The sequence below is a fragment of the Campylobacter coli genome (genome assembly GCF_009730395.1).
GTDB lineage: Bacteria > Campylobacterota > Campylobacteria > Campylobacterales > Campylobacteraceae > Campylobacter_D > Campylobacter_D coli.
Genome location: NZ_CP046317.1, coordinates 1438964 through 1496634, shown reverse-complemented (window position 1 = coordinate 1496634; position 57671 = coordinate 1438964). Strand labels below are relative to the sequence as shown.

General features: G+C 33.1%; 39 protein-coding genes, 2 tRNA genes, 3 rRNA genes and 1 other RNA gene (1 of these 45 cut by a window edge). 22 read left to right on the top strand and 23 right to left on the bottom strand.

All coding sequences use genetic code 11. From position 1 onward, the window contains the following. The first annotated feature begins 64 nt into the window (after positions 1-64). The 4 genes from FOC43_RS07600 (at position 65) to mnmA (ending at position 3204) form a co-directional block, all read left to right on the top strand. Positions 65-664, top strand: a complete 600-nt coding sequence (locus FOC43_RS07600) for a hypothetical protein (RefSeq protein ID WP_004284556.1) — start codon at positions 65-67, stop codon at positions 662-664. 20 nt (positions 665-684) lie between these two features. After that, complete coding sequence (locus tag FOC43_RS07595) at positions 685-1461, top strand: hypothetical protein (RefSeq protein WP_004284557.1); 777 nt, start codon at positions 685-687, stop codon at positions 1459-1461. A gap of 121 nt (positions 1462-1582) precedes the next feature. Beyond that, positions 1583-2188 carry an LOG family protein gene (locus FOC43_RS07590; RefSeq protein ID WP_002786440.1) on the top strand — a complete coding sequence of 202 codons (606 nt, stop codon included), beginning with the start codon at positions 1583-1585 and terminating at the stop codon, positions 2186-2188. Then, the gene (gene mnmA / locus FOC43_RS07585; protein ID WP_004284558.1) at positions 2188-3204 is read left to right on the top strand and encodes a tRNA 2-thiouridine(34) synthase MnmA; all 1017 of its coding nucleotides are present in this window, start codon (positions 2188-2190) and stop codon (positions 3202-3204) included. The genes FOC43_RS07590 and mnmA overlap by 1 nt, the downstream gene beginning before the upstream one ends. Positions 3205-3238: 34 nt before the next feature. Here the strand turns inward: mnmA and FOC43_RS07580 are convergent, their stop codons facing one another. Further along, positions 3239-5047 carry a DASS family sodium-coupled anion symporter gene (locus FOC43_RS07580; RefSeq protein ID WP_002788192.1) on the bottom strand — a complete coding sequence of 603 codons (1809 nt, stop codon included), beginning with the start codon at positions 5045-5047 and terminating at the stop codon, positions 3239-3241. A 146-nt stretch (positions 5048-5193) separates the two neighbouring features. Continuing rightward, positions 5194-5291: signal recognition particle sRNA small type (ffs, locus tag FOC43_RS07575), an RNA gene on the bottom strand. Positions 5292-5481: 190 nt separating this feature from the next. Here ffs and FOC43_RS07570 point away from each other — a divergent pair. Together FOC43_RS07570 and FOC43_RS07565 are read left to right on the top strand one after the other, a co-directional pair. Beyond that, positions 5482-6288, top strand: coding sequence for a hemerythrin family protein (locus FOC43_RS07570; protein ID WP_002793250.1), 807 nt, complete (start codon positions 5482-5484; stop codon positions 6286-6288). After that, on the top strand, positions 6203-8074 hold the full coding sequence (locus tag FOC43_RS07565; RefSeq protein WP_004284559.1) for a flagellar assembly protein A: 1872 nt from the start codon (positions 6203-6205) through the stop codon (positions 8072-8074). The genes FOC43_RS07570 and FOC43_RS07565 overlap by 86 nt, the downstream gene beginning before the upstream one ends. A 3-nt stretch (positions 8075-8077) precedes the next feature. Here FOC43_RS07565 and FOC43_RS07560 read toward each other — a convergent pair whose 3' ends face one another. Genes FOC43_RS07560 through FOC43_RS07545 form a run of 4 tightly spaced genes read right to left on the bottom strand, consistent with a single transcriptional unit; the run spans position 8078 to position 12884 of the window. Further along, positions 8078-9715 (bottom strand): flagellar hook protein FlgE, encoded by a 1638-nt coding sequence (locus tag FOC43_RS07560; RefSeq protein ID WP_002790223.1) that lies wholly within the window; start codon positions 9713-9715, stop codon positions 8078-8080. Between the two features lie 3 nt (positions 9716-9718). After that, a complete protein-coding gene (locus tag FOC43_RS07555; RefSeq protein WP_002838606.1) occupies positions 9719-10579 on the bottom strand; it encodes a flagellar basal body rod modification protein in 861 nt (286 codons plus the stop codon). A gap of 57 nt (positions 10580-10636) precedes the next feature. Next, a complete protein-coding gene (locus FOC43_RS07550; protein ID WP_002793257.1) occupies positions 10637-12547 on the bottom strand; it encodes a flagellar hook-length control protein FliK in 1911 nt (636 codons plus the stop codon). Positions 12548-12560: 13 nt separating this feature from the next. Then, a complete protein-coding gene (locus tag FOC43_RS07545) occupies positions 12561-12884 on the bottom strand; it encodes a hypothetical protein (RefSeq protein WP_002779298.1) in 324 nt (107 codons plus the stop codon). Positions 12885-13012: 128 nt separating this feature from the next. Here FOC43_RS07545 and typA point away from each other — a divergent pair, with 128 nt between their 5' ends. Then, positions 13013-14821, top strand: a complete 1809-nt coding sequence (gene typA, locus FOC43_RS07540) for a translational GTPase TypA (RefSeq protein ID WP_002779297.1) — start codon at positions 13013-13015, stop codon at positions 14819-14821. Beyond that, complete coding sequence (locus tag FOC43_RS07535) at positions 14821-15471, top strand: hypothetical protein (protein WP_002779296.1); 651 nt, start codon at positions 14821-14823, stop codon at positions 15469-15471. Before typA ends, FOC43_RS07535 begins: the two co-directional genes overlap by 1 nt. Here the strand turns inward: FOC43_RS07535 and FOC43_RS07530 are convergent. Next, on the bottom strand, positions 15468-16817 hold the full coding sequence (locus FOC43_RS07530; protein ID WP_004284561.1) for a DUF2130 domain-containing protein: 1350 nt from the start codon (positions 16815-16817) through the stop codon (positions 15468-15470). The two genes, FOC43_RS07535 and FOC43_RS07530, sit on opposite strands and share 4 nt — an antisense overlap. A gap of 105 nt (positions 16818-16922) precedes the next feature. Between FOC43_RS07530 and FOC43_RS07525 the strand changes: the two genes are divergently transcribed. Both FOC43_RS07525 and FOC43_RS07520 read left to right on the top strand, forming a co-directional pair. Then, on the top strand, positions 16923-18131 hold the full coding sequence (locus FOC43_RS07525; protein WP_002790217.1) for a multidrug effflux MFS transporter: 1209 nt from the start codon (positions 16923-16925) through the stop codon (positions 18129-18131). Beyond that, the gene (locus tag FOC43_RS07520) at positions 18128-18829 is read left to right on the top strand and encodes an SIMPL domain-containing protein (protein ID WP_002803993.1); all 702 of its coding nucleotides are present in this window, start codon (positions 18128-18130) and stop codon (positions 18827-18829) included. Before FOC43_RS07525 ends, FOC43_RS07520 begins: the two co-directional genes overlap by 4 nt. 29 nt (positions 18830-18858) lie before the next feature. Here the strand turns inward: FOC43_RS07520 and FOC43_RS07515 are convergent, their stop codons facing one another. Together FOC43_RS07515 and FOC43_RS07510 are read right to left on the bottom strand one after the other, a co-directional pair. Beyond that, a complete protein-coding gene (locus tag FOC43_RS07515; protein WP_002928619.1) occupies positions 18859-21291 on the bottom strand; it encodes a pentapeptide repeat-containing protein in 2433 nt (810 codons plus the stop codon). Next, on the bottom strand, positions 21291-25103 hold the full coding sequence (locus tag FOC43_RS07510) for a class I SAM-dependent DNA methyltransferase (protein ID WP_004284562.1): 3813 nt from the start codon (positions 25101-25103) through the stop codon (positions 21291-21293). The genes FOC43_RS07515 and FOC43_RS07510 overlap by 1 nt, the downstream gene beginning before the upstream one ends. Before the next feature lie 103 nt (positions 25104-25206). Between FOC43_RS07510 and FOC43_RS07505 the strand changes: the two genes are divergently transcribed. From FOC43_RS07505 to FOC43_RS07495, 3 genes are read left to right on the top strand one after another with little or no spacing between them, the layout of a single operon-like run. After that, positions 25207-26304 carry a DUF262 domain-containing protein gene (locus FOC43_RS07505; RefSeq protein ID WP_002782878.1) on the top strand — a complete coding sequence of 366 codons (1098 nt, stop codon included), beginning with the start codon at positions 25207-25209 and terminating at the stop codon, positions 26302-26304. After that, positions 26301-27323 (top strand): AAA family ATPase, encoded by a 1023-nt coding sequence (locus tag FOC43_RS07500; protein ID WP_002779284.1) that lies wholly within the window; start codon positions 26301-26303, stop codon positions 27321-27323. The genes FOC43_RS07505 and FOC43_RS07500 overlap by 4 nt, the downstream gene beginning before the upstream one ends. Beyond that, positions 27320-28027 carry a hypothetical protein gene (locus tag FOC43_RS07495; protein ID WP_002782876.1) on the top strand — a complete coding sequence of 236 codons (708 nt, stop codon included), beginning with the start codon at positions 27320-27322 and terminating at the stop codon, positions 28025-28027. The genes FOC43_RS07500 and FOC43_RS07495 overlap by 4 nt, the downstream gene beginning before the upstream one ends. 458 nt (positions 28028-28485) lie before the next feature. On the opposite strand, the gene rrf is transcribed toward FOC43_RS07495, so the two are convergent. The 8 genes from rrf to FOC43_RS07455 form a co-directional block, all read right to left on the bottom strand. Further along, positions 28486-28602 (bottom strand): 5S ribosomal RNA (gene rrf / locus FOC43_RS07490). Between the two features lie 332 nt (positions 28603-28934). Then, positions 28935-31990, bottom strand: a 23S ribosomal RNA gene (locus FOC43_RS07485). 608 nt (positions 31991-32598) lie between these two features. Further along, a tRNA-Ile gene (locus FOC43_RS07480) sits at positions 32599-32675 on the bottom strand. A gap of 8 nt (positions 32676-32683) precedes the next feature. Continuing rightward, a tRNA-Ala gene (locus FOC43_RS07475) sits at positions 32684-32759 on the bottom strand. Positions 32760-32859: 100 nt separating this feature from the next. Continuing rightward, positions 32860-34372: ribosomal RNA gene (locus FOC43_RS07470) — 16S ribosomal RNA — on the bottom strand. The 16S, 23S and 5S rRNA genes sit together here with 2 tRNA genes alongside, the layout of an rRNA operon. Before the next feature lie 537 nt (positions 34373-34909). Next, positions 34910-35941 (bottom strand): type II asparaginase, encoded by a 1032-nt coding sequence (locus tag FOC43_RS07465; protein ID WP_079263971.1) that lies wholly within the window; start codon positions 35939-35941, stop codon positions 34910-34912. Between the two features lie 100 nt (positions 35942-36041). Beyond that, the gene (recJ, locus tag FOC43_RS07460) at positions 36042-37613 is read right to left on the bottom strand and encodes a single-stranded-DNA-specific exonuclease RecJ (RefSeq protein WP_002779280.1); all 1572 of its coding nucleotides are present in this window, start codon (positions 37611-37613) and stop codon (positions 36042-36044) included. Then, on the bottom strand, positions 37600-39234 hold the full coding sequence (locus FOC43_RS07455; RefSeq protein ID WP_002779279.1) for a CTP synthase: 1635 nt from the start codon (positions 39232-39234) through the stop codon (positions 37600-37602). Before FOC43_RS07455 ends, recJ begins: the two co-directional genes overlap by 14 nt. A 112-nt stretch (positions 39235-39346) precedes the next feature. Between FOC43_RS07455 and thyX the strand changes: the two genes are divergently transcribed. Together thyX and FOC43_RS07445 are read left to right on the top strand one after the other, a co-directional pair. Next, a complete protein-coding gene (thyX, locus tag FOC43_RS07450) occupies positions 39347-39970 on the top strand; it encodes an FAD-dependent thymidylate synthase (RefSeq protein ID WP_002779278.1) in 624 nt (207 codons plus the stop codon). Between the two features lie 117 nt (positions 39971-40087). Next, positions 40088-41473: a cation:dicarboxylate symporter family transporter gene (locus FOC43_RS07445; protein ID WP_002783487.1), complete on the top strand. Its 1386-nt coding sequence runs from the start codon at positions 40088-40090 to the stop codon at positions 41471-41473. Positions 41474-41504: 31 nt separating this feature from the next. Here the strand turns inward: FOC43_RS07445 and FOC43_RS07440 are convergent, their stop codons facing one another. Both FOC43_RS07440 and purB read right to left on the bottom strand, forming a co-directional pair. After that, entirely contained in the window at positions 41505-43874 is a 2370-nt protein-coding gene (locus FOC43_RS07440) for a ribonucleoside-diphosphate reductase subunit alpha (RefSeq protein ID WP_002779276.1), read from the bottom strand. A 14-nt stretch (positions 43875-43888) separates the two neighbouring features. Continuing rightward, positions 43889-45217 carry an adenylosuccinate lyase gene (gene purB / locus FOC43_RS07435; protein ID WP_002779897.1) on the bottom strand — a complete coding sequence of 443 codons (1329 nt, stop codon included), beginning with the start codon at positions 45215-45217 and terminating at the stop codon, positions 43889-43891. 79 nt (positions 45218-45296) lie between these two features. On the opposite strand from purB, the gene FOC43_RS07430 reads away from it, so the two are divergent. The 4 genes from FOC43_RS07430 (at position 45297) to dsbI (ending at position 48927) form a co-directional block, all read left to right on the top strand. Further along, positions 45297-46193 (top strand): RluA family pseudouridine synthase, encoded by an 897-nt coding sequence (locus tag FOC43_RS07430; protein ID WP_031263541.1) that lies wholly within the window; start codon positions 45297-45299, stop codon positions 46191-46193. A 120-nt stretch (positions 46194-46313) separates the two neighbouring features. After that, positions 46314-47180: a fumarylacetoacetate hydrolase family protein gene (locus FOC43_RS07425; protein WP_002779903.1), complete on the top strand. Its 867-nt coding sequence runs from the start codon at positions 46314-46316 to the stop codon at positions 47178-47180. Positions 47181-47227: 47 nt separating this feature from the next. Then, a complete protein-coding gene (dba, locus tag FOC43_RS07420) occupies positions 47228-47395 on the top strand; it encodes a disulfide bond formation protein Dba (RefSeq protein WP_002779270.1) in 168 nt (55 codons plus the stop codon). Positions 47396-47409: 14 nt separating this feature from the next. After that, on the top strand, positions 47410-48927 hold the full coding sequence (gene dsbI / locus FOC43_RS07415; protein WP_002783493.1) for a disulfide bond formation protein DsbI: 1518 nt from the start codon (positions 47410-47412) through the stop codon (positions 48925-48927). Positions 48928-48947: 20 nt separating this feature from the next. On the opposite strand, the gene queC is transcribed toward dsbI, so the two are convergent. Beyond that, on the bottom strand, positions 48948-49622 hold the full coding sequence (queC, locus tag FOC43_RS07410) for a 7-cyano-7-deazaguanine synthase QueC (protein WP_002779268.1): 675 nt from the start codon (positions 49620-49622) through the stop codon (positions 48948-48950). Positions 49623-49698: 76 nt separating this feature from the next. On the opposite strand from queC, the gene FOC43_RS07405 reads away from it, so the two are divergent. Further along, positions 49699-50925, top strand: a complete 1227-nt coding sequence (locus FOC43_RS07405; protein ID WP_002783496.1) for an HD domain-containing protein — start codon at positions 49699-49701, stop codon at positions 50923-50925. Between the two features lie 46 nt (positions 50926-50971). On the opposite strand, the gene ilvD is transcribed toward FOC43_RS07405, so the two are convergent. Beyond that, the gene (gene ilvD, locus FOC43_RS07400) at positions 50972-52648 is read right to left on the bottom strand and encodes a dihydroxy-acid dehydratase (RefSeq protein ID WP_002783498.1); all 1677 of its coding nucleotides are present in this window, start codon (positions 52646-52648) and stop codon (positions 50972-50974) included. Positions 52649-52798: 150 nt separating this feature from the next. Between ilvD and FOC43_RS07395 the strand changes: the two genes are divergently transcribed. After that, positions 52799-53446: a ferritin family protein gene (locus FOC43_RS07395; protein WP_002779391.1), complete on the top strand. Its 648-nt coding sequence runs from the start codon at positions 52799-52801 to the stop codon at positions 53444-53446. 37 nt (positions 53447-53483) lie between these two features. Further along, a complete protein-coding gene (locus FOC43_RS07390; RefSeq protein WP_002809657.1) occupies positions 53484-54059 on the top strand; it encodes a ribonuclease HII in 576 nt (191 codons plus the stop codon). Here the strand turns inward: FOC43_RS07390 and FOC43_RS07385 are convergent, their stop codons facing one another. Both FOC43_RS07385 and gltB read right to left on the bottom strand, forming a co-directional pair. Next, the gene (locus tag FOC43_RS07385; RefSeq protein WP_004284567.1) at positions 54060-55505 is read right to left on the bottom strand and encodes a glutamate synthase subunit beta; all 1446 of its coding nucleotides are present in this window, start codon (positions 55503-55505) and stop codon (positions 54060-54062) included. Between the two features lie 9 nt (positions 55506-55514). Further along, on the bottom strand, positions 55515-57671 hold the 3' portion of the coding sequence (gene gltB / locus FOC43_RS07380) for a glutamate synthase large subunit (protein WP_004284568.1). The gene runs 2334 nt beyond the window's last position; only the last 2157 of its 4491 coding nucleotides appear in the window; the start codon falls outside the window, past its right edge; it ends in the stop codon at positions 55515-55517.

Here is a 57671-nt window from a genome sequence, read left to right as displayed (position 1 = left end):
AGCAAGATTAAACTTTTGCTAGAATAAGTCGATAGTAGTTTTAAAGAACTTACAAAAAGAATTTATGAAAGGATTTTCAATAAAAAAGATTTTTGCTTTATTAGCTTTAACTTCTTTACTGACTAGTTCTGTTTTTGCTGAGGATTTTTTAGCTAAAGTTAGCAATGGTGTTTTAAGTGATAATTCTCAAGGGGTTAAAGCTCTTAATTTAGATGAGATGAAACAAGTTAAGGGTGGGTATGTTTTTGGGGATTATAAAATTTTTAAAGACAGACGCAATTTAACCTCAGAAGTTTATGCTATTGTAGATTTTACGCAATATGAACTCGAAAATCTTAACAAAGGTTTGTGCGGTGCAGGAGAAGATAAATGTCAAAATCCTAGTAGAGACAGATTATTTGCTTGGTTGCAAGTCAGTGCGAATTCCCCTGCTGATTATCGTCCTGTATATAAGGTAAAAAGACAAATTAAATATTCAAATTTAGGACAGCCTTATGTTTTATTTACTTATGGGGTTGCTGTTTATAATGTAAATAATGGACAAATCTATCAGTATAATTCCTCTCCTATGTTAAATAACAATAGAATTATAAGAGAAATCACACATCAATATAAGTATGCAATAGAAGATACCATGGGTGGTTGGAATCCAAGGTTATTTTAGTATTTTAAAAAAGGATTTTTATGATAAGTCTTAATTCTCACTATCCTAATATCAATTATCCAAATAATGCTTTAAGCATTAAAAAAGATGAAAATAATGAATATACTTATACTAAAAAAGATGAGCCAAAAAGTGAAGAAGATGCTTATTGGGAAGATTTTGTGCAAAAATATTTTGGAGAAATGCTTAGTGAAGAATATGCGAACAAATACGGCTATAATGGAGACCCAGATGTTAAAGAAGTTGAAAATTCCTTGCTTGAGCGAATGCGAAAAGATAAATTAACTGAAGAGGAATGGGAAATTCTTAACGGAGCGTATGACATTGATAATATTGAATTTATTCCAAGAGATAAGATTGCCAGAATACGCGAAGCCAATCTTCTAAAAACTCTTACAAGTGCGAGTGAATTCGCAAGAATATGGGTTGCTGAAAAAGATGAAAGAAAAAAACGATTTATTGACGCACTTGATGTTAAACCACTTACTCAAGAAGAGATAGATAGGTTTTTAAATAAACAACAAAGCTCAAATTCTACCCAAGAAAGCAACGAAAATGGTCAAAACCCAGATGAAAAACCCTTCAAAGCCATTCAAGGCGAAAGCAAAAACAAAGAAACTTATAAAGATAATAATATAAGCAGCGAATTCTTAAAAAAGCTTTTAGAAAATAGTTTTAATAAGGCTAAAGAATTAGAACTTCTTTTTGGTATGAAATTTAGTGATGATGATGCAGGAGAATTTAATAAAATCCTTTCTTTAAATTCTACACCAAAAAGTATAGATATTAAAGCTTAAGGATTTAAAAGTCTTTTAAATTCCTAATCTTAATAAAATAAACCTATTAAAACTTATATAATAAAGAACTTATTATAAATTTTTAGCTAGAATGGAATTTATTTTAACTAAAGGTTGAAAAATGAATGAAAAAATAAGCCAAGATTTAGAAAAATTTGCTAACATACCAAACCTAAAAAATGCCGTAACTTTTTTTGGTTCTGCAAGATTAAAAGAAGATAGTTTTTATTATCAAGAAGCCAAAAAATTAGCTAGTTTATGTGTAGAAAATGGCTTTTGTGTCGTTAGCGGCGGAGGTGGAGGCATTATGCGTGCAGCTAATGCAGGCGCTGCTAAATGTAAAAACGATGCAAATTTTATAAAATCGGTAGGTTTTAATATACTTTTGCCTTTTGAGCAAAAATTAAACGATTTTGTAGAATATAACATAACTTTTGAGAGCTTAGCCATACGCAAAATGGCTCTTATTGAAAAGAGTCTAGCTTTTGTGATTTTCCCAGGCGGCTTTGGAACACTTGATGAATTGTGTGAAGTGCTTACACTAAAACAACTTGGATTTAAAAGCAATGTTCCTATTATCTTGCTTGGGAGTGAATTTTGGCAAGGCTTTGATGAGTTCGTCAGAAATTCTTTGCTAAAACTTGAAGTCATTTCCAAAGGAGACGAGTTAAAGTATGAAATCACTGACGATTTAGATTATATAATCAATACTTTAAAGGAACTCTAATGAAAATTCTAGTCGCTATGAGCGGTGGGGTCGATAGCACAGTCACTGCTTATAAACTTAAAAATTTAGGTCATGAAGTTATAGGTTGTTATATGAAACTTCATGGCAAACCAAATTATCACGAAGAAAATATCAAAAAAGTAGAAAAAGTTGCAAACTTTTTGCAAATTCCTTATCATATTTTAGACTTACAAGAAGATTTTAAAAACAAAGTTTACATGCCTTTTGTGGATACTTATAAAGAGGGTAAAACACCAAATCCTTGCGCTTTATGCAACCGTTTTATCAAACTTGGAAAACTTTTAGAATTTGCTAAAAGTTTAGGTTGTGAAAAACTTGCCACAGGGCATTATGCAAGACTTGAAAACAACTTAATAAAAACCGCAGTAGATGAAAGCAAGGATCAAAGCTATTTTTTGGCTAGTGCAGATAAAGAAGCTTTAAAATATCTTATTTTTCCGCTAGGCGAAATGAAAAAAGAAGATGTGAAAAAATTTGCTTCTACCATAGAAGTTTTAAAATCATTTGCAACCCAAAAAGAAAGTTCTGAAATTTGCTTTGTTGAAGATACTTATGTGCAAGTTTTAGATCAATTTATGGATACTAAAATTCCAGGAGAAGTGCTAGATAGTAGCGGTAAGGTTATAGGAAAACACGAAGGCTATATGCACTATACCATAGGCAAAAGACGCGGTTTTGAAGTACGCGGGGCTCACAAACCGCATTTTGTTTTAAAGATCAATCCTAAACAAAATCAAATCATCGTTGGCACCAAAGAAGAATTAAAAATCAATGAATTTAAACTCAAAAATATCAATCTTTTCATCGATGCAAAAGAGCTTGATTGCGAAGTAAAAATCCGCTATAGATCAAAATCCACCCCGTGTAAAGTCATTATAAGTGATGATAAAAGCGCAAGCATTTCTTTAAAAGAGAGTGTTTATGGTTTAGCAAGTGGGCAAATGGCAGTATTTTACGATGGTGATAAAGTCATTGCAAGCGGGTTTATAGAATAAGACTTATCAAAGCTTTAAAAGCTTTGATAAGATTTTAATAAAATCCCAAAAATTTCCACCATACAAGGCCAACAAGTATCATTACGGTTATATCTATCACTGAAATAACAAATCCTACAGACCACCATTTTTTAAGACTTACATAACCTGTTCCAAAAATAACTGGAGCTGTTCCTGTTGCATAATGCGTTAAGGCCATCATAACATTTCCTGATGCTATCATAATAAAAGCATAAAGAAGTGGTGGAGCCCCTAAAGCAAGTCCTGCACTATAAAATACAAAAAACATAGCTGAAATATGCGCTGTGGTTGAAGCAAAGAAATAATGCGTATATAAAAAGGCAAGGCTTAAGAAAATCATAATAGAAATTTCACCAAGTCCCATAGCAGAGGCAAATTCACCCAAAGCTTCAGCTAAAAACTGCGTTACACCGAGCTTTCCAAGTAAAGTTGCCATCATCACAAGGGCTGAAAACCATACCAAAGTATTCCAAGCAGCTTTTTCTGCCAACACCTCACCAAAAGTCAAAACTCCACTTACTAAAACCAAAGAAAGACCAAGCAAGGCAACACTTGTAGCATCAAGAGAAATTCCAAAAAGAAAGCCCAAAGCCCCTGCCCATAAAAGCAAAAGCAATACAAAAACACCTAGCATAATCTTTTCACTACCCTTCATATCACCCAGTTCTTCTAACTTACCCTTTGCAAAAATCTTAGCATTTGGGGTTGATTTAATCTCTGGTGGAGAAAGAAAATAAATCGCCAAAGGCATTAAAAGCATAGCCGCTATACCAGGTAAAAACATACCTAAAGCCCATTGCCCCCAGGTTAAATGCACTTCTAAATTTGTAGCTTGAGCGACCAAATCAACAACCAATGGATTTGGAGCAGTGGCTGTGATAAACATTGCCGAAGAAATAGGATTGGCTTGAAAATTCACCAAAGAAAGATAGGTGCCTATTTTATTTTGTGTTCCATCTTCAGGAGTAGATTTAAAACTTCTTGAGATAGCTTGAACTATAGGATTGATTATCGCACCCGCTCTTGCTGTATTTGAAGGGGTTACAGGAGCTAAGATGGTTTCGCAAAATGCGATAGAATACGCAATACCTAAAGTTTTCTTACCAAAGATACTGATAAAATAATACGCCAAACGCTCTCCAAGTCCTGTTTTTATAACTCCACGAGCTACAATGATAGAAACTACTATAAGCCAAATTAAAGAATTAGAAAATCCGCTTAAAGCATCCTTAATACCTGTTTTGGATTTTAAACTTGATATTGCAGTATTAACTTTTTCATCTATATCTTTTTGGGACATAAATTCAAGAGCTAAAGAGTTTAATGCCGCGATCTTGCTCTCATCAATAAGCTTTTGCGCAGCAACTTTTGAAGTTGCTTTTGCATAAAGTTTATTTAGACTATCTATTTGATATTCTATGTTTGAATTAGATTTTAAAATCTCATTTACTTTAGGTTCTAAATTTTTAGCCACATTTGCTTTGATGAGATTTTCCAAAATACTAGCTTGTGATTTTTGTTCCATGGTAACTTTATAGATATTAGAATTATCTTTTAAAACAATGGCTTCAAGAGTTTTGATATGTGTAGCACGAACAGAACTTTGAGTGGTCGTGATTCCACTTAGTGCCACAATAGCAATAGCTATCATACACACAGCTCCTAAAGGCATTACCTGTAAGATAACCGCCATAATCACCGCAATAAAAAGTCCAAGAAAATGCCAAGAATTCTCCTCTAAACCTATAGGAGTAGGGATTATCCAAAATGCAAGCGCAATAAGGACACACAGTATAAGCATGGGGATTTTCTTTTTCTCCATTTAAGCTCCTTTATTGTATTAAATTTGTTAAATTTTAATTTAACAATTCTTAATTAAGTATTAAAAATTTTTACCAAAGTCTTGAAATTCTATATGAAAATAAAAATATTTAAGAGATATAAAAAGTAAGTTTAAATGAAATAAACCCTTTCCCAGATGGCTGCGGCACACACTACAATCAAGTGCTCTGCTGTGTTCCCACCCTGAAGCGGTGCTTAAAAATAGCATTGCACAGGTCTAAGAAAAGGCAAAGAAATTATATCATAATATACTTAAAAAGTGTTGAGCTATAAAAACTAAATATAAAAATGTATAAATATGTAACAAATTGGTTATATTTTATATAAATTTTTAAATTTAATTTGCAAAATTATTGTTTTTTTCAAGGAAATACGATTATATAGATATATTATATAAATTTTTAAGGAAAAATCATGGAAATCAAATGGAGTAAAGATTTTAGCATTAAAAACATACAATTAGATAAACAACACGAACTAATTTTTGAAATTGCTGAAATTGCAAACGATTTAGCTTTAAAAATTCAAGATAATGATGTGCAACACAAAAATGATTTAAAACAAATTCTTACAAAGTTATTCCAATATGTAAAAATTCATTTCAAAGATGAAGAAAAATTTATGGAAAGCATTGATTTTCCTTTGATTGAAGAACATAGAAAATCTCATCAAATATTATTAAAAAAGACTAAAGAGCTTTTAGAACACTCAAATGATATTGTTAAAATGTCATTTGAACTTTCAACATTGACCAAAGATTGGATTTTAGATCATTTTGCTAATGAAGATTTATGGATAGCTAACTTCACAAAAAAAGCTCTACATCTTCAAGAGATTCATTATAATCTAGAGCAATACATAAAATTAAAATCAATTAGGCAAGATTTAAAGACTGAAAAAACCTATGATTATATTTGCAATTGTTCTTTGCGTATCCATGCAGTTCCACAGACTATACATCAAGAGCTTGTTAGCAAAGAAAATACCTTAAAGTGCGAAAAATGTGGGCAAATTTTAGTTCATTTGGATTATTTTGATTTGAATCAAAATTTCGAAAAATTCAATGCTATTTTTGAAGATGCACTACAAAATCACCATTTCACGACTCAAAAAAATGATATGGGGGGGGGGATAGATGAATTTTCAAGTAAAAACCTTAGAAACTTTCAATCCTTTCGAAAGTTTAAATCACGAACAAGCAAACACAGAACAAATTCTTGATTTTAGAGTTATAGATTTTAAACTTCTGTGTTCTAGTGTAAAACCAGCGAAAACAAAAACTTATGAAAGAAAGGATTTTGACTTATTTTATGCAGATAATTTTTTTGTAAAAAACTACAATACCATAGTGCAAAAATTTCTTATAGAAATTTATCCAAAAAAACAAAGTTTTCCTTTTACAGTCAAACTTAGATCCAACTCCAACCTAACCCATCTAAAAGCCAGTATCAACCTTACAGAAAATTTTAAATATTACCCTAATTTAAAATTTGATATTTTGCAAAATATCTACAAAATAATGATCAAACAAAAATTTTTAATCTTAAGACTTGATAAAAATTTATTTGACAAGATTGATGATTTTATCTTATCAATACAAAAAAGTCCATCTATTAAAGAAATAGAGCTTGAAATTGCCAAAGGTGTAGATAAGATTGAACATAAAAGTGATGAAATTATTTATCATAGAGATGTTAACGAAGAATGTTTTGACGAAAATATTAACTATGATGAAGGAAATTACTGTAAACCTATTGAAAAAAATGAGCTACTTTTTGAATACATTTATAGAATTCTTGGAAAAGAAGGACGAAATTTAAGAGGAGAAATCCTTCATTTAAATCCAATAGCCTTTCTTGATAATCCTTTTATCATAAAAGATGAAAGCATTTACACAGAAGAATTAGAAGATAGAATTAAATATTTTAGCGCCAATTATGGATTTTTAAATAAAGACCACTCAGGATATAGCGTTATAAACAATTTAAAATTATCACAAATAGGGCTTAAAACAACCGGTTCAATCAAAACAAATACCGATGAAAATATAAACTTAGAAATCACTAATTTTGATATAAGTGATGATGCTATTAAATCAGGTATTGTAAATGTTCAAGCTTCAAATATAAAAGTAAATGGGAATGTTGGAGCAACAAAACTTTATGGAAAAAATATCAGTATCAAAGGCTTAACTCATGCAAAAAGCGAAATTTTTGCACAAGATATTTTTATTACAACACACAAAGGAACTTTGCAAGCTGACACTGTATATATAAAAAATTTAGAAAATGGGACAATTATAGCTAAAAATGTATTTGTTGAAAACTGCATGGGTGGAAAAATAGAAGCAGAAAATATTTATATTTGCAATTTACTAACGGATAATACTTTATATCCAAGAAAAAATCTAATCATAACAAACAATATAAAATTTAAAAACAATATCGTAGTTTCACCACTAGTTTCTATTGAAAACAACTCAGATACAGAATGCGAAAATCTTAAAAATCTAAGCCTTAAAATAAAAAGTAAGCTTGATGACACCATAAGCAAAATGCAAAATTACTATGATTATCTAATCAAAAATCAAATCAAAATCATCAAACTTCAAAAGACTAAAAATCCTAGCGCCATAGAAATGAAATTTTCAAATCTTTATCACGATATCATAAAAAAATACAATCATCTTAGCATTTCGTATAAAAAATTTATAAAATTAAAATATCAAATTGATGCGAAATTAAATTTCTTAAATGAAATGGTTTACAATGTAAAAATATACATAAAAGCCGAAAATATCGGAGAGGATAATTTTTTAAAATTTTATCCTAACACAAACACCAACCTTGAACTAAAACATCATATAAATTTAAAAGACTATGAAAAGGTTTTATATCTTGAAAAAGGACAGCAAGTAAGTTATATTAAATCAAGCCATAATTATAGCGAAAGCGACATAGAAGAAATTAAAATTATTTTTGAAAAATTAGAAAAAGATAATTCCTAAGAATTATCTTTTCATATTAATGGCTTTTTGTATCATCTGATCACTTGTAGTGATACTTTTTGAGCTTGCATCAAAGGCTTTTTGAGTTACGATAAGGTTTGAAAGCTCTGCGCTTAAATCAACATTTGATTGTTCTAAGAATCCGCCTTTAAATTTAGCTGTATTGATCACTTGTCCATCTTTCATGATAAAGCTAGCATCTCCGCTATTGGCTGTTGCTGCAAAAATATTATCTCCCATAGCAACCAATCCTTGCTCATTGATAAAATTATATAAAGCAAGCTTTCCAACTATGGCATTTTTGCCATTGCTAAATTGCGCAACTATACTTCCATCATCGGATATATTATATTGTTCAAAAAACCCTTCAGCTACACCATCTTGTTGTGTAACTACATTTTTTTCGACGCCTTCTTTAATATAAATCCCACTATAACCCGAACCAGGCTTGTTAGCATCATAAGGAGAACCTAAATCAATATTAATTGTTCCACCATTTGGATTTGCAATGCTTGTAATATTGTTTTGAAGCAAAGCACCATTTTTATCAAAAACCATATTTCCTTCAGTCGGATTGCCTACGGCATTGCCATTAGAATCATAAATTTGTGCAATAGCTTTATATTGTATATTATCGCCTTCTTGCGGTAAAACTCTTTCAAGTGTAACCCTTAAAGTGCTTTTACTTCCATCTGCATTATAAATAGGGGATTCTAAAATATCTTTATTGGCTTTTTGTTGCTCTGTTGAAATTTGAGCTGTATCAAGCTTGATGCTATTTTCATCCAATCCTTTTAAATCAAGCTCGTTACTTTTAAAATTTAGATTTTCATCTAAAGTCGCTTCAAAGCTTGTTTTTACGCCATTATCATCAGTGAAATTTAAAATAATCCTATCACCCGCTTTAGCACTAAACACATCTTCTTTGCTAACACTACCGCTCACTACATATTTGCCATCTTCAGTCTTTTGGACATTAAATTTCGCAGGATCAAGATCGACTTTAACCACTTCTGTTGTTGCATTCGTATTTAAACTTCCACTCCATTTTACATTTTGAGTTACTTGCGGAGGCAAATACATATTCACAGGAACTTTAATCACTCCTTGTGAAGCCGTTGTCCCTATGTTAAAAGCGTCATTTGAATTTACGGTAAAGCCACTATTTACAGGAGTTCCTGTGTTAAGATAATCCCCCATAAGCCCCGCGACTCTATCACTATAACTCACTCCAGCAAAAGCAGGATTCATAGTTCCTAAAACAAAATTTCCATAAGAATCCACTAAATTTCCAGCAGCATCTCTTCTAAAGGCTCCATTTCGGGTATAATAAGCTTCTCCATCAGCACCCAAAACACCAAAAAAACCTTTTCCTTGAAGTGCCACATCAAATTCACCCTCACTTGCTACAGGTGAACCTTGTTCAAAAACGACTTGAGAAGAAGCCGCACCACTTCCATAGCCTCCTTGGGCAGGGTTAGTGGATTGGGTTGTTATGGTGCTATAAAAAATGTCTTTAAATTGCGCATCTGAGTATTTAAAGCCTGTGGTATTGACATTTGCGATATTGTTCGCATAAACATCTATACCAAAGCTATTGGTTTTAACTCCTGAAACGCCATTATAAAATGAAGTCATCATGGCTTAAGCCTTTTCTTCTTCATCGCTATCTTCTGTAGATCCTGAAGAATCTCCGCTTGAACCACTTCCTGAACTACCGCTTCCCGTGCTAGAAGAAGAGCTTAATTTATAATCAGTGATTTCTGATATAGCATCAAAAGGAACTTCTTGACCCGCCATTTTTGCATAAGCAATACCCTCTTTAAAAACAATTCCTTCTATAGGGTAAGTACCATAATTTGCAGTGATTTTTTCGCCATTTTTATTGTTATAAACCATTTTAACAGTATACTCGCCATCACCCGCATAAACACCATCGTTATTTCTTCCTGGCCACTCCATCGTAAAGAGCCCTTGAGAAACAGATTGTTCGCCACTTTTTTCACTAAATACAAGCTTGTTGTTGCTATCGTATACTTCCAAAGTAACCCCATTTTCATCCGAATCCTCAGGCAAATACATTTTAAGCGCGATAATCTCATCTGAACCTGTAAGCTTGATTTTGTTATCTGAAACAGTTGCCATCTTTCCTATAGCTCCGATAGCTGAAGTACTCATACTTGTGCTAAAAGAATTTGAAAGTAATTGCATAGTTTCAACCATTTTTTGCATGGTAGTATTTGTATTTTGTTGCATTTCAAGTGCTGATAATTGAGAAGTTTGCGTAAGCATTTTGTCACTATCCATAGGATCAGTTGGATCTTGGTGCTGAAGCTCGATCAAAAGAAGTTTTAAAAACGCATCTTTATCAAGCGTTGCATTTGGATTAGAAACAAGACCTGAACTACTGGTTGAACTTGTATCTGAAGTAGTACTTGTGCTAGTGGTGGTAGCAGCAGTATTAGTATTTGTATTTGTCATAGTCCAATCTGATGAAGTTAACATTATAAACTCCTTTTTATATTTAAGTCTTTTTTTAATAAAAGCAATAAGTGTTCCAACTTAGAAATACTTCGCTAAAACAAGCTCTAGATTGACTTTTTCACTTTCATTTTTTCCATCTAAAGCATCTTTAAAACCATATCCGCTTCGATTTTTTCCTTGATTTTGATTTTGCTCTCTTTTACCTTGATCGCTAAAATTCATTTCAAGTCCAGTAAATCCCATATTTACAAGAGAATTTTTAAACTCGGCTTGATTTTGAATAAATAAATTCATTGCATTGGTATTGGAATTAAAATTAATATGAAGATTGTTTCCTCTTTGTACCAAAGTTACCTCAACTTCTCCAAGATTGTGAGGATTTAGCGTGATACTAAGCTTGGTGATTGGGGCTTTGTATTGCTCCATTGCTGCTTTTAAATCCTGCGAAAAATGTTGTAAGGTTTCCTTAGGAGTGATATTTTTAGTATTGTTTTGTGAAATTTTATTTAAATCTTTCACTAAAGAATTTAAATCATCTAAAGGATTTTTTTCGGTATTCTCACTCTGTATTTTACCTTGCTCTTGTGTATAATTTTCTTTATTAGTGTAGTGAGTGAAATTTGTATTGTCTTTATTGAGATTAAGATCTTTTGGGCTTAAATTCAAGCTCAAATTTTGAGAATCTCTTACATTTTCTTTGTTGGAAGTTTTGTTAAAATTTGTATTTTCGTTTTTAACCTGTTCTTTAGGATTTTCACTTAGATTATTATTTTTATCCAACGCTTGGTTTAAATCTTTTATATTTTTGATATTGTTTGTTTCTTGATTTAAACCCTCTTTGTTATTAAGAGGCTTTTCTTGTATCAATACTTTATCTTGGGGCAAGGTTTTTTCCTGTGTTGATACTTTATCTTGCATTGGCAACTTATCTTGTGTGGTATTATTTTTGCTAGGTGTTAAATCTTGCACATTAGCTTTATTTGCATTTTTTAATTCTTTATCATCTTTTTTTAAAGACTCATTTAAGAGTGTATTTTTATCATTTTTAAACTCTTTGCTTTGTTCTTTATTTTGCACCTCTTGGCTTGGAATTTTTTTATCATTGTTGGTTAAATTTTCTTGTTCAAGCTCTTTTAAAGACTCGCTATGAGTTAAATTTTTAGAAGTATTTTTTAATTCTGCTGTTTCACCATCTGTTTGAATTTTAACATTATCGTTTTTAACTTCATTTTTTTCTTTTTTGCTTGAAATGATAGCATCTAAATTCTTTAAAGTTTGAGAAAGCAAAGAAGTATCATCTTTTTTTGTCATTTTAGAATTTTGACTAAGATTAGCATGTGGAGTGTGATTTAAATTTTGCACATTTTGGTTTAAATTTTTACTGATATGAGCAAGTTTATTGTTTATAATCTCTTTAAAAACATTATCCACTGCGCCTTTAAAGAAATTAGCCTTATCCAAATTTGGAAAAGTAGCCTTAAGATCTAGCAAACGATCTACTTTGATATTTTTTACATTTAAGCCCAAATCCTTAGCTATATTTAAAAGCTCGCTAAGATTGCTTGCGCTTTTTAAAGCATTAAAATTAGCTTCTGTTTTTACAAGCTGAGAAAGCTGGGTGGAAAGATTGGCAAGTTTGATATCGGCCGTATCTGCTTTTAACTTGTCAAGCAAAGATAAAATTTGCATAAAAGAAGCAGATTCAAAAATACTTATTTTATCACTCTCGCTAAAAACCCCATTTTGTAATTTATCCATAGCTTCATTAACAACTTCTTTTTTACTGATTTTCATATGATCAGGCAAAAACTCATTTGTTTCTTCGATAGAATTGAGTAAAGAATTTAAAAAACTCTCTGTATCATCTTGTGTTGTATTGTCAGATTTTTTTAAATCCTGCTCTTTAGTTTTGCTCGATGAACTATGGGTTGTATTTGTCTTGCTTGGAGTAAGATTTAAAATGTCATTACTTGGGGTCAAATTTGACATGATGGTTCCTTAATTATTTTAAAAATTGACTTGACGCTAAATGAGGAAATCTTTCTTTTAAATAAGCATTTTCATATACTTTGATCATCTTATCTTCATTTAAAGCAACTAAAATATCCAAAAGCTCTTCTAAATTTTGAGCCCTCGTAATTTTTTCAAGATTTTCTTCATTTTCCAAAAGCTCTGTAAGCTCGCTTGATATTCTTGCCATTTTTTCATTTTGATTAGATTTTAAAGTTTCTAAAAGATCTAAAACTTGAAGCAATACTTCACTTTTTCTGTTGATTACTGGAGTATCAAGTTCTATAAAAAACTCTGTATTTAATGGTTTTGACATTTTAACTTCCTTTTTAAAAATGATATCTAGACAAACTAGAAGCAAGAATCGTTCCAACTTTTGCTTTTTGAAAAATTAAGCAAAAGTTCTATATAATTTTGGCTTTGAATTTAAATTTGGAGAGCATCTTGGAAAATATTAGAAATATCGCAGTTATAGCCCACGTTGACCATGGTAAAACCACTATGGTAGATGAACTACTAAAACAATCAGGTACTTTTAGTGAAAGAGAACAAATTTCAGAACGCGTTATGGATAGTAACGATATAGAAAAAGAACGCGGTATCACCATACTTTCAAAAAATACAGCTATCAATTATAAAGGCACAAAAATCAACATCATAGACACTCCAGGCCATGCCGATTTTGGTGGAGAAGTAGAGCGTGTTTTAAAAATGATCGATGGGGTTTTGCTCTTAGTCGATGCGCAAGAAGGCGTTATGCCACAAACTAAATTCGTGGTTAAAAAAGCCCTATCTTTAGGACTAAAACCTATAGTTGTAATCAACAAAATCGACAAACCAGCTGCTGATCCTGAAAGAGTAATCAACGAAATTTTCGATCTTTTTGTAGCTTTAGATGCAAACGATGAGCAACTTGACTTTGCTATCGTTTATGCTGCAGCAAAAAATGGTTATGCTAAGCTTGATCTAAACGATGAAAGCGACAATATGGAGCCCCTTTTTAAAACCATACTCGAGCGCGTTCCAGCTCCAAGCGGTACTAATGACAATCCTTTACAACTTCAAGTCTTTACTTTAGGATATGATAACTTCGTAGGTAAAATAGGCATTGCTAGAATTTTCAACGGCGTTGTAAAGAAAAATCAAAGTGTAATGCTCGCAAAAGCCGATGGTACTAAAGTAAATGGTAGAATTTCAAAACTCATCGGTTTTATGGGCTTAGAAAAAATGGATATAGAAGAAGCAGGCAGTGGCGATATCGTTGCGATCGCAGGTTTTGAAGCTTTAGATGTGGGCGATAGCGTTGTAGATCCAAACAATCCTATGCCACTTGATCCTTTACACATCGAAGAACCAACCTTAAGCATAGTATTTTCAGTAAATGATGGTCCCTTAGCAGGAACTGAAGGAAAGCATGTGACTTCAAACAAAATCGCTGAACGCTTAGAAGCTGAAATGAAAACCAATATCGCGATGAAATACGAAAGCACAGGCGAAGGCAAATTTAAAGTAAGTGGTAGGGGCGAACTTCAAATCACTATTTTAGCTGAAAATATGCGTCGTGAGGGCTTTGAGTTTTGCATGGGAAGACCTGAAGTTATCGTAAAAGTTGAAGATGGGGTTAAGACAGAACCATTTGAACATTTAGTTATCGATGTGCCTGAAGAATTTAGTGGTGCAGTGATAGAAAAGCTTGGAAAAAGAAAAGCTGAAATGAAAACTATGGCACCTACAGGCGATGGACAAACAAGACTTGAATTTGAAATTCCTGCACGCGGACTTATAGGCTTTAGATCTCAATTTTTAACCGATACCAAAGGCGAAGGCGTAATGAACCATAGCTTTTTAGAATTCCGCCCTTTTAGTGGTGCAGTTGAAAAGCGTAACAATGGTGCTTTGATCTCTATGGAAAATGGCGTGGCTTTGGGGTATTCTTTGTTTAACCTTCAAGAGCGCGGGGTGCTTTTCATAGAACCTCAAACCAAAGTATATACAGGGATGATTATAGGTGAGCACTCTCGTCCAAATGACTTAGATGTTAATCCTATCAAAGGAAAAAATCTTACCAATGTAAGAGCAAGCGGAAGCGATGATGCGATCAAGCTTGTACCGCCTAGAAAATTAAGCCTTGAAAGAGCTTTAGAGTGGATAGAAGAAGATGAACTTGTAGAAGTTACACCTCAAAATGTGCGTGTTCGCAAACGCTATCTTGATCCAACTCAAAGAAAAAGAATGGAAAAAGCAAAATCTTAATGGACTTAAAAAGCTTAGAAAATAAAAGACTTTATATACTCAAACGCTTAGGAATTTTAAAATTCTTAAGCGTTGTAGAAGCTTTACTTGTGGGCTTTTTAGCCTTTGTTTTTACAAAAGATATTTTAATAGCCCTCATCCTTGCTGTGTTTGTAGGTATTTTCTTCTTTCGCCTTACAGCTAAAAAACTCAAACTTGCAAAAAAAGAATTAGAAATCGATGCTTTGAATTTATTTTTGCGTCGTTTTGGGGCTAAATTTAGAAAAGAAAGTTTAAGCCAAAAAGATTTTTTAAAACTAGAACTTAGCGAAAATTTAAAGGATTTTAAAAGCCAAAATTGCTTTGAATTTAAAGAATTTAAAATTTATGATATTAACTTCATCGATGAAAACAAACGCTTTTTTTGTGGAATTTTGCTTGAAATTTTAAAGCCTAGCAAAAATCCTAGCTTTGAAGATGAAGAGAAAATTTATGTTAAGTTACAAGATAAAAATTTCACCCTAAATCATATTTTTTCTAAGGACAATCACTATCTTATTGCCACTCTAACAAATCCTTTTTTCATAGACTTAAAAGAAAGTCTAGAGAAAAATTTCAAAAATTTAGAAAACAATCTCAAGCTAATAGAAGAAAAAATCATCAAAATTTAATCCTCATCTTTAGCCAAATTTTCCAAGCTTTTAAGCCCTTCTTCGCCTATCAAATTCCCGCCTTGCAAGTCGCTAAATATAGCATTTAAAGAACTCACTATGGCAGTAGAATTAAAGCTTAAATTTTCTATGGCTCTTTCTCTTTTTTTCCATATATTTTGCAAGGCTCTTTTTTCTGCTTCTAGCTCTTCTTTCATATTTTGGTAAGTTTTGAGTATAAAAGTGATTTGCGTGTTAAATTCCTTGGAATTTAAGTATTCGTATAAAATGTGATTTTTCTCATCTTTGTTTTGCAAAGCATTTTTGAGTTTATAAGAATTTATAATGCTTTCTCTAAGCACTGCTAAAACGCCTTTAAATTCAGCAAAAGTGCAGATTAAAATCCCCTCTTTAAAATGTGTTTTTTGCTTGTCTTTAGGCATGGTTTTGGTGATTAAAACCGCTATATCACTTTTAGCGGCTATGCTGTCAAGCTTAAGCTTGTCGATCCATTCTTTATTAAACTCTTTAGTGCGTTTGCTCTCATACAAAATACTACCGCAAATATTGCCAAAGCTGTCTTTTACGATATGCAAACAATCCGCCCCATTTACTCCCTTTGGCACTTCTTTTACCTCATCACCGATGTATTCGTTTTGGATATATTCTTCTATGAGTAGCTCTGCTGCTTCGCCTTGGAGTTGCTGTGAGCCTTGCTCTATCCTGCGTTGTGCGTCCTCTAGCTTTTGAGCTACGCTTTTAAAATTTGTTTCTAATTCTTTGTATTTAAGATCTTGCTCTTGAGTGCTTTTTTGAAATTCAAGACGCATTTTTTCTCTTTCAAGCTCTAGTTTTTTGCCTTCTTGTTCTTTAAATTCTTTAAACGCCTCTTCTTTAACCTCAAATTTAAGCCTTTCTTCGTTTTCTTTTTGCTCTCTTTTTAGCTTTTCATTTTCAGCTTTTATGCTTAAAAATTCGCTAAGTTCTTTGCTCTTTTTTTCTAATTCTTCTTGCATGATTTTCATCTCATTTTCATGCTCTTTGTTAAACTTCTCACTGAATTCTTTTTGGAAATTTTGCTTTTGTGTTAGCAATTCTTGCTCGAATTTTTGTTTTTCTAAAAGAAGTTTTTGGCTTACTTGTTCGCTTATAAGTTTTTCTTGCTCTATCTTTTGGGCTTTTAAGTCATTAAAAGCTTTGGTGTATTCGGCTCTTTTGGCATTGACCTCATCTTCAAATTCTTTTTTTTGCTTAAGCATTTCTTGCTTGGCTTTGTCTAAAATTTGAGCATATAAAGCAGTGCTGATATCGATAAAACTTCCACAATTTGGGCATTTGATTTGCTCGTTTTGATTTAAATTTGACATAAAGACTTCCTTGAGAATTTTTATATAAATTTAACATAGAAAAACAAAGATTATTCTAAGATTGACTTGTTAAAATCCTTGTTTTAAAAATAATTAGGATTACAAATGCAAAAACACACTAAAATTCACGGCTTTTCAAAGCTCAAACTCGTCATCATCCTTGCTTTGATGTCAAGCATAGCACCGCTTTCTACAGATATGTATTTGCCTGCACTTAGCCATGTAGAGCAAAGCTTTCATACTTCTAAAGCACTGACTCAACTTAGCCTTGCAAGCTTTTTTGTCGCCTTTGCCTTAGGGCAACTCATATATGGGCCTTTAAGCGATATCTTTGGGCGTAAAATTCCTGCTTTGGTAGGAATTTTCTTCTTTATCGTTTCAAGCTTGTTTTGTGTGATTATCGACAATATCTATGCCTTTATCGCTTTGAGATTTTTTGAAGCACTAGGAGGCTGTGCGGGAGTAGTGATCGCAAGGGCTATTGTAAATGACTTGTTTGAGATCAAAGAAGCTGCGGGGATCTTTGCTTTGATGATGGTATTTAGCTCCCTTGCTCCTATGCTTTCGCCGACTTTTGGAAGCTTTTTGCTGGAGTATTTTTCATGGCATAGCATTTTTACGACTTTGTTTGCTTTGGGAATTTTGCTTTTTTTGATGATACTTTTTGGCTTAAAAGAATCCGCACCACACCTTAAAAATAAAAAATTCTCCCACAAAGAAGCGATGAAAAGCTATAAATTTGTTTTAAAAGATAAACGCTTTTTAACCTATGTCTTTTGTGCTGCTTTGGCTTTAGCTGCGATGTTTGCTTATATCACGGGTTCGAGTTTTGTATTTACAGAATTTTTTGACTTAAGCGAGCAACAATTTGGCATGCTTTTTGGAGCAAATGCTCTAGGCTTTGTCATCTGTGCAAATATCAATGCAAGGCTAGTGCGTAAATTTGAAAGTGAAAAAATACTTTCTAAAGCCTTGATGATCATGTTTGTATCGACTTTGATCTTACTTATCAATGCCTTTTTGTATCCGAATTTATTTCTTTTTGAAGCAAGTATTTTTACAAGTATCGCTATGCTTGGCTTTATCGCACCCAATACCACGACTTTAGCTATGGCGAGATTTAAAGAGCATAGCGGAACCGCTTCTGCGGTGCTTGGCTTTATACAATTTGCCCTAGCAGGACTCATCTCCTCTGTAGTCAGTGCTTTAGATGCTAACACACCGATAATCCTTGCTTGTGTAATGTGTGCTTGTGTCTTGGTGGCAAATATGATATATTTTCTAGGTAAAAAAAATCCCAAAGGAAAAATATGAAAACAAACTCCCTTTTTATATCGGTGGCGGTGGTTTTGGCAAGTGTGATCCTAGCCTTTGGCTTTAACAAGGCTTTAAGCGACTTCAAAACACTTGAAAGAAGTGTCACTGTAAAAGGACTGAGCCAAAAAGATGTGGAAGCAGATACCCTGATACTGCCTATAAAATTCACGAGATCAGGCAACAACCTTGCAAATTTATACGAAGAACTAGAGTCTGATAAACAAAATATCATACGATTTTTAGAAGAACAAGGCGTAAAATCAGACGAGATCAGCTACAACTCACCCAACATCATCGATCGCCTAAGTGATCCTTATAGCAACGACACTCAAGCTGCATACCGATACATAGGCACTGCGAATTTACTCATCTATACTCAAAATGTAAAGCTTGGAAAAAGCATACTAGAAAACATTTCAAGTCTTGCAAAATTTGGCATAGTAACGAAAATCGATGATTATGATATAGAATACCTTTATACAAAACTCAATGAAATCAAACCACAAATGATAGAAGAAGCAACGCTCAATGCTAGAAATGCAGCGATAAAATTCGCACAAGATTCAAACAGTAGCCTAGGCAAGATAAAAAAGGCTTCTCAAGGACAATTTAGCATCAGCAACAGAGATAAAAACACCCCTTATATCAAAACCATAAGAGTGGTTTCTACTATAGAATACTACTTAAAAGACTGATGATAAAATTTCAAGCTAAGCTTTAAAGCTTAGCTTGGCACTATGGAATTTTTTCGTGCGGTTTTTTGGAGTGAGAATATACAAAGCAAAAGTATAATGCTATATAAAACACTAGTGGATTTTATGGTATTTTCTGTAATCTTGTCTTGATTTATAATCTTTAAAAGTTCTGTATATTTTTCTCCTAAAACTTCCTTGGTTATATTTAAATTCGCATCGTTTAATTTTAAAAGATTTTCTTTATTTGCTATTATCAAAGCTTTAGCTGAATTTAACTCTGTAAAAGAAATATTTTGATCTTTTAAATGGAGATTAAAATCATTTTGCAATATGCTTGCTAGATTTACAATAGCACTCGCATTTAAATCATTTAAACTTTTTTCAAATTGACTTTCATAAAGCTTATCTGATGAAAATACACCTGTAAAAGGATTTATAAATTGTGGTTTTGTTATAATCGTTGCAATAAAAATCATATAAGCAAAAAATCTCACAAGAAAAATAAATAATTTAATTTTACAAATAAAAAAAAGATAAAAAATCAATACGCCTAAAAAATAAATCAAAAAGCAAAAAATTGAAATATACTCTGATGATAAAAACAATATCATAGATATTGTAAAAGCACCACAAAGCATAAAAATCAAAATAACGCCATATTGATACAATTGTTTTTTAACATTAACAAGCATTAAAGCAAATACAAGCAAAATAATATAGCTTGCTATAATTATCGATACTGAATTAAAGGATAATATAAAATTTATGGTTTTTGAAAATACAAAACCCATAAAAGCATACAATGAAATCATTAAAATTGTAAAATTTAAAATTTTTAAGAAATTTGTATGGTGATTGCTAGTATTCCTATAAACTTGTAACAAAACACAATCGGACCACAAAGTAAAATCTAGCATCTTTCTTCCGGAAACTATCAATTTTCTTTTAATTTTATTAAATTTTATCCTCCAAAAGATTATAAATTTATTTATATCTAAAGGATAAAATGATTTTAGAATAAATGTCAAAATTTTATATATAAAAAATACAACATAAACACAATAAAACATTATTGTAAAAAATGGAGCGACCAAAACTAACTCAACAAATATTAATATATTTACAGATAAATGTCCAATTATTTTTAATAAAAATATTATAAGAGGTATAATTTTTGAATAATTAAATTTTTCATAATCCTTAGGATTATATACTTGATTTTTAGATTCTTTTTTTAAATTGTCATTTTTATTTTTACTTAATTGAATTTCCAATTCTTTCTCTTTCGCATAAAGTTCTAATTTATGCCATTCTTGAGCTTCTAGGGTATTATTTTGTGTGATTAAAACATCTTTTATGACTCTGAAAGAATCTTTTAAATGTTTGGCACATTTTAATTTACAATTATTATTACGCTGTTCTTCTGTTATTTCTTGTTTATTTTCACACGTCTCATCTTGATAATTATCTTCTATATATTTCTCCACTGATTTAAAATCTAGCTTATCTATATCGACATTGATTAAATTTACAGCTTTTGGTTCTTTAAAATAACAAGCACTGAAATTCGGAGCTTTATCAAATGTAACTCCATAAAAACAAGCTATTTTATTAAATTCACACGCGTGAAAATCAACATAATCTTTAAAATGAGAATTAGTAAAATATACACTATTAACAAATTTAGAATTATGGAAATCAACTCTTTTATTAAAAATACAATTTTCAAATATAGTATCTCTTTCATTATTATAATACTTATTATCAGGCAATGGAGTGCCTGATACAAAGCGTTTAAAATTTACATCATCTTCAAAAATACAATTTGCAAAATCTATACCATTGCAAAAAGCAATTTTATGACTATTATCAATTTTATGTAAAGATATTTTAGATTTAAATTCGCAATTTGAAAAAACTATTCTTTCAAGGCAACTATAGTTTATATAAACTTCTTTTTTAAAAATACTTTTATAGTTTTTTCCTTCATAGCCATAACTATTTTTTAAATTTTCAAGTTCACTTAGGGAAATTGAAGTAGTATCTCCTGCTATTTCACAAGAAAAACAACAAAATGATATAAAATTTTTCATTTTATTTATTTTTTTTAATAAAGTTTCATCTATATTTTCTTTTATTTGTTCTATAAAAGTGTTTAATGTTAATCCGAAATTAAAATAATAAACAATGTTATTTTCTTCTTCTATTTTGTCTATAATTTTAACGCCATTAAAATTATTTTTATGATTTTCTTCTAAAGTTTTATAGATAATATACGGATTTAATGGTTTAGCCAATTCTCCAGCATCTAACTTTCCATCTAAAGTTGCAATTTTTTCTGCATTGATTTCTATAAATTTCACAACATTTAAAGAAATAATTAAATTTTCATTTTCCAAACTCATTATAAAAATACCGCTATTTGGTATCTCTAGTTCGATTTCATATATATTTCTTTTCATTATTTCCCTTCTATGATTTTTATTTCTTCTTCGGTGAGATTGTAAAGTTTATAAACCAAAGAATTGATTTTGTTTTCTAGTTCTTGGGTATTTGCGTTTTTGTCTTGCTCTTTGGCTTTTAAAATTTCATCAACTAAATTTACAAGCTCATTTGCTAATTTTTGATTTTTAGAATTTATTTTTGGTATAGGAAGTTTTTCTAAAAATGCTTTTTTATATCTAAAACCATTTTCTCCTAAATTTCCACCTGCATAAAATGTTTTAAAGATGAAAGCAACAAAGTCATTATTTAAAAAGGCAATAAGATATTTTAAATTTTCACCTGTTAAAATAAAACTTGTAGCTTCTGCATAAAAATTTAAATTTACATCTAAATAAAATTGCGGCTTTCTTACAATTTCGCTATACACTATCTTTTCTTTTTCAAATTCTTGATAATAATTTGCTCCCCATCTTTGCAAACAATACCATTCATAACAAATTCCTGTTTCTTCTTTATTTCTTTTAGATAATCTTTCTTTATGAGATAACAAGTGCTTATATAAGCTCGGATATTGTTCTTTTAAATCTTGTTCATTTTCTAGCATTGTCTTTGGTTTTTCAACATTTGGAAAATGCCAAGGTATAAATATCACCCAAAGTCCCGCCCACTCGTAACTATATCTTTTTATATCGCGTCCGCGTAGCATTTTGTGTATAAGTTTGGCGGTGCGTTCTTTTTCGGCTTCATCTTTGCAATTTGCTAAAATTTCATTTCTTTTTTCAGTAGTGATGATAAAGGCTTCGTTATAGCCTGTTAAAATTCCACGATATATATTAAGTCCTTGCCATTCTTTAAGCGGAGTTCCTATGCGTTCTATCTTGGCCTTTAAAGCACTAGTATTCTCATCGCTAAAAGTGAAACTTTCTTTGCTTAAAGAATTTTGCGAAAATTCTGCAAAGTCCTTATATAAGCCAATGTTATAAGCACAAGTTTTTAAAATTTCATTGCTTAGGGCAAGGTATTTGAATTTATTATCTTTGCTTTTTGATTTTTCAAAACAAAGTATGGAAGTATCCACTGTAGCACTATCAAAAACTTTTATGCCATTTAAGTCGATGTATTTTAAAATGTAAGTATTTTTTAGCAAAAATTCACGCAAAGCTTCCCCATATCCTGCACGGGTGTATTTGTTTGAAGTGATGAAAGATAAAATTCCATTTTCTTTTAAGACATTAAAGCCTAGCTCGTAAAAATAAGTATAAATATCGCTCGTGCCTTTATAAACCTTATAATTTTTAGCTAAATGGGGCTTGAGTTCTTTAAGCTCTTCTTGTCTTATATAAGGTGGATTGCCGATGATAAGATCAAAGCCTTTGAAATTTCCATCATCGTCCAAAATTTCAGGGAATTCAAAACGCCATTCAAAAGGATGATTGCTTTCTAGGTTGAAGATATTGTCGTATTCTTTTTTAAGATTTGCAAATTCTTTTATGGCTACTTTTTCATCAAAACTGAATTCAAACATATTTTTAGAAAAAAAGCTTTTAAATTTTTCATCGTGATGTTCATCGGCTAAAAAATCGCCGTATTTTTTAGAATACTCGTTTGCCCCATTTGTGAGCTGTTTGATCTCTTTGTTAAATTTATCTTTCAAACAAAAATTTTTAAAGCTTTCTTGGAGATTTTTTATTTCCTTGGCAATGAGATTTTTATCTGTGTAAAAGCCTTCTTTATAGTCTTTTACTATGCGTTTGTATTTGCTCATACGTTCTTTGATGTTAGGGTAGTGGCTTAGACTTTTGCCTGTTTCAAAGTAAGATACCAAAGAATTTCCGCATTTTATGTTTATATCGATGTTTGGCAGGGTTTTAAGATCGTGATAATTCTCATCATCAAAGCTTTGATAAAAACTATGTTTTAAAAGCTCTATCCAAAGCCTTAGCTTGGTGATCTCGCATGAGTTAGGGTTGATATCGACACCAAAAAGGTTGTTTTCTATGATGTCTTTTTTGGTGTGAAAAAGTTCTTGTTGGATAAGATGGGCTTTATCTTTAGGCGTACTTGGGCGTTTATACTCTATAAACTCGCCTTTATGATTGGTGATTAGAATTTCATCGTTTTGCACTTCTAGGTAAAACTCTTCATCAAAAAGATTTAGCTCATCATAGATACTCAGCATAACATTTAAAGCAGAAACTAAAAAATGCCCGCTTCCCACTGCAGGATCGCAAATTTTTATAGAGTTTAAAAGCTCTTTTTGTGCTTTTTTGTCTTCTTTTCTTAAAGACTTTCTTAGTTCGCTTATATTTTTAGCATCAAGATCAAATTGAGCGTTGAATTTATCAAGCACAACTTTCGTGATGCTTTCTTTACACATATAAGAAGTGATAAAGCTTGGCGTGTAAAAGCTCCCTTCTTTGTAGCCATTGAGTTTTTCAAACACATTTCCTAAAACGCTTGAGCTTATGAGTTCTTTTTGGCTTAAAATTTCGCTTTGCTCATCATCACTACCAAAATCAAAGCTATCCAAAAATTCAAACAAGTATTCTAAAAGCCCCACTTGTCCTTTTTTAGCCTTGCATTTATCATCTTTTAGCACAGTGTTTTTATAGTAAAAAAGCTTTAAGTCATTGCTTAAGCTTGAAATTTCAAGTGTGTTTTCTATGCTTTGTTTTTCAAACAAAGAAGAATTTAAATAAGGCAGATAAGCAAATTCGCTTTTCTTTCGCGTGCTTTTTTCTTTGGCTAAAACTTCAAAGAAAAGTTCGCTAAGCTTGTCAAAATCAGGGATTTTTTTGAAATTTAAAAATTTCAAATTTTTATCATCATTAAAACGCACCAAATTTGACTCTATAAGCTTTAAAAACAAAATGCGATTAAGCCATAAGATCAAAAGTTTTAAGATGGTTTCAAAATTTTCTTCTTTAAGCTTAGAATTTATAGCGGTGTAGAAGGTGCCTTGCTCTTCTTCGCTCTCTTGGCTTTTTGCGATGATGAGCTTTGAGTTTTGTTTGCTCTCACAAAGCCCTAAGATATATAAAAGCTCTTTGTAAAAAGCGTTGTTGAGTGAATTTGCATCGTTGGGGTTAAACTCGCTTAACAAAAAGTCTTTGTGAAAAATTTTAAACAAAGGCTTGAGCTTGCTAAAGCTTGGCTTTTCTTGCTCTAAAATAGGCTTTATATCGATAAAAACACCCTTTAAGCTAGGCTCATCAAATAAATCCTTTCTTGTGATAGAATCAAGGTATTTTTCACTGCTTAAAAGCTTTTCGCACTCTTTGTAAAATTCATCGGTATTGCCCTTAAAAAGAGAATTTTTGCTTTCAAAATTTTCAAAAGCTTCTTTAAAATACTTGTTTTTGTTAAAAAGCTCTTCAAACAAATCCGCCTTAAAGATATAAAAACGATAAAAATCCGTGATGATGATGTGCTTGAGTGATGAATTTAAAGCCTTTCTTTCACGAAGATAATACAAAATGCACTCGTGCAAAGCCTTGCAGTTGGGCTTGCTTTGACTAAAGAATTCTTTAGAATGGGGCAATTTTGCTTCGACGATGACTTGAATTTGCTTGTCTTTTTTCAAAGCAAGATCCATACCACTGTTGCCTTTATGTATGCTTTTTATCTCACACTCAAAATGCAAATTTTCAAAAAATTTGCTTAAAGCGTTTGCTACTAGGGAGTCTTCGTTGTTTTTGAGATTGTTTTCTAAGCTTGTTTTATAATCTTTCAAAGCTTTAATAAATTCGTTTAACTCTGCTTCTAAAATCGGCTTTTTGCGGTAGTAAGGATTTAAAAATTCTTTTTCATCTATGGCTTCAAATTTCATCTTGCACCTTTTTTTAAAATAGTTTCTATTTTATCAAAATTTATTTTAAAGAATCAAAATTCGATATTTAGTGTTATAATTACAAATACCAAGGAGCAAAAGTATGGAAACTCAAGATTCAATAAAAAATTTTCAAGAAAGCTTGTATGAAGGTTTAGAAGAACAAGATGATAAAGAAAATGAAATTTATCCCATAAAAGATATCAAAATTGAGAAAAAAAGTTTCAGTGTTTATGAAGCAAATCGCAGAATAATTAAAAACGATTTTATTTTAACACCGGAATTTCAAAGAGATCAAAGATGGAATAATAAACAAAAATCGGAGCTTATAGAATCTATATTAATGGGAATTCCTATCCCTGTAATATATGCCTATCAAACAGGAGATGGAAGATTAGAAATAGCAGACGGCAAACAAAGACTCGGATGCTTAAATGAGTTTTTGGAAGGTAAATTAATCTTAAAAGGATTAAAAATATTAACAGATTGTAATGGTAAAAAATTTGAACAATTACAAGCACAAGAAAAAACCAGAATAGAAGACTATCAAATAGATATGTATATAATATCTCCACAAACTCCTGAAAAAATTAAATACGATATTTTCGATAGAGTAAATCGTGGTGGAACAAAAATCAATAATCAAGAAATGCGTAATGCGCTATACAACGGAACTTGTACAAAAATTATCAATAAAATGAGTGATTATGAAGCATTTAAAGAAGCAACAGGAAATCCAAATAGTAAAAACATGAAAGATAGATATTTAAATTTAAGATTTCTCTCCTTATATCTTTGCATAACAAAAAAAATAGATATAGAATTGTTTACTCCTATGGATGATTTTTTAGCAAAGGCCATGAGAACCATTAATAAAAAGGCGGAACAAGATTTTGAATCTTTTTTGCAAAATTATGAAGAGATAATGAAATTTATTGCCATTAATTACAAAGATAACTTATTTAGATTTAAGACCAAAGATATCCATAAAACAAATAAAAGACAATTAAGTATGGCATTGTTTGAAGCCTTAACTTCTGCATTTATGTATGCAAAAGAAAACAATAAACCTTATCCTTTAAAAGAACAAATAGATATATTTAAACAAGAACTTGATAAGCCTGAAAAAATAACCTATGGTATCGATAGCAAAGAAAATATCGAATTTAGAATCAATAAAGCATTGGAACTTATCAAATGATACACAAATTACACATAAAAAACTTTAAATTAATTAAAGATAATAGTTTTGATTTTAAACCATTAACTATAATCACTGGAACAAACTCGTGCGGAAAATCTTCAATATTACAAACGCTTTGTTTTTTTATAAATACAAATATTTTAAATATAGAAAAGTCTATGTATATACAAAATTTTACTAGAAATTTATATATTTTTGATCAGATGAGAAATAAAGATTTACATGAAGATTCAATTCATATAACATTAAACGAAAAAAATATAATAAATATCACAAAAGAAGAAATAACCAAAAATACTGAATATTTATTTGATTTTGAAGAAAATTTCTATTATTTAAAATCTAATAGAAATTTAATTCAAGATACCGAAAAAATACAAAATAATATCAAATTTGGAGTTTCTGGTGAATATATAGGCAATTATTTTTCTACAAATAGTTTAAAAAGTATTGATGAAATTTTTTATGAAAATCCCGATAGTAATAAAATTTTAAATTATCATGTTGATAAATGGATAAAAGAAATATTGGATTTAGAAATTTCTTTTACGACAAATGAAAGTATAGACATTATACTCAATGGATTTAAAGATAAAAATTTTTCTAATTATTTCCTGCCATCTAATATATCCACTGGCTTAAATTTTGCTACTAAGATTATTATTATTGGGTTATCTTTAAAAAAAGGAGATATATTTATAATAGAAAACCCAGAAATTCATTTGCATCCAAAAGCTATCTCTAAATTTGCAGATTTCTTTGCATTTTTGGTTTCAAAAGGAATTCAAGTTATCATCGAAACTCATTCTAATTATCTTTTGAGTAAATTAAGATATATAAATTTCAAAAAAGAATTTAAAGATGAAGATTGTATTATTTACTATAAAGATCAACAAACAGATTTTGTACCAATTTTTATTCATTCTGGAAAATTTACCAACATAAATAGAGAAAAAATTAATTTTCCTACAGGATTTTTTGACACAGATTTGGATAAATTAATGGAAATAAGATGAAATTTTCACTTGTGCTTGATGATGAAGTATTAATAGAATTTGAAAAATTCAAAAATTCTCTTGAATGCGACAAAAATATCATCGAAAATTTATTCAAATACTATAAACCAACACATTTAATCAATTTAAAGCAAATTCAAAAATTAGAAGAATCAAATCTAGTTATAGACAGTGATATAAAAAGTGCTTTTCTCCAAAGTGGATATGCTAATCTAACCTTAGAAAAACTCTCACAAAAAACTACTCTAAAAATCATTTTAACAAATGACAAAAACAAATCTTTTCCATATCTTTATATAAAAGATGAAAAAATAGAAAACAATTTATGTGCAACATTTAAACAAAAGGAATCTAGAGAGAAAGCTTTTGAATATTTTAAAAATTTGTTTTTAGAAGCTAATAGTATTTTTATATATGATCAGTATTTAACACAAGAAAATTTAAACGATTTTATAGAGATATGTAGTATTAATAAAAATATTTATTTGCCTAAATATATTTACAGTAGAATAAATCCTCATAACGAAATGATAAAAATAGACAAACAAAATAACCGCTACTTGGGTTGTCACGATAGGTATATTTTAATATATTATCCAACCTATAAAATAGAACTGATATTAACTAGTGGGATAGATTATTTATTAGATACAGAAAAAGATTTCACTTATATTGTTAGAGTAATCACATCTTCTACCTCTTAGTAAAATACTTTAATTATATTATTCACTAACCAACTCAAACAAACCAATGAATATAACCTAACTGATTAAATTAAATAAATTAATAAACTAATCAAGCAATGACTAATAAAGTATTTAAAACCAACAAAAGCATAAATCAATTAAACTAATGATTGAATATAAAAATAATAAGTTGTAGATAAGTAAAAGCATTATACAAAGCATTCTAAGCTGATTAAATACAATTAGAACAAAAGCATAAATCAATCCAAGCCAATTAAACATAAACATAAACATAAAAGAACAATGAATACAAAAACATATTTAATTGGCATAAAAACAAATTCAATCAATAAAAAAATAATTAATACAATAATAGATTTAATAAACATAAAAAAATAATTAAATATAAAAACAACGATTGACATATAAAAACTAAGATTTTAAATCTATAAGAATAAGATAAAGTAGAATTAACAAGTCCGCAATGAGCTACTTTCCCCCTGCCAGTAAGGCGTAGTATCATCACCCACGATGTGCTTAGCTTCTTGGTTCGGGATGGAGCAAGGCGTTTCCACATCTGTATAATCACGGACATTGTTATTTAAATATTCTTTGAAAGATTTAACTTAAGAATAAAGCTTTTATTTTTATTCTATTGTTTTATTTTTTTGCTTTTCTTCTATTCTTTTTTATTTTTCTTTTTTGTTTTTTAATTTTTACTTTTATCTTTTAAATCTTATCTTTCATCTTATCAATGAATCAAATCTTTACTCTCTTTGATAAGTTTTTATTTTAGAATACTTAAAAAACAATGTTAAGAGCAAGTTCTAATACAAACTCTACTTGAAAGATTTCTATTAAACTCTAAATATTATCTATATTCAAAGTCTTCTTAAAAACCTTAACAAGGAAGTGATGCTTTATTAAAGATAAGCCAAACGCTCTATTAGTACTGGTCAGCTAAAGGACTTTCATCCATTACACACCCAGCCTATCAAACTAGTAGTCTTCTAGAGAGCTTAGAGAAGATTCATCTTAGAGTTGGCTTCACGCTTAGATGCTTTCAGCGTTTATCCTTTCCAAACTTAGCTACGCTGCGATGCTCTTGGCAGAACAACAGCTACACCAGTGGTTTGTTCAACCCGGTCCTCTCGTACTAGGGTCAAATCTCTTCAATCTTCTTACGCCCACGGCAGATAGGGACCGAACTGTCTCACGACGTTCTGAACCCAGCTCGCGTACCGCTTTAAATGGCGAACAGCCATACCCTTGGGACCTGCTCCAGCCCCAGGATGCGATGAGCCGACATCGAGGTGCCAAACCTCCCCGTCGATGTGAGCTCTTGGGGGAGATCAGCCTGTTATCCCCGGGGTACCTTTTATCCTTTGAGCGATGGCCCTTCCACACAGAACCACCGGATCACTAAGACCGACTTTCGTCTCTGCTTGACTTGTATGTCTTGCAGTTAAGCTGGCTTATACCTTTATACTCTACGAACGATTTCCAACCGTTCTGAGCCAACCTTTGTAAGCCTCCGTTATTATTTGGGAGGCGACCGCCCCAGTCAAACTACCCACCAGACATTGTCCCACTTGAGGATAACTCAAGCTGGTTAGCTACCCAAATAAGAAAGAGTGGTATCTCAACAATGGCTCATATACAACTGGCGTCATATACTCAAAGCCTCCCACCTATCCTGCACATTCTTATCCAAATAGCAGTGTCAAGCTGTAGTAAAGGTCCACGGGGTCTTTCCGTCTTGCCGCGGGTAGGAGGAATTTTCACCTCCACTACAATTTCACTGGATCCCTCTTTGAGACAGCTCCCATCTCGTTACGCCATTCATGCAGGTCGGTATTTAACCGACAAGGAATTTCGCTACCTTAGGACCGTTATAGTTACGGCCGCCGTTTACTCGGGCTTCGATCAAGAGCTTCGCTAATGCTAACCCCATCAATTAACCTTCGAGCACCGGGCAGGCGTCACACCCTATACATCCTCTTACGAGTTAGCAGAGTGCTGTGTTTTTGGTAAACAGTCGGGAGGGACTCTTTGTTGTAAGTTTCTTCGCTTTCGGAGTAAATCCTAATACGAAGCGAACCACACCTTATACCGAAGATACGGTGCTATTTTGCAGAGTTCCTTAAAGAGAGTTCTTCCACGCGCCTTAGAATACTCATCCCACCCACCTGTGTCGGTTTACGGTACGGGCAACATTAGCTAAACTTAGAAACTTTTCTTGGCTCGACGGCATCAGGGGTTCTTCTATCCATCCGAAGACTTCAAAAAGCCTTTCAGTTCTCGGAGTATTGTTATACGGATTTGCCTGTATAACCTCCTACGACCTTAGACTAGCACTTCCATCCGCTAGCCCCCTTAGCCCTAAGCGTCCTTCCATCGCACACTAATGTTGGTATTGGAATATTAACCAATTTGCCATCGTCTACCCCTTTCGGACTCGACTTAGGACCCGACTAACCCTACGATGACGAGCATCGCGTAGGAAACCTTGGGTTTACGGCGTTAATGATTCTCACATTAATTATCGCTACTCATGCCTGCATGCTCACTTCTATTCGCTCCAGCACTCCTTACCGGTATACCTTCGACGCAAATAGAACGCTCTCCTACCACTTGCACACAACTTAAACTACTTAACTTTAGTCTAAGAATATTTTTACTGATTTTACTAAGTTTTATTTCTATCTTTACTCTATAAAAATCAGTAAAAATATAACTAAACATATAACTTAGTTTCTCATATTCTAAACTTAAATAATCTAAGTTGTGCGCAAGTCTACAGCTTCGGTACTTACTTTAGCCCCGTTATATTTTCCGCGCAAAATCACTAGACCAGTGAGCTATTACGCTTTCTTTAAAGGATGGCTGCTTCTAAGCCAACCTCCTGGTTGTTTAAGTAACTTCACATCGTTTTCCACTTAAGTAAGATTTAGGGACCTTAGCTGGTAGTCTGGGTTGTTTCCCTCTTGACGACGGATTTTATCACTCGCCGCCTGACTGCTGTGATTACATATAAGGTATTCGGAGTTTGATAGGGTTTGGTACATTGGTGTATGCCCTAGCCCATTCAGTGCTCTACCCCCTTATATTACGACACAACGCTATACCTAAATATATTTCGGAGAGAACCAGCTATCACGAAGTTTGATTGGCCTTTCACCCCTATCCACAAGTCATCCCGGGGCTTTTCAACGCCTATGGGTTCAGTCCTCCACTAGTTCTTACACTAGCTTCAACTTGCTCATGGATAGATCACTTCGTTTCGGGTCTGCAGCATCTGACTAAGCGCCCTATTCAGACTCGCTTTCGCTACGGCTTCGCGTTTGCTTAACCTTGCCAGACACCACAACTCGCAGGCTCATTATGCAAAAGGCAGTCCATCACCCTGTATTGCTACATAGGGCTCTGAATGATTGTAAGCAAATGGTTTCAGGTTCTATTTCACTCTGATCACCTCAGTTCTTTTCACCTTTCCCTCACGGTACTTGTGCACTATCGATCTGGTATTAGTATTTAGGGTTGGATCGTGGTCGACCCAGCTTCAGACAGGATTTCTCGTGTCCCGCCCTACTCAGGATACTGCTAGCTAAGGTTTGTTTTTCGCATACGGGACTATCACCCTCTATGGCTATACTTTCCAGAATGTTCTGCTAAACTCACCTCTTGCACATTGCAGTCCTACAACCCCCAGTGCAAGCACTGGGTTTGCCCTCTTGCGCTTTCGCTCGCCGCTACTGACGCAATCTCTATTGATTTCTTTTCCTGAGGGTACTAAGATGTTTCAATTCCCCTCGTTCGCTCCTATATAGGTAATGTATATCTCTATACATTGGGTTGCCCCATTCGGAAATCTACGGATCAAAGCTTCTTGACAGCTCCCCGTAGCTTATCGCAGTCTAGTACGTCCTTCATCGCCTTTACCAGTCAAGGCATCCACCATTCGCTCTTAGTAGCTTACCTTTTTTACCTTCTTTAGCGTCAAGGCAAAGCCTTGACTAAGAAGCAAGCTAAAGACCTACCCCGCCAACCTAAAAGATATTAGGCTGATAAAGTAAGTTAAAGACTAATAGTCTTTCTTGCTTCTTCTGCTAAGAATATGCATAAAAGTTAGATATAATCTAACTTCTACCTTTTATTATTGATTCTAAAACGCATCACTTCCTTGTTAAAGTTTTTACGATAAGACTTCATTATCTTAAGACGGAAAGCATTCAAACACTTAATATAAATACTAAAAATATCTAAACTAAGTCGTGAGTTTGAAACTTATCTTTAATTTAAAATTTTAGATCTAATATTCTCTTTATTATAAAAAATAAAGATAGTTAAAAGATATAAATAAAACCAAAGAAAAGATAATTGAGTTTTATCCTTTAACAAGTCCTGTAAAATTGTTTTTATTAAAACTTGCTTGTGACTCTTAACAATGATAATTATAAAGAACATTTAGGTTTAAAACCTAAAGGAAGTATATGGTATATAAAGTATATTTATAAATATATACTTGCTTTAGATTTTAAAGCTTGATTTCAAATCTTGTTTTTATCTTTTTAAGATTGATACTTCTATGGTGGGCCTAACAAGACTTGAACTTGTGACCTCACCCTTATCAGGGGTGCACTCTAACCAGCTGAGCTATAGGCCCTTAATAAATGGTGGAGAATAGCGGGATCGAACCGCTGACCTCCTGCGTGCAAAGCAGGCGCTCTCCCAGCTGAGCTAATTCCCCATAAACAATTAGCTTTATCATCAATCTTTGAAATCTAAACAAGAATCAATTGAGTTTATAATGAAGTAATAGTTGTGAGACTTATTACTTTGTACTCTAGAAAGGAGGTGATCCAACCGCAGGTTCTCCTACGGTTACCTTGTTACGACTTCACCCCAGTCGCTGATTCCACTGTGGACGGTAACTAGTTTAGTATTCCGGCTTCGAGTGAAATCAACTCCCATGGTGTGACGGGCGGTGAGTACAAGACCCGGGAACGTATTCACCGTAGCATGGCTGATCTACGATTACTAGCGATTCCGGCTTCATGCTCTCGAGTTGCAGAGAACAATCCGAACTGGGACATATTTTATAGATTTGCTCCACCTCGCGGTATTGCGTCTCATTGTATATGCCATTGTAGCACGTGTGTCGCCCTGGGCATAAGGGCCATGATGACTTGACGTCGTCCACACCTTCCTCCTCCTTACGAAGGCAGTCTATTTAGAGTGCTCGGCCGAACCGTTAGCAACTAAATACGTGGGTTGCGCTCGTTGCGGGACTTAACCCAACATCTCACGACACGAGCTGACGACAGCCGTGCAGCACCTGTCTCTAAGTTCTAGCAAGCTAGCACCCTCTTATCTCTAAAAGGTTCTTAGGATATCAAGCCCAGGTAAGGTTCTTCGCGTATCTTCGAATTAAACCACATGCTCCACCGCTTGTGCGGGTCCCCGTCTATTCCTTTGAGTTTTAATCTTGCGACCGTACTCCCCAGGCGGTACACTTAATGCGTTAGCTGCATTACTGAGATGACTAGCACCCCAACAACTAGTGTACATCGTTTAGGGCGTGGACTACCAGGGTATCTAATCCTGTTTGCTCCCCACGCTTTCGCGCCTTAGCGTCAGTTGAGTTCCAGCAGATCGCCTTCGCAATGGGTATTCTTGGTGATATCTACGGATTTTACCCCTACACCACCAATTCCATCTGCCTCTCCCTCACTCTAGACTATCAGTTTCCCAAGCAGTTTAATGGTTAAGCCATTAGATTTCACAAGAGACTTGATAATCCGCCTACGCGCCCTTTACGCCCAGTGATTCCGAGTAACGCTTGCACCCTCCGTATTACCGCGGCTGCTGGCACGGAGTTAGCCGGTGCTTATTCCTTAGGTACCGTCAGAATTCTTCCCTAAGAAAAGGAGTTTACGCTCCGAAAAGTGTCATCCTCCACGCGGCGTTGCTGCGTCAGGGTTTCCCCCATTGCGCAATATTCCCTACTGCTGCCTCCCGTAGGAGTCTGGACCGTGTCTCAGTTCCAGTGTGACTGATCATCCTCTCAGACCAGTTAAGCGTCATAGCCTTGGTAAGCCATTACCTTACCAACTAGCTGATACTATATAGTCTCATCCTACACCGAAAAACTTTCCCTACTCAACTTGTGTTAAGCAGGAGTATAGAGTATTAGCAGTCGTTTCCAACTGTTGTCCTCTTGTGTAGGGCAGATTAACTATACCTTACTCACCCGTGCGCCACTAATCCACTTCTAGCAAGCTAGAAGCTTCATCGTTCGACTTGCATGTATTAGGCACGCCGCCAGCGTTCACTCTGAGCCAGGATCAAACTCTCCATAAAAATTATAGATAGTTTAATCTTTTTCTTCAAAGAAAAAGTAATGAAGATTAAAAAGAAAAACTTTTAATCTTTAAATATTTAGATTGAATAGATTTTACATAATTACTTATGCCTAAATCCTTCTGGCTCAATCGATCACTTATTTAGATTTCAAAGATTGACTAATAAGATTTGAAATAACAATATTAATTTTAAAGAACAAAAACAAAAAATCATTTATTATATGTAAATAAAGTTTAGTAATAATAAAGTTTTATAAACTTAGATTGCTTTAGCTAGGATTAAAGATTAATTTAAAACTAGAAACATAGGGTTTATAAAATCTTAATTTAACTTTAGTTAACTTTAGACTATAATTTAAAGATCTTAAGTCCTTTTCTGAAAAAGGAAATGAAAGTATAACCAATTAAGCTTAAAGGAGGATTAAATAAGGCTAGAAATTTAGCCTTATTTTTGGGTGGTTGGGGGTTAAAAGGATGAAAATACTGAATTTAGAGAAGATAAATATCCTCTCTAAACTTTTAGAAATGCCTAAATTCAGTATTTTAAAAAGTATTCTTGGATTTTTTTAGGATCATTTGTTTTTGTAAGAGCTAGCATCAAAAGAACTCTAGCTTTTTGTGGATTTAAATCTTCAGCACTGATAAAACCCAATTTCTTATCCGCATCACTCACCGCAACGCGTCCTGCTGCAACCCTTGAACTTACAACAACATCAAGCCCTTGTTTGATGAGTTCTTTTAAAGTATTTTTTTGATCTTCATGTATGCTTCCTGCGCCACTTCCTGCTACAACAATACCTTTGGTTCCATTGTCAAATAAAGCTTTTGCAGCAATAGCGCTACCATCATTTGAGTAAGTATAAAGTATATCTACCTTTGGTAAGCTTGTGAGTTTACTTACATCAAAAGGGCTATTTTTTGTGTGTGCTTTGCTTATGTTATTATAGAAGAAAACTTTTCCATCTACTATATAGCCCAAATCTCCAAAATCAGGAGAAGAAAAAGCATCAACATTTAAACTATGGGTTTTTACCACGCCCCTAGCACTTAAAATTTTATCATTCATAGCCACCATAACGCCTTTATTTTTAGCTTCTTTATCGGCAGCTAATGCTACAGCATTGTAAAGATTTTTTGGGCCATCGGCACTTATAGCAGTTGATGGACGCATAGCACCAACTAAAACTACAGGCTTATCACTTTTAATGGTCAAATTTAAAAAATAAGCGGTTTCTTCCATGGTATCAGTACCGTGAGTAATGACTACACCATCTACACCCTCATCAAAAAGCTTATTGATTTTTTTAGCAAGCTTTAACCAAATTTCATCACGCATATTAGAGCTGTCAATATTTGCTACTTGTTCCCCGCTGATATTAGCCAAATCTTGAATTTGTGGCACTGCTTTGATTAAAACATCTACACCCACAACACCTGCTGTATAGCCTGTAGTAGCCACAGCACTATCAATAGAACCTGCTATAGTTCCGCCCGTTGCCAAAATAGCAATTTTTGGTTTGGCTTCTGCCATACATACTCCTATAGATAAAAATACCCATACACACAAAAGTAACTTTTTCACAAAGCCCCCTTATTTATTAAAATTAAGTTTCATTGATGAAACTTATATAATATTAATACATATTAAATAAAAATTTTATAAATTTTTACAAAATTTCTTTAATAATAAATTGTGGAGTTGCCAATCCTCTAAATTCATTCTTAGAAATACTTCCAAGCAAACTAATATTTTCATACAATTGGGGTTCTTTGTCAAAATTAAAAAATAAAGCTTCTATGGTTTTATTATCTTTTGTGAGTATGAGTTTTAGATGCTTTTCATCTTTTCCTAAAAATTTTTTATTTTTAACATAAAGATTTTCCAAAATAAAAAAAGGACGCGGATTTTTATGCCCAAAAGGCTCGAAAGATTCTAAAATTTCAAGCATTTCAAAATCGATTTCATTAGGATCTAAAATACCTAAAATCTCATCTGTGTCTAAAAATTCGCTTTGAGAAATTTCCATACATTCTTTTTTTATTATGGTTTTAAATTTTTCAAAAGAATCAAGATCTAAACTAAGACCTGCAGCACCCTTATGCCCGCCATAATTACTCAATATGAAATTTGCCTTAGAAATCAAAGCTAAAATATCAATTTTTCCAACACTTCTTGCACTTCCTTTTAAGCGCTGATCGTTTTGTGAAAATACAAAAGCGGGTTTATTGAAATGTTTTGCTAAACGGCTTGCTACTATCCCTAAAACTCCCTCATGCCAATTTAAACCCGATACAACAATACAAGAATCATTTTCATCAATTTGACTTAAACTATCTTCAAAAAGCTGTTTTTCCTCATCTTTGCGGCTTTCATTAAAGCTAATGATTTGCTCTAAATAAGCCGAAGCTTTATCCAAGTCCTTTGTATGTAAAAATTCATAAGAAATGCTTGCATCATCCATTCTTCCAGCACTATTGATAAGAGGAGCGATTAAAAATCCTATATTATCGAGTGCAAATTTATCTTTTTGATAATATTGCTTAATCGCCTTAAAAGCAACTCTTTTGGATTTGTTAATACACTCAATCCCTCGTCTAACCAAGGCTCTATTTAAATCTCTTAATTCCATCATATCTGCAACAATGGCAATAGCTAGAAGTTCTAAAAATTTACCCATATCGTATTTTAATTTACAAACCTCTTTTAAAGCAGCTATTAAATACCAAGCCACTTGCGCTCCGCAAATTTCAATATCTGGAAAATCACAATCTTTTTGCTTAGGATTGATAATCGCAAAGGCATCGGGTAAAGTATCTTGAGGCATATGATGATCAGTTATAATTAAATCAATATTTTTTTCTTTACAAAGCTTGGCTGCTTCAAAGGCTGCTATACCATTATCCACTGTAATAATCAAATTTACATCAAGTTCATTGATAATTTCAGCATTTAAACCGTATCCATCTTTAAAGCGGTTGGGAATTCTTACTGTATAATCAAAACCTATATCATCAAAAAATTCTGCCATAATAACACAAGAGATAATCCCATCAACATCATAATCACCCACTATAGCGATCTTTTCATTTTTATCTATAGCTTCTTTAATGCGATTTGCCGCCTTGTAAATATCTTTTAAGCAGCAAGGCAAAGGTAAATCGCAAAGTTTGGTATGTAAATCTTTTTCGAAACGAGAAGCTAGAATTTTTCTAATTTCATTTTTATCAATCGTCTTCATAGCTTATAGCCGCCTTGATAAAACCACAAATCACAGGATTTACACGCTCTAATCTTGAGGTAAATTCAGGGTGAAATTGGACAGCTAAAAAGAAAGGATGATTGTTTAACTCCACAGCTTCTATAAGCCCTTCACTCTCTCCACTTACTATCAAGCCCTTATCTTCAAATTCTTTACGATATTTTGGATTGGCTTCATAGCGGTGGCGGTGGCGTTCTTTGATATTTTTTGCATTATTATAAACCTTAGCTAAAAGGGAGTTAGGCTTGACTTTACACTCATAAGATCCCAAACGCATAGTTCCACCTAAAGGTGTTTTAGCAGTACGAATTTGTTTTTTACCGCTCGCATCCATAAATTCATCGATGAGATAAACGATAGGATTGGAACATTTATCATCAAATTCACTCGAATTTGCATCTTCAATTTTTAACACATGTCTAGCAAATTCTACCAATGCAAGCTGCATACCCAAACAAATTCCCAAAAATGGAATTTTATTTTCTCTTGCGTAATTGATAGCCTTTATTTTACCCTCTACTCCGCGGTAACCAAAGCCCCCTGCAACCAAAATTCCACTCACATTTTTAAATGCTTCAGCACTTTCTAAATTTTCAAGCTTTTCACTATCTACCCATTGAAGCTCTACTCTAGTATCAAGCGCTGCACCTGCATGAATGATGGCTTCTGTAAGACTCTTATAGCTTTCTTTTAGATCTACATATTTACCCACAAAAGCGATTTTGACTTCATTACTTGGAGCTATAACTCTTTTTACTAGGATATCCCAGTTTTCCATGTTTGGTTTTAAATTTTTCAAATCCAAAATAGAAGCGATAGGATTTAAAATATCTTGCTTTAAGAAATTTAGTGGAATTTGATAAATACTTGCTGCATCAACACTTTCTATAACGCAATTTTTTTCTACACCGCATGAAATAGCGATTTTATCTTTTAAATCTCTATCTAACGCTTTTTCACTACGGCAAATAATCATATCAGGACTAATGCCTATGCGTCTTAGTTCACCTACGCTGTGTTGGGTTGGTTTGGTTTTTAACTCCCCTGCAGCCTTAATAAAAGGCACTAGGGTTAAATGAATATTCATAGCATTATTTTTACCCACTTCTAAACGCAAAGCACGAATAGCTTCTAAAAACGGCAAGCCCTCGATATCCCCGACAGTTCCACCTATCTCTACGATTAAGATATCCTTGCCTTCTCCTGCTTTTTTAATACGATCTTTAATCTCTCCTACGATATGTGGAATAACTTGGATGGTTTTGCCAAGATATTCTCCGCGTCTTTCTTTTTCAATCACGCTTTGATAAACGCGTCCTGTGGTGAAATTGTTATCTTGCGATAAACTCTCATCCAAAAAACGCTCATAATGCCCTAAATCAAGATCGGTTTCTGCTCCATCATCTGTAACAAAAACTTCTCCATGCTCAAATGGACTCATGGTGCCAGGATCAACATTTATATAAGGATCTGCTTTTAAAATACTTACTTTAAGTCCTGAATTTTTCAATAAAGTTGCAATACTTGCAGCTGCTATTCCTTTGCCTAAGGAGCTTAACACTCCTCCTGTAACAAAAATATATTTGGTTTGTTTATTCATTATTAATAAGCCTTAATTTTTTGTCTAATTATAACTCGATAAAACTTTTTATTTCATTAGAATTTTAAGTAAAAAATGTAAGAATTATAAAAAAATTTATCAAGGAAAATTTATGCAAATCACTTTACTTTTTCATACCCCTCTTTCTGTATGTTCGCATGCAACAAGAACTTGTTGGCAAAGTTTTGATAAAGGAGATTGTGGTGGAGAAAAAGATAAAGAACTCATCGATCGCGTAGGAAATAAATTTAAACATGCCTCAACCTTAGAGCATTTAAATTATACTTTTTATATTCAAGGAATTTCAAGGGCTTGCTTACAAGAAGTTGCTAGACATCGCCATACAAGTCCTAGCGTTAAAAGCACGCGCTACACCCTAAAAGAACTTCGCAATGAGGGTGAATTTAAAATAGGAGATTTTGAAAATGCAAGCCGTTATCTTGTCCTTTGTGGCAATGAAGAAGTTGATAATGCTAGCATTCAAGCTTTAGAAAATTTACGCCTTATTTTACAAAAAAGTATAAGCTTGGATATAGCCAAATACTGCTTACCTGAGAGTTATAAAACCGAACTTACTTTAACAATCAATGCTAGAAGTTTGCAAAATTTTATTTCTTTGCGTAGCTCAAAATCTGCTCTTTGGGAGATTCGAAATTTGGCTAATGCTTTATTTGAAGCCTTGCCACAAGATCATCAATTTATTTTTGAGCATTGTTTGCATAAAGATATTCATTAAATCATACTAATTTTATCTTATTTATAATATTTTTATGGTATCATCCATAAGATCAAGATTTTATGGATATACTTTAAATATATTTCATACTTGATATAGTTTCTTAAAGGACTTTTTATGGATAAACAATTTTTTCAAATGTTTTTAATGTTCTCGCAAATACAAACTGTAGCTATTATTGCTGTGCTTTTTGTAATTTTTTACATTCTTAAAAAAATGCGAGATAAAAAGGTAAATTTCTCCCTTCGTATGCTTTTTGCTCTTTTTATAGGCCTAGGCTTTGGTTTTGCTTTGCAATATCTAGCTCAATTTCCAGATAGCAAAGAAGCAAGTGCTATCATTTGGTACAATGAAGCAAAACATTGGTTTGGTTTTGTAAGCTCTGTTTTTGTAGCTTTTATAAAAATGCTAGTTATTCCGCTTGTGGGTATTTGTATCATTAAAGTGATTATAGAAATTGATAAAAATATAAAAATTTCTTCCTTGCTTAGCATAAGCCTCTTTTGGATACTTTTTAGTACTGCTATAGCTGCTTCTTTGGGTATATTATTGGCTTACAATTTTCAATTAGGTGATAATTTTACTGCTTATGAAGGAACGAGACAAATTCGCGAAATTCAAACTTTTTCAAGTATTATTTTAGGTTTAATTCCTAGCAATATCATTTCTGTTATGAATAAAGAAAATATCATAGCCATTGTAATTTTTGCTTTTTTTGTGGGAATTTGCGCAAAAAAAGTTTCAAAAAAAGAAGAATATGCACAAGCTTTTCAAACTTTTGAAAATTTTGTCTTAGTTTTTTATAATATTATGATGAATATGACGGCTGCAGTGATTCGATTTATGCCTTATGCTGTAGTTTGTATGATGGCAAATGTTTTACTAAGCAATGGTTTTGAAGCAATCAAAACTGCAGGACTTTTTATCATTCTTACCTATATAGCAATGTTTATAATGTTTGGTGTGCATTTTTTACTTCTTGCTTCTCAAGGACTAAATCCTATAAAATACGCAAAAAAAGCTTTTCCTGTATGGCTGTTTGCATTCAGTTCAAGATCTTCTTTAGGGACTTTACCGATGACGACTTCAACTTTGCAAAACAAATTTGGAGTAAATCCTGCCGTGGCTAACTTTGTTGCCTCTATAGGAACAACAACGGGACTTAATGGTTGCGCGGGTTATTTCCCAGCTATGGCAGCAATCTTTGTGGCATTTGCTACACACACGCCTATAGATTTTACTTTTGCTTTGATGATAGTATTAGTAGCAGTTATTGGATCTTTAGGTATTGCTGGAGTTCCTGGAAGTGCAACTATGGCAGCTTCTATTATGCTCGCAGGAATTGGATTTGGGGATAATTTTGTTATGCTTAGCCTTATTTTAGCTATTGATCCTATAATTGATATGGCAAGAACAGCCAGTAATGTTTCAGGGGCTATGACCTCAGCGCTTTGCACTGCAAAAAATTTAAAAGCCATAGATAAAGAAATTTATAATTCTTAAAAAGATTTAAACCTAATATAGGTTTAAATCTTTATTGGCAACCTTCACATTCTATGCTACGATCAGCAATATTTATCTTTTCGCTATCAGGGCTTTCACTTCTTAGATAATAAGTCGATTTTACTCCAAGCTCCCAAGCTAATTGATATATATCATTTAAGTAACCCCCGCTTGCTTTATCGAGTGATAAAAAGATATTTAAACTTTGCCCTTGATCTATCCATTTTCCACGCACTGCTGCAGCTTTAACAAGAATTCTTTGATCAAGTTCGTAAGCTGGGGTATAATATTGCCAAGTTTCAAGACTTAAATTAGGCACTACAACAGGTATCATACCGCTTAAATTTTGCTCAAACCACTTACGCTTATAAACAGGTTCGATAGTTTGTGTTGTTCCTACCAAAATAGAAATTGAAGAAGTAGGAGCAATGGCCATCAAATAACCATTTCTCATACCATCTTCTTTTACTTTTTCCCTAAGCTTATCCCAATCACATTCGCTTTGATTAAACAACCCTTCTCTTAGGGTTAAAGCTTTGGCTTTTTCACTTGCTACATCAATAGGAAAAATCCCCTTACTCCAATTTGATCCTTCAAAATCAGGGTAAGAGCCTTTTTCTATCGCTAAATTTGAGCTTGCATTAATAGCTTCGTAGCTAATTTTTTCCATAATTTCATCAATTTTATTTAAATGCTCATCACTACCCCAATGAATTCTTGCCTCAGCGAGCATTTGTGCCTCACCCATAACGCCAAGTCCTATGGCGCGAGATTTTAAATTGGTATCCTTTACTTTTCTATGAGGGTAAAAGTTTAAATCAATAACATTATCAAGCATACGAATAGCAGTTGGCACCACGCGTTCTATATCTTCTTTAGTATATACTTTGCTAAGATTTATACTGGCTAGATTACAAACTGCAGTTTTTCCATCGCTTTTGTATTTTTCTACGATATAAACCTTGTTTCCATTAAAACTATCAAGCGTTGAAATTTTCTTAGCAGGTTTTTCATATCCTCCATCGATAATAACGCGTTCTTCTTCATCAAAATGTTTTTCATCACCATTTTCAAATACAACTTTGATCTTATAATAATTTGGCTCTGTATTTTGAAAAATTTCTGTACATAAATTTGAACTTCTGATAATCCCTACATGCGCATTTGGATTGGCTTTATTTGCATTATCTTTAAAGCATAAAAAAGGCAAGCCTGTTTCAAAATAATTAAGCAAAATCTTTTTCCAAAGCTCTTTAGCCTCTACTATTTCTTTAGCTATACTTTCATCTTTTTCGTATTCTTCATAACGCTTTTCAAAAGCTTCTCCATATAAATCACACAAATCTTGTGTATCTGCAGGATCAAAAAGAGTCCATTTATCGTTTGCTCTCACTCTTTTCATAAAAAGATCGTTAATCCACAAAGCAGGGAAAAGCTCGTGTGCACGGCGTCTTTCTTCGCCTGAATTTTTACGCAAATCGATAAAATCACTTACATCCATATGCCAAGGTTCGATATAAACAGCGATCGCACCCTTTCTTGTGCCAAGCTGATCTACAGCCACAGCTATATCATTGGTGATTTTTAAAAAAGGAATGATACCCCCTGCAGCGTTTTTATGCCCATCTATGCTTCCACCCATTGCGCGAACTTTAGACCAATCCCAGCCTATACCTCCACCAAATTTAGACAATAATGCCATTTCTTGGTAAGAATCAAAAATTCCCTCGATATTGTCAGGAGTTGAGCCTATATAACAAGAGCTAAGCTGATGGCGTGTTGTTCTTGCGTTTGATAAAGTAGGAGTTGCAAGCATGAGTTCAAATTTAGAGATGAGATCATAAAATTTCTTTGCCCATTCTTGAGGATTAAATTCATTCTGTGCTAAAAACATAGCAATAGCCATAAACATTTGCTGAGGAAGCTCTATAGGCATACCCTTGCTATCTTTAATCAAATATCTATCATATAGAGTTTTAATGCCAAGATAAGTAAATTGCATATCGCGTTCAGGCTTAATATAATCATTTAAATCATCTAAATCATATTTTTCTTTAAGCCCAAGTAAAATTCTACCTTCCTTTTCGCCCTTTTCAAAATACTCACGCAAATGATTATAGCGATTCATTCCATTCACTTTTTTATACAAGTCAAACAAAAAAAGTCTAGCTGCGACAAAGGTCCAGTTTGGACAATCAATATCGATTTTATCTACAGCAGTTTTAATCAATGTTTTTTGAATTTCTTCAGTTGAAATTCCATCTCGAAATTGAATTTTAGCATCAAGCTCGAGCTCGCTTAGATTAACGCCTTCTAAATCTTTTATAGCATCAAAGGTGCATTTTTTGATCTTAGAAACGTCTAATTCTTCTGTGCGACCATTTCTTTTAATAACTTTCATTGTATTCCTTGTCCTTATTTAAAAGTTCTTGCAAAGATTGCATCAACATTTTTTGTGTAATAATTATAATCAAAACATTTTCTTATATCCTCTTCACTCAAGCTTTTTCTCAAATCCTCATCAGCTAAAAGTGCAAGTAAAAATAAGCTTTCATTTTTTTCATTGATAGCAGCTTTGCCATTTTGCAAATCAGCCCAAACTTTCATCGCATTTCTTTGGACTATTTTATAAGCTTCTTCACGGCTAATGCCCTTAAATGGAAGCTCTAATAAAACGCGTTGTGAAAATACGAGTCCACCTGTAAGATTTAAATTTTTCATCATATTTTCAGGATAAACCAAAAGCTTATCGATCAAATTTGTAAGACGCATGAGCATAAAATCAGCTGTAACAAAGGCATCAGGCAAGATAAATCTTTCAACACTTGAATGCGATATATCTCTTTCGTGCCATAAAGCTACATTTTCTAAAGCAGGAGTTACAAAGGATCTAAGCACACGGCAAAGCCCTGTGATATTTTCACTTAAAACCGGATTTCTTTTATGTGGCATAGCCGAACTTCCTTTTTGCCCCACGCTAAAATACTCTTCAGCCTCATATACTTCTGTTCTTTGAAAATGTCTTATCGCAACAGCAATTTGCTCGCACGATGAAGCCAAAATCGCAATGGCTGAAATCACTTGTGCGTAACGATCTCTTTGGATCACTTGATTTGAAACAGGTGCAGGTTTAAGGTCTAAATTTTTACATACTTCTTCTTCAAATTCTAAAGGAGCATGAGCAAAATTTCCCATTGCACCACTAATTTTTCCATAACTTATCACTTCTCTTGCATGCTCTAAAAGCTCTTTTGCATGCAAAATTTCATCATACCAAATAGCTAACACTAAACCAAAAGTGATAGGCTCTCCATGAATTCCATGACTTCTACCTACCATTAAAGTATTTTTATGTTCCAAAGCGCGTTTTTTAATCACTTCTAAAAGCAAAGAAACATCTTCTAAAATCAAATCCAAACTTTCTTTCATCTGTAAAGCTACAGCGGTGTCGATACAATCAGAACTTGTCATCGCATAATGTACAAAGCGGCTTTCCTCTCCTAAACTTTCACTTACGCTTGTAAGAAAAGCAATCACATCATGCTTGGTAGTTTTTTCTATCTCATCAATTCTAGCTATATCAAATTTAGCATTTTTAAGAATTTTTTCACAATCTGTATCATTTATAAGGCCTAGTTTATTCCAAGCTTTTACAGCAGCTAGCTCTACTTTTAGCCATGCATCATATTTTGCTTGCATATCCCATTTTTTGGCCATGATTTCTCTGCTATATCTTTCAACCATCTTTGAAACCTTTTTAGCTATAATTTTTTTAAAAATGAAAATGGAATTTTATCTAAAAAAATTTAGAGAAAGGTTAAGTTTGGCTTACACAAAAATAAAACTATCAAACAATGGAAAAAAGGCGTTTCAAGTCCTTATAGATAATTTGAAAATCAATATAAATGAAGCCCAAAAACTCATAGACAAAAAAAGACTTTTTTGTGATGGAATTTTAGTAGAAGAAAAAAATAAAATCTTAAAAGGCGATGTAGAATTAATAGTCTATGAAAACAATCCCAAGGGAGTAGAAATTGTTTTTGAAAATGAAGATTTTGCGATACTTGAAAAAGAAAGTGGAATTTTAAGTCATCCTAATGGCAGACACTGCAAATACAGCCTTAGTGATGAAATTTGGCACCTTTGGGGTAAAAAAGCGTGCGTAGCCCATAGGCTTGATAAAGAAACAAGTGGACTCATACTCGTAGCCAAACACAAAGAAGCACAAATTGAACTTAAAACTATGTTTGAAAAAAAACAAATTCAAAAAGAATACCTTGCCCTTGCAAGTGGAGAAATTAAAGTAAATTTTATAGTCGATCAAGCGATGGATTTAACAAAAGATTATGATGATGTTAAAACTAGAATGCAAATTTGTGAAAATGGAAAAAAAGCAATCACAGAGTTTGAGGTTTTGAGCTTTTATCCTAAGCTCAATGCTACACTTTTGCTTTGCAAACCACTCACAGGCAGACAACACCAAATTAGAGTGCATTTATTTTATAAAAACCACAAAATTTTAGGCGATCCACTCTATGGCCTTGAAAAAAAAGATATAGAAAAAATTTTAGATGACAAAATGGACATAGAAGAACGCATAAAACTAAGCGGTGCTAAACGCTTGTGTTTGCATTCTTATCGTTTAAAATTTAACTATAACGGAGAAAATTTTGATATTTTTTCAAAAAAGGGTATGGAAAAAATTTTAGCAGCATTTTAAAATAAAGGCGATACTTCATATCTAACAAGCTATTATTTTTAATAAAAATTTTTAAAATAAAAATTTACTTTTTGTTAAAAATTTAGTATAATCAAAAAATAAAAATATAGGATTTTATAAATGAAATTTGTTAATTTTAAATTTAATCAAAAAGCTACTCTAGGGGTGTTTAACTCAAGTGGAAAGGTCGTAAATTTAGCCGATCTTGATATCAATGTTCGTGATATGAATGAATTGATTATAAATTTTGATGAATTTAAACATAAGTTTAAAGATTTAGACTCTAAAACAGCTTATGAAATTCCAAAAGAAGATTATCTAGCTCCTATCATAGAACCTCGACAAGATATCATATGTCTTGGGATCAATTTTTTAGATCATGCCAAAGAATCTGCACAATTTAAAGGCGAAAAATTTGAAGAAAGAGAATATCCTGTATATTTTGGAAAACGCTGCAATCAAGCCACAGCTCCTTTTGGCAGCATATCTTTACATGCTGATGTTACTTCTCAATTAGACTATGAATGCGAGCTTGCTTTCATTTTAAGTAAAGATGCTTATAAAATCAAAGCTGAAGATGCAAAGGATTATATTTTTGGTTATACCATCATCAATGAAATTTCAGCACGAGATCTCCAAAAACGCCACAAGCAATTTTACCGCGCAAAAAGCCTTGAGGGAAGTACTATCATGGGGCCTTATATCACAAGTGTTGATGAGATTGCTTATCCGCCTGAACTTCATTTGAAAAGTTATGTCAATAAAGAATTACGACAAAACTCCAATACAAAATTTTTTATTTTTGACATCGGATATGTCTTAGAGGAACTAAGCTCAGGAATGCTCTTAAAAGCCGGTACCATCATATCAATGGGAACCCCAAGCGGTGTAGGAATGGGTTTAAATCCGCCCGTTTTTCTTAAAAAAGGTGATGAAATACGCTGTGTAATAGAAAATTTAGGAGAAATTTGTAATATAATATCATAAACTCTTATTAAAACAATTTTTAATAAGTTCAATCAAAAGGAGAAATTATGGAGTTCTTAGAGCTTTTATTAGTTTTAATCGCCTTGATACTGATTATCAAAAAACCAGAAAAAGAAAATTTGGCTTTTGGTTTGGTAATGGTAGCTTGGCTTTTAATGGTTTTTTTCTATGTTGGCCACAAAACAGGTGCGCTTTTAACGATAATGAATCTGTAAAGAAAGGCTAGAGAATGAACGAAATAAATAAAACAAAAAATTTCTACACTCTTATGTGTTTAGCAGGCTTTTTGATTATTCTTTTGCCTGTAGGGATTGCAAATTTTGTATTTGGTTATATGTTGGGTGATAGCCCATGCACTCTTTGTTGGGGACAAAGAGAAGCGATGATTTTTATCGGAGTTATAGCACTTTTTATCGTGCGTTATGGTATGAAAGGCAAATACCTTGCCGCTCTTTTAATCATGACTGCAGTAGGTCTTTATCAGTCTTTTGCACATTATGGCAATCACGCTCATAGAGATTTAGATCAAGGTTTTGGTTTGGCAGTTTTTGGTATCCATACTTATTTTTGGGCTGAAGTAGTCTTTTGGGCTGTAGTCTTGCTTTTGGGTGTGATGTTTGCTTTTGCTCCTAAATTTGGATCTTTTGACAAAGAATTAAACGGTGAAAAATTTAGAAAATTTACTAAATTTAGCTTCGCAGCAGTTTTAATCAGCACCCTTATCGTTGCATCAAATGTTTTTCAAGCTTTTGTAAGCACAGGAATTCCTCCTTATGTAGGACAAGGTGATCCAGTAAGATTTAGTCTTAATCCAAAATATATCATTTGGAGCACAGAGGGTTGGAATGGTTTATGGCAAAATATTTCTTTCTTAGGAAAGCGTGATGTTAAAGCTCCTGATTATGCTTTTGCACCTGCGAGTGAAAAATTGGGTATAAAATTTGATAATAATACAAATAATTCTCCATTTGCAGAAATTGACGATGAGCTTAAAATTATCAATGAACAAACCATAAATTTTGATAAAGCAATCAATACTCTTGATTATATTAATGATGAATTTGTAGCAAGTTCTAAATGGGATGTGGCTTTCTTAGATAATAATTTTAGCGTTAAAGAAGGTTTTGAGCTTGATCCTTATTTTTCAGCTACTATCGATCCTATCATAGGTATCATTCCTTATAAAGAAAATAAATTTCTTCTCATGGGATCTAATAAATCTTTCCTAAGATTTGCCAAAAATCCAAATGCGGACGAAACTTTACAATATGCAGATTTTATTAAAGGAAATGATAAATTTGAAGGTCAAGGAAAAGATTTAGGTCGTGGAAGACTTGATACAGTTAGAGCAAAATTCAACCATGTAGCAAGTATGACAACAGATGATCATTATCTTTATCTTGCAACCGTGCCTAATAACAAAAATTCTAAAAGCTTTGTAATTTCTAAAATTTCTTTAAAAGATCTTGTTCTTTCAGCAGAATTTACTCCAAAAGCAGAGCTTAAAGAGGGTAAAACTTTGGGTGATCTTTATATCACTTCTATGACTTTTAAAGATGGTGAAATTTATGCACTCAGCAAAAACCACAATGTGATTGCCGTAATTGATCCAGTCAAAGAAGAAGTAGTGAAAACTATCGCTTTCCCAAGCTCTATCACTAATGCAAGAAGTATTTTCTTTAAAGATGGAAAAATCAATATTCTTTCTTATCAAGATGGAGCAAACAAGCTTTATACTTTAAACTAAGCTTTAAGTCCTAGTGAAAACTAGGACTTATATTTAATCTTATCTTTAAATCCTGCTTTTTCAAAACCTCTTAAACGAAGCAAACAACTATCGCACTCCCCACAAGCTTCATCTTCACTCTCATAACAAGACCAAGTAAGTTCTAAAGGTACATTTTCTTTTAAGGCTAGTTCTACAATTTTAGCTTTGTTTAGTCTAACAAGCGGAGTTTTTATACAAACTTTGAAATTCTTACTCGTACCTTCATTGATAAATTCTTGTGCCTTTTGTATAAACTCATCAGTACAGTCAGGATAACCACTGCCATCTTCTTCTACCACCCCTATAAAAATACTCTCACAATTTTCCTTTTCAGCCAAAGATCCTGCTATACTTAAGAAAATTCCATTGCGAAAAGGCACATAAGTGATAGGTGGAGTATCGCTTGTACAAAGCTCATTTTTAGGGATGTCTATACTTTTATCGGTTAAGGCATTGCCCCCTATATCTTTGATAAAACTCACATCTAAAATATAAGATTTTTCTACTTTTAAAGCCTTGCAAATTTGCTTAAAACATTCTTTTTCTTTTTCTTGAGTGCGTTGTTCATAGTCAAAATGCAAAGCGATGATTTCATAACCTTCTTTTTTGGCCAGATAAGCACACAAAGTACTATCCATACCGCCACTTATGATACAAAGTGCTTTTTTACTCATTTTTATCCTTAAATTTGCTATAATTTCACAATTTTAACGAAAATTTTTAAATTTAAATTGCAAAAAAGGCAAAAGCATGATAAACATAAAACTCATAGAACACATTTTTAAAGCCGCTTCTATCAGTCGTTGGAATGATTATCCAAGAATGGCAAATTTGGTTGAACTTGACAAACAAGCTCATAAATTTATCATAGCTTATTTCATTGCAAAAATGGAAAAAGATGTGGATATGAGAGTGATTATAGAAGGAGGAATTTTTGAGTTTTTAAGTCGTGTTGTGGTAACTGATATACGCCCTGATGTGTATCATGAAATCGTGCGTCAAAAAAAAGCTGAAGTTAATGCTTGGGTTTTAAGCAAAATCGAACCTATGATAGAAGATATAGAAGATGGGGAATTTCTAAAGCGTTTTGAAGCGTATTTAAATGGTAATGCTTATGCTAAAGAAAGACTTATCTTAAAAGCAGCTTCATATTTTGCTACAAGATGGGAATTTAACATAGTTTATCAAACCTCAGCTTTTTTAAATGATATTGATGAGATTAAAAACAAAGTTGAAGAAGAATTAGAAGATTACTATGAGCTTATAGGAGCTAGAAAAATCGCTCTTAATCAAAAAATCGCAAAAATAATTGATTTAAGCGGAAGACTTCGTTTTCAAAAGCGTTGGGCTCAAACCCCGCGCATACCTGAAACTGCTGTTTTAGGACATATGCTTGTAGTGGCGATTTTAGGATATTTTTATTCACTTAAAATCAAAGCTTGCGATAAAAGACTTGAAAACAATTTTTATTGCGCTTTATTTCATGATTTACCTGAATCTTTAACGCGTGATATCATAAGCCCTGTAAAATACGGCATAGACGGACTTCACACTATCATCAATGATTATGAAATGAAACTGATCAATGATAGAATTTTACCCTTTGTACCTGAGGGTTTAAGGGCTGAATTTTCTTATATCTTAGGCATTAGAGAGGGCAGAAGCAATGAAGCAAGTTTTGTCAAAAATGAATTTGAAAATCGCACCTATAAAAATGCTAAAATAGAGCTTTGTAGCGGAAGTTTAAGCTCTTTTAATCAAAACGAATTTGGAGCAATTGATGGCAAGGCTTTAAAATACTGCGATAAAATCGCTGCTTTTATCGAAGCAGGGCTTAGCATAAGCTATGGAGTAAAGTCTAAAGAACTTGAAAACGGTTTTGAAGATATGTTTAGATTTTTCAACGAAAGCCCTACAATCGATGGAGTAAATTTCCTCGAAATTTGTAGAGAATTTAGGGATTATTTTAAAATTTAATCTTATTTTGATTATAAACTCCAAGAACGGAATGAAAGAAACTCTTTCATTCCATATCTAAAACCGCACCCTTGCTAGCATTTGTTACAAGTTTTTGATACATTCTAAGCCATCTGGATTTTACTTCTTTTTGAGGCATTACAAAGTCATTTTTGCGTTTTGCGATTTCTTCATCGCTTAAATTTGCATTGATGATATAAGCATCTACATCGATTTCTATCTCATCACCATCTTTTAAAAGCCCTATAAGTCCACCCTCAGCAGCTTCAGGAGAAACATGACCTATGCTTAAACCCCTTGTTGCACCGCTAAATCTTCCATCGGTAATCAAAGCCACATCTGCACCAAGCCCCATACCCATGATAAGTGAAGTTGGACTTAACATCTCTTGCATACCTGGGCCACCCTTTGGCCCTTCATAACGGATCACGCAAACATCGCCTTTTTGCACTTTACCTTTAATGATACCTTTAATAGCTTCATCTTGCGAATTAAAACAAACAGCTTTGCCCTTGAATTTTCTCTCTCCTGTAATGCCTGCAGTTTTTACAACACAGCCTTGTTCGGCTAAATTTCCAAATAAAACCGCAAGCCCCCCTACTTTAGAGTAAGCATTATCTACCTTACGAATGATGGTTTCATCTTTGATTTTAGCATTTTTTAAACGATCTTGTAAACTTTCTCCTGTGATGGTTAAGGCATCAAGCTCTAAAATATGTCCTTCTCTGCTTGAAATTTCAGCCATTACAGCACTTACACCCCCTGCTTTATGGATATCATCCATATAAACAGTATTAAGTGATGGAGCGATTTTTGCAATATGTGCAACCTTGCTTGAAATAAAATTTAAATCCTTGATATCAAGCGCAACTCCCGCTTCTCTTGAAATAGCTAGCATATGTAAGATTGTATTTGTGCTTCCACCCATTGCCATATCTACCACCATAGCATTTCTTATAGCTTTTTGGGTGATAATATTTTTGATTTTAAATCTTTCATCTAAAGCGATTTCACAAATTCTTCTTGCAGCCTTTCTTAAAAGCTCTTCTCTTTCTTTACTAAGTGCTAAGATCGTACCATTTCCTTCTAAAGCTATACCCATAGCTTCACATAAAGTATTCATAGAATTTGCAGTAAACATACCCGAGCAAGAGCCTCCACTTGGGCAAGCCGAACATTCTATATCTTTAAATTCTTCTTCGCTGATTTTATTGGCCTCATATGCTCCTACAGCTTCAAAAACTGAACTAAGACTTATTTTTTCACCCTTTTTAGTCACACCCGAACGCATAGGACCACCGCTTACAAAAATAGTCGGTACATTAACCCTTAAAGCACCCATTAGCATACCTGGAGTGATTTTATCACAATTTGGAATACAAATTAAAGCATCTAACTGATGCGCATTCATAACGCTTTCAACTGAATTTGCAATGATTTCACGACTCGGCAAAGAATAAAGCATACCCTCATGACCCATAGCTATGCCATCATCCACGCCTATAGTGTTAAATTCAAAAGGGATACAGCCATTTTTTCGAATTTCATCTTTTATAATTTTTGCATATTCATTTAAAAAATAATGCCCTGGAATAATATCAATATAGCTATTTGCCACACCTATAAAAGGCTTGTCAAAATCCTCATCTTTTAAGCCACATGCTCTAAGTAAAGAGCGGTTGGGTGCTTTTAAATGCCCTTTTTTAATCGCATCACTTCTCACTAAAAACTCCTTAATATTTTTTTAATATTATAACTTAATTTTTATAAAATTTACTTGCAAGAAGTAAGCTTTCTGTGTATAATTTTCATCAATTGACAAAAGTATTTTTTTATAATACAATGCTTTTTGATTATCAAAAAGGAGTACAAAATGAGACAATATGAATCCTATAAATGTCCAAAATGCGGCAATGAAGTAGAAGTTCAAAATGTAGGCGGTGGAAAACTTAGCTGTTGTGGTGTTGAGATGGAGTGTATCACTCAAGATTTAACTGCAATAAATTTGATGAAAGCTTTTGCTGGAGAATCAATGGCTAGAAATAAATACGATTTATTTGCGGATGTAGCTGAAGAAGAAGGATGGCATGCGGTTGCAAGACATTTTAGAGAAGCAGCAGAAAATGAAAAATGGCATGCAAGAGCTGAATTTAAAGCTTATCACGAAATCGTTGATGGCAAACCTTTAGAAGTAACTACAAAAAACCTAGTAACTGCTGCAGAAGGTGAAAACTATGAGCACACAACTATGTATCCAAATTTTGCTAAAATCGCTGAAGATGAGGGTAAAAAAGCTATAGCAAGATTATTTACTGCGATTGGAAAAGTAGAAATAGAACACGAAAGAGAATACCTAGCTCTTAAAAAAATGCTTGAAGAAGAAGAATTCTTTAATAGCGAAGTAGAAGAACTATGGGTTTGTGAGGTTTGTGGACATATCCATCGTGGCAAAAAAGCTCCTGCAGCCTGTCCTTTATGTAAAGCACCTAAAGAATACTTTAAGCGTGAATTTTTAGGCTAAATCCTTGGGCGATTTTTCGCCCTTTCTTAGAGAAAATTTGAAAACTTTATTTGAAGAAAACGAACTTTTAACTCCATTTGATATTAACTTAATCGGCATTGATGAAGCAGGACGAGGTGCCTTAGCAGGTCCTATGATGATGGCAGCTTGTAAACTGCATAAAGATCTTGAGGGGCTTTGTGATTCTAAAAAATTGAGCGAAAAAAGACGCGAAGAACTTTATGAAATTATCATCAAAAATTCAAATTATCTCATACTTGCTTTTTCTTCAGAAAAAATTGATGAAATAGGGCTTAGCGCTTGTTTAAAAATGGGTTTAACACTCATAAAAAAACACTTTAAAACAGAAAATAATTTCTTATACGATGGCAATACAAATTTAGGCATTAGCGGTATAAAAACTCAAATCAAAGCCGATGCCAATATCAAACAAGTAAGTGCAGCAAGCATACTTGCAAAGGTGAGCAAAGATAGGGTAATGAATTTTTTAGCTAAAGATTTTCCTTGCTATGAGTTTGAAAAAAACAAGGCTTATGGGACAAAAGCCCATAAGGAATTGATAGCAAAATTTGGAATTTGCAAGCTTCATCGCAAAAGTTTTAAACTTTTATGACTATTTTGCTAAATTCTCATGTATATTTAAAGCACACTCTATACCGTCTTTTATAGCCCAAACGACTAAAGATTGTCCTTTTCTAGCATCTCCACAAGCAAAGATTTTTTCATGTGTGGTTTGGAAATTCTTTGTTTTGACATTGTTTTTCTCATCCAAACTTACTCCAAAATTACTAGCGATAGCATCTTCACTTCCGCTAAAACCCATAGCCAAAAGTACTAAATCTGCTTTATAGTTTTGATTAGAATTTGGAAGTTCGACATTTATAGCCTTACCTTCTTTGAATTCGCGTTTTAAATCACATGCTTCTACGCTTTCTACTTTGTCTTTACCTAAGAATTTTTTTGTCATTTTTTGATATTCTCTAGGATCTTTGCCATATACAGCAATGGCTTCTTCTAAACCATAATCTGTCGTAAAGATATCAGCTTTTAAAGGCCAAGGATTGCTTTGGCTTCTTTGTAAAGGTCTTTTTGGGCTTCTTTCAAAACGCACTATGGACTTAGCTCCTTGTCTTGTAGCTACAGCGATACAATCAACACTTGTGTCCCCACTTCCTATAACCAAGACATTTTTACCCTTTGCTGTATCAGCACCCTTACCTGTTTTTAGCAAGGTTTTGGTATTTTGCGTTAAGAAATCAAGAGCAAATTCAACGCCCTTTAGTTTTCTACCTTCTATATCAATATCTATAGGCTTGCTCGCTCCTGTGCAAAGTACTAAAGCATCAAATTCTTTTAAAAGTTTAGAAACCTTATCTTTGCTGTCTATATTTTCATTTACCTTAAATTCTATACCGCTTTCTTTGAGTAAATCAACGCGTCTATCAACTATACTTTTATCAAGCTTCATATCAGGAATTCCATACATTAAAAGCCCGCCTACTTTATCGCTTCTTTCAAAAACACTTACCTTGTAGCCAAGTGAATTTAAGGTATTAGCACAAGCAAGTCCAGCAGGCCCACTTCCTATGACGGCGATTTTTTTGCCATTGTATTGTTTAGGTTTATTTGGACTTACTAAATTTTCTTTAAAAGCATTTTCTATGATGGCTAGCTCGTTATTTTTGATACTTACGCTTTTTCCATTAATCGCACACACACAAGAATCCTCACAAGGAGCCGGACAAACACGGCCAGTAAATTCAGGAAAAGGATTGGTAAGATCAAGTCTTTCATAAGCTTCTTTCCATAAAGAACGATAAATAAGATCATTCCATTCAGGGATGAGATTGTTTAAAGGACAGCCTACATCCTTGCCTTCACTCATCACACCCGTATGGCAAAATGCTACCCCACAATCCATACATCGTCCGCCCTGAATTTCTTGTTCTTTCTTGTCTAAAAGCGTTGTAAATTCTTTGAAATTTAAAACTCTTTCTTTAGGAGCAACTTTTTTAAAATCTACCCTTTTAAAATCTAAAAAACCTCTTGCATTTCCCATTTTTACTCCTTATTTTTGTGTGATTTTCAAAAATGCTGCCAAACTTGGATCTTCTTCATCTTTGCAAAGCTCGATCATCTCTAACATTTTTTCATAATCTCTTGGCATAACTTTAAAAAAGTCTTTTTTGTCAAATTTTTCGAGTATGTCCTTAGCCTTTTTAGAATTGGTATAAGCGATATGATTTTCTATCATCGTTTTTAATTCTTTTTCATCCTTAGTGCTAAGATCTTTAATATCCACAAGCTCGGTATTTACATGGGCTTCATTGTGTCTTCCAAAGATATAAACCACACCCCCACTCATACCTGCAGCAAAGTTTGCACCCACATCGCCAAGCACTACGACAAGCCCCCCTGTCATATACTCACAACCATGCACGCCTGTTCCTAAAACTACCGCTTTAGCTCCTGAATTTCTTACGCAAAATCTTTCTCCTGCTATACCATCTAAATACACTTCACCCTCGGTTGCTCCATACAAACAAGCATTTCCTGCGATGATATTTTCTTCAGGTGAAAAAGTGGCTTCATTTGAAATTTTAGCAATGATCTTACCTCCGCTTAAACCTTTACCTAGATAATCATTGCTATCGCCTATAATCTCAAGCTTAATACCCTTTAACAAAAATGCTCCAAAGCTATTGCCTGCATTTCCTATGGCTTTAATTTGTATGCTATCTTCGCTTAAAGCGTCTTTGCCATAAGTTTTTAGAATTTCACTTGAAAGCATAGTAGCAAAAGTACGGCTTTGATTTCCTACCTCTAAAGAAAGTTTGATAGGCTCTTTTTTCTCCACAGCATTTTTACAAAGTGGCAGTAAAATTCTATAATCAATCGTTTTTTCAAGTTTATTGTCTTTATAGTCTTTAAAATGCACAGCGGTTCTGTTATAAGTAGGTAAGGATTTTAAAATTTTATCTAAATTCACTTTACCTGCTTTACCTTGCATAGGTTTTTGACGGAGTTTATCAACTCTTCCTATCATATCATCAAGGCGTTCAAAACCAAGTCTTGCCATATATTCTCTAAGCTCCTCAGCTATAAAATACATGAAATTAATCACATCATCTACTTTGCCCTTGAAACGATCTCTAAGTTCTGTATCTTGAGTGGCTATACCAAAAGGACAGGTATTTAGATGACAAACTCTCATCATTGTACAACCTAAAACAATCAAAGGCGCGGTTGCAAAACCAAATTCTTCAGCTCCTAAAAGTGCTGCTATGGCTAAATCGCGTCCATTCATAAGCTTTCCATCAGTTTCTAATCTTACCCTATCTCTAAGCTTATTTAAAATCAAAGTTTGATGTGTTTCAGCCAAACCTAACTCCCAAGGAATTCCTGCATGCGGTATAGAAGTTCTAGGACTTGCACCCGTACCTCCATCATAACCTGAAACAAGGATTAAATTCGCTCCTGCTTTTGCCACACCTGCAGCAACTGTTCCTATACCATTTTCGCTTACAAGTTTTACTGAAATTTTGGCGTCTTTATTCGCATTTTTTAAATCATAAATGAGTTGAGCCAAATCTTCTATAGAATAAATATCATGATGAGGAGGCGGGGAAATAAGCGTCACACCCGCTGTAGAATGTCTAGCCTTAGCTATCCAAGGATAAACTTTAAAGCCCATTAATTGTCCGCCCTCGCCTGGTTTTGCACCTTGAGCGACTTTGATTTGTAATTCTTTTGCATGACTTAAGTAGTTTAAATCCACCCCAAAACGCCCACTTGCTACTTGTTTGATAGCGGAATTTTTATTGACTCCATCTTTGATTTCATAGCGTTCCTCATCTTCACCGCCCTCGCCTGAATTTGATTTAGCACCTATTTTATTCATAGCCTGTGCTAAACACTCGTGTGCTTCTTTAGAAATAGAACCATAACTCATCGCCCCTGTTCTAAAGCGTTTAACTATACTTTCTACACTTTCAACCTTATCTATACTGATAGCTTCACTAAAATCAAATTCCATCAAAGAACGCAAATTCACTTGTTTTTCATCTACTAAAGCCGAGTATTTTTTAAAGCTTTTATAGTCTTTATTGCGACAAGCTTGCTGAAGATTAAAAATCACAAGTGGATCGATTAAGTGTTCTTCTTTAGCACTTCTAAAACCATGAATTCCTTTAGAATCTAAAGCCTTATGCGTATCGTTAAAAGC

Bases quoted from the DNA above. Each gene is read 5' to 3' on its own strand.
- FOC43_RS07395 (WP_002779391.1), top strand. From the start codon at position 52,799: ATGAGACAATATGAATCCTATAAATGTCCAAAATGCGGCAATGAAGTA.
- FOC43_RS07405 (WP_002783496.1), top strand. From the start codon at position 49,699: ATGATAAACATAAAACTCATAGAACACATTTTTAAAGCCGCTTCTATC.
- FOC43_RS07440 (WP_002779276.1), bottom strand. From the start codon at position 43,874: ATGAAAGTTATTAAAAGAAATGGTCGCACAGAAGAATTAGACGTTTCT.
- FOC43_RS07565 (WP_004284559.1), top strand. From the start codon at position 6,203: ATGAATTTTCAAGTAAAAACCTTAGAAACTTTCAATCCTTTCGAAAGT.
- FOC43_RS07590 (WP_002786440.1), top strand. From the start codon at position 1,583: ATGAATGAAAAAATAAGCCAAGATTTAGAAAAATTTGCTAACATACCA.
- FOC43_RS07510 (WP_004284562.1), bottom strand. From the start codon at position 25,103: ATGAAATTTGAAGCCATAGATGAAAAAGAATTTTTAAATCCTTACTAC.
- FOC43_RS07600 (WP_004284556.1), top strand. From the start codon at position 65: ATGAAAGGATTTTCAATAAAAAAGATTTTTGCTTTATTAGCTTTAACT.
- recJ (WP_002779280.1), bottom strand. From the start codon at position 37,613: ATGAAGACGATTGATAAAAATGAAATTAGAAAAATTCTAGCTTCTCGT.
- thyX (WP_002779278.1), top strand. From the start codon at position 39,347: ATGCAAATCACTTTACTTTTTCATACCCCTCTTTCTGTATGTTCGCAT.
- FOC43_RS07530 (WP_004284561.1), bottom strand. From the start codon at position 16,817: ATGTCAAATTTAAATCAAAACGAGCAAATCAAATGCCCAAATTGTGGA.
- FOC43_RS07505 (WP_002782878.1), top strand. From the start codon at position 25,207: ATGGAAACTCAAGATTCAATAAAAAATTTTCAAGAAAGCTTGTATGAA.
- mnmA (WP_004284558.1), top strand. From the start codon at position 2,188: ATGAAAATTCTAGTCGCTATGAGCGGTGGGGTCGATAGCACAGTCACT.
- FOC43_RS07555 (WP_002838606.1), bottom strand. From the start codon at position 10,579: ATGTTAACTTCATCAGATTGGACTATGACAAATACAAATACTAATACT.
- FOC43_RS07515 (WP_002928619.1), bottom strand. From the start codon at position 21,291: ATGAAAAGAAATATATATGAAATCGAACTAGAGATACCAAATAGCGGT.
- FOC43_RS07445 (WP_002783487.1), top strand. From the start codon at position 40,088: ATGGATAAACAATTTTTTCAAATGTTTTTAATGTTCTCGCAAATACAA.
- FOC43_RS07595 (WP_004284557.1), top strand. From the start codon at position 685: ATGATAAGTCTTAATTCTCACTATCCTAATATCAATTATCCAAATAAT.
- FOC43_RS07545 (WP_002779298.1), bottom strand. From the start codon at position 12,884: ATGTCAAAACCATTAAATACAGAGTTTTTTATAGAACTTGATACTCCA.
- FOC43_RS07455 (WP_002779279.1), bottom strand. From the start codon at position 39,234: ATGAATAAACAAACCAAATATATTTTTGTTACAGGAGGAGTGTTAAGC.
- FOC43_RS07550 (WP_002793257.1), bottom strand. From the start codon at position 12,547: ATGTCAAATTTGACCCCAAGTAATGACATTTTAAATCTTACTCCAAGC.
- FOC43_RS07525 (WP_002790217.1), top strand. From the start codon at position 16,923: ATGCAAAAACACACTAAAATTCACGGCTTTTCAAAGCTCAAACTCGTC.
- FOC43_RS07495 (WP_002782876.1), top strand. From the start codon at position 27,320: ATGAAATTTTCACTTGTGCTTGATGATGAAGTATTAATAGAATTTGAA.
- FOC43_RS07425 (WP_002779903.1), top strand. From the start codon at position 46,314: ATGAAATTTGTTAATTTTAAATTTAATCAAAAAGCTACTCTAGGGGTG.
- purB (WP_002779897.1), bottom strand. From the start codon at position 45,217: ATGGTTGAAAGATATAGCAGAGAAATCATGGCCAAAAAATGGGATATG.
- queC (WP_002779268.1), bottom strand. From the start codon at position 49,622: ATGAGTAAAAAAGCACTTTGTATCATAAGTGGCGGTATGGATAGTACT.
- FOC43_RS07385 (WP_004284567.1), bottom strand. From the start codon at position 55,505: ATGGGAAATGCAAGAGGTTTTTTAGATTTTAAAAGGGTAGATTTTAAA.
- dsbI (WP_002783493.1), top strand. From the start codon at position 47,410: ATGAACGAAATAAATAAAACAAAAAATTTCTACACTCTTATGTGTTTA.
- FOC43_RS07500 (WP_002779284.1), top strand. From the start codon at position 26,301: ATGATACACAAATTACACATAAAAAACTTTAAATTAATTAAAGATAAT.
- FOC43_RS07535 (WP_002779296.1), top strand. From the start codon at position 14,821: ATGGACTTAAAAAGCTTAGAAAATAAAAGACTTTATATACTCAAACGC.
- dba (WP_002779270.1), top strand. From the start codon at position 47,228: ATGGAGTTCTTAGAGCTTTTATTAGTTTTAATCGCCTTGATACTGATT.
- FOC43_RS07560 (WP_002790223.1), bottom strand. From the start codon at position 9,715: ATGATGACTTCATTTTATAATGGCGTTTCAGGAGTTAAAACCAATAGC.
- FOC43_RS07580 (WP_002788192.1), bottom strand. From the start codon at position 5,047: ATGGAGAAAAAGAAAATCCCCATGCTTATACTGTGTGTCCTTATTGCG.
- FOC43_RS07520 (WP_002803993.1), top strand. From the start codon at position 18,128: ATGAAAACAAACTCCCTTTTTATATCGGTGGCGGTGGTTTTGGCAAGT.
- FOC43_RS07570 (WP_002793250.1), top strand. From the start codon at position 5,482: ATGGAAATCAAATGGAGTAAAGATTTTAGCATTAAAAACATACAATTA.